We start from the raw sequence: 56,366 nt of genomic DNA on the forward strand, positions 1-56,366 counted from the left end.
ACGCGGAGCGCCGCGGTGAACGTGCCGTCCGGGTCCAGGTCCAGTCGCGCGTCCTCGAAGCCGAGCCAGCGCCCGGTGAGCGGGAACCACGTCTTGTAGACCGACTCCTTGGCGCTGAAGAGCAGCCGGTCCCAGGGGACGTCCGGATGCCGGGCGCCGAGCCCGGCCAGGGCCGTGCGCTCGCCCTCGTCCGCGACCAGCGCGAGGACGCCCTCGTCGGCGAGCGGAGCGGCCGGCTCCGCGTCCACGCCGATGGAGGTGACCGCCGAGGAGCGCGCGACGACGGCGGCGCGGTAGCCCGCGCAGTGCGTCATGCTGCCGATGATGCCGTCGGGCCAGCGCGGCGCGCCCTTGGGGCCCGGCAGGATCGGCACGGCCGGCACCCCGAGTTCGGCGAGCGCCGCTCGGGCGCACTGCCGGACCGTGGCGAACTCGCGGCGCCGCTTGTCCACGGCCCGCGCCACGACGTCCGCCTCCTCGGGAAACAGGAAGGGATCGACCGGGTCCTCACGGGTCTCCACGACGGTGACGGACGCGGCCGCGAGCAGCGAGCCCAACACGTTGGTGCCGCGGGGGACTTGGCGTACGGGATTCGAAGGTGACGTCACAACGGATCACCGTACCGGGGCCGGGGTCCCGGCGGGGGCCTACCCTGGCGTGATGCACGACGAGTACCGCACAGTGGCCCGCGAGGCCGTGCACGAGACCGAGATCAACCGCTCGCGCTTCCTGTGCGCCCTCGCACCCGCGGCCACCGAGGCGGAGGCCCAGGACTTCGTCGCGCGCATCCGCAAGGAACACCCCTCCGCCTCGCACAACTGCTTCGCGTACGTCATCGGGGCCGACGCCGGGGTGCAGAAGGCCAGCGACGACGGGGAGCCGGGCGGCACCGCCGGTGTGCCGATGCTCCAGATGCTGCTGCGGCGCGACATGCGGTACGTCGTGGCCGTCGTGACCCGCTACTACGGAGGGGTCAAGCTCGGCGCCGGCGGGCTGATCAGGGCCTACGGAGGCGCGGTCGGCGAGGCGCTGGACGCGGTCGGCACCCTGACCCGCAGGCGCTTTCGGCTCGCCACCGTCACCGTCGACCACCAGCGCGCGGGCAAGATCCAGAACGATCTGCGGTCGGCGGGGCGCGCGGTGCGCGACGTGCGGTACGGGGACGCGGTGACCATCGAGATCGGCCTTCCGGACGCCGATGTCGAGGCCTTCACGTCCTGGCTCGCGGACGCGACCGCGGGCAGCGCGGTGTTCGAGCTCGGGGGAGAGGCGTACGGGGACGCCTGAGGCCGGGGCGCGCGAGCCCAGGCGCAAACGCCTGTGAATGGGTAGAATTCGGGCATGGGAGAGCGGCCTGTAGCGCCGACTGCGCCCGAACTCGTCCTCGAGACCGACACCGGCTCCACGGTGATGAGTCCGAGCCGGGACTATCACGTCGGGCGCGACCCACTGAGCGACATCGTCATCGACGACGCCCGCGTCTCCTGGCACCACGCCGTCCTCCACGCCGAGCTCGACCACTGGACGATCGAGGACGAGCACAGCACGAACGGCACGTACGCCGACGGGCGGCGCATCCACGAGTGGGGCGTCGGACCGGGCAGCGTGTTGCGCTTCGGCAGCGTCGCCGACGGCCCGCGCGCCGTGCTCGTCGGCCGGGAGCCTTTGCCGCCCGCCGCCCCCGAGCGTCCCTCCGCCGTCCGCACGCCCTCGGCCACCGGCACCTTCCGGCGCCCGACCTCCGTGCGCCCGCTGCCCGCCCGCACCGTGCGCATCGGCCGCGCCGCCGACAACGACCTGGTCATCGACGACCTGGTCGTCTCCCGCCGCCACGCCGAGCTGAGGGTCCTCGCGGACGGCGCGTACGAGATCGTCGACCTCGGCAGCCACAACGGCACCTATCTCAACGGCCAGCCGGTCACCCGCGCCCCTGTCCTGCCCGGGGACATCGTCGGCGTCGGCCACCGTGCGTACTGCCTCGTCGGGGACGAGCTCCAGGAGTACGTCGACACGGGCGAGGTCTCGCTCGACGTACAGGACCTGACGGTCGCCGTCGACAAGGGCCGCAAGACGCTCCTCGACCGGATCTCCTTCCCCGTCGGCGAGAAGTGCCTGCTCGCGGTGGTCGGACCCAGCGGCGCCGGGAAGTCCACCCTCCTCAACGCCCTCACCGGCCTGCGCCCCGCCGACGACGGCACCGTCCTCTACGACGGCCGCGACCTCTACCGCGACTATGCCGAACTCCGCCGGCGCATCGGTCTCGTGCCGCAGGACGACATCCTGCACGCACAGCTCACCGTGCGCCGCGCCCTCGGCTACGCCGCCGAACTGCGCTTCCCCCAGGACACCGAGAAGGCCGAACGCCGGGCCAGGGTCGACGAGGTCATCCACGAGCTGGGCCTCGAACAGCGCGTCGACCAGCCCATCCACAGCCTCTCCGGCGGCCAGCGCAAGCGCGTGAGCGTCGCCCTGGAACTCCTCACCAAACCGTCGCTGCTCTTCCTCGACGAACCGACGTCCGGGCTCGACCCCGGCATGGACCGCTCGGTGATGCACATGCTGCGCGGCCTCGCCGACGACGGCCGGACGGTCATCGTCGTCACGCACAGCGTGCTCAGCCTCGACGGGTGCGACCGGCTCCTGGTGCTCGCGGCGGGCGGCAGGATCGCCTACTACGGGCCGCCCCAGGACGCCCTCCCGTTCTTCGGCTTCGAGGAGTGGCCCGAGGCGTTCGAGGCCTTCGAGGGGGACCGCGACCGCGACTGGGCGGGGGAGTACCGGCGCTCGCCCTTCTACCAGCAGTACATCGTCAACGCCTCCACGCAGCCGCCCGTGCCGCAGGGCGCCGGGGGCGTAGCTCCCTCCTTCGCCCCGCCGCCGAAGGCGCAGAGCTGGGGCTCCCAGCTCCGGACGCTGGTGCGGCGCTACGCGGCCGCGCTCGGGGCGGACCGTACCTTCCTCGCGATCATGGTCGCGCTGCCCTTCGTGATGGGCGCCATGGCCCGCGCGCTCGCCGGGAGCAAGCTCACGCAGGAGACGGCGATGAACGCGCTGCTCATCCTCTGCGTGGGCGGCGTCCTGACCGGCGCGGCCAACGCCGTGCGGGAACTGGTCAAGGAGCGGGTCATCTACCGGCGCGAACGGGCCGTGGGGCTCTCCAGATCGGCGTACCTGATGTCCAAGGTCGTCGTCCTCGGAACGATCACCGTGCTACAGGCCGTCGTGCTGACCCTGGTGGCGCTGCTCGGCGTCGATCTCAACGCACCCGCCGGCAAGGGCGTGCTGCTCCCGCCGCTGGTCGAGATCACGGTGGCGGTGGCCCTCCTCGCGTTCACCGCCATGATGCTCGGGCTCCTGGTCTCGGCCCTGGTGCGCAAGGAAGAGGTGACGATGCCGCTGCTCGTGCTGCTCGCCATCGTCCAGGTGGTGTTCTGCGGCGCCCTGCTGAAACTGCACGGGGTGCCCGGCGTCGAGCAGCTGGCGTGGCTCGTGCCCTCGCGGTGGGCGCTGGGCGCGATGGCGGGGACCATCGGCCTCGGCAGGATCGTGCCGGGGGAGCTGACGGCCGACCCGCTGTTCCGGCACTCGGCGGGCGTCTGGCTGCTCAACATGGGCATGCTCGTGGCTCTGTCGGTCGTCTTCGGCTACGTGGTCGCCAGGCTGCTGCGACGGCACGAGCCTGCGGTCATGCGGAAGCGGTGAGCGCCGAACGGGGGCCGAAGCGGGAACAGGCACAGGAGCGGGAGGCAGGAGCGGACGAGATGACCACTGCGGACTTCCGGCCCACCCACGTCGTCCCCCAGGACGGTCTTCCCGCGTGGGAGGCGCCGGACGCCGACCTCCCGACGACACCGCTCGACGCGCTCCTGCCCGTGCGACTGATCGACCGGCTCGGCGACTGGGGCCGGATCGTCTGCGCCAACGGCTGGTCGGCCTGGGTCGACGGCCGCCTCCTGGTCGCGGTCCCGCAGGACCCACCGGCCGCGGGGCACCCCCTGACCCGATCGGCCGACCCGGGCCCGCTCCTGAAGAGGACCGAGGACGCCCTTGGCCGCTACCGCCGGGCGACGGAGGAGCTGGCGGCGGGCGACGGCGACGGCGAGTCCTTCCGGAGCCGGACGCGCGGCCTGCGCGTGGGCGTGGTCGTGGACGGCGAGTCGATGTGGCTCTACGACGCCGAACACGAGCGGTGGGTGTACTGCGACGGGACCCGGCTCAGCACGTACGCGGCGCGGGAGGGCCCGAGCGTCCACGGCGAGGGACCGGTCGGGGCGCCGCCGGCGGGCGCCGGGGGCCCGGAGCCGACGCAGGTGGTGGGCGGAGCCGTGAGTCCCGGCGGCACGGCGGCTCCGGAGCCGACCCAGGTGGTCGAAGCCGTCTCCGGCACGGAACCCGGCGACGCTCCTGCCGCGTACGGCGAAGGCCCTGGCCGCCTCCCCGACCCGTACGCCGATGAGGAGACCCGTCGCATCCCGCCCGTCACGGTCGATCCCGGTCCGGCGGCGGGCCGGGACGGGGGCGCGTGATGGAGGCCGGCACCCATTCCGGGCGGCCGTCCGAGCTGATCGGGAAGCAGATCGCGGGTTACCGCGTCGAGAGCGAGATCGGGCGCGGCGGCATGGCCGTCGTCTACCGGGCCAGGGACCTGCGCCTGGACCGGACCGTCGCCCTGAAGCTGCTGGCCCCCGAGCTCGCGCGCAACGACACCTTCCGGCAGCGCTTCACGCACGAGTCGCGCGTGGCCGCAGCGATCGAGCATCCGCACATCGTGCCGGTCTTCGAGGCGGGCGAGACGGACGGCGTGCTCTACATCGCCATGCGGTACGTTCCCGGGCTCGACCTGCGCCATCTGCTCGACGACTCGGGCCCGCTCCCCGTAGGAACCGCCTTGCGCGTCGCAGCGCAGGTCGCGTCCGCGCTCGACGCGGCCCATGGCCACGGCCTGGTCCACCGCGACGTCAAACCGGGCAACATCCTGGTGGCCGAGGGCACGGACAGCGACCACCCGGAGCACGTCTACCTCACGGACTTCGGGCTGACGAAGAAGTCGCTGTCGCTGACCGGGTTCACGACCGTGGGCCAGTTCGTCGGGACCCTCGACTACGTGGCGCCCGAGCAGATCTCGGGCCGCCCCGTGGACGGCCGTTGCGACGTCTACAGCCTCGCCTGCGTCGTCCACGAGACCATGGCCGGCGGGCCGCCCTTCCAGCGCGACGACGACATGGCGCTGCTCTGGGCCCATCAGTACGACCGGCCGCCCCGCCTGACCGAGAAGCGCCCCGGCGTCCCCGCGGCCCTCGACGCCGTCCTCGCGAAGGCGCTGTCCAAGAGCCCCGACGACCGCTACGGCTCCTGCCTGGAGTTCGCCGCCGCGCTGCGGGCCGCCGTCACGGGAAGCACGGAGGGGCACGCTCCTACGCAGGTGGCTCTCCCGGTCGTGGGGAGCGCGGAGGACCCGGGAGGCTCGGGGGAGTCGGGGAAGCCAGGGGAGTCGGGAGATCCGGGAGATCCTGGGGCGCCTCCGGAGCCGCCCGGCTGGGCTCGGCCCGTCTTCCGGCGGCTGTCCGGCTAGGGCCTGCGGGGTGCGTCCGGCGCCACCTCGCCGCGCCGGTGGACCCGCCGCGCGAGCACGCCGCCGATGAACCCGGTGACCAGACCCCAGGCCACGGCCAGGATCAGCGCGGTGCCCAGGTTCGGGTGCAGCTTCACCAGGCCGGAGAGGCCGCCGCCCAGGTCCCCGATGCCCAGGAGCGACAGGCCGTAGTGGGCGTCGACGCGGGCGAGCAGGCACACGGCGAGCACCGTGAGGGTCAGCGCCACCGCCATGTGCACGGCGTGCTGCCAGGACCGCATCCGCGCGGGCGAGCGCGCCGCCATCAGGAACGCGGCTCCCAGGACCATGACCGCCGCGACGACAAGGAGCCACCACACGCGGCCGTCGTGCTCGGAGAGCGTGCGCAGACTGAGCGTGGAGTCGGCCGGAGTACGCAGTACGTCGTCGAGGACGCGCGGCATGGGCAACCCGAACGGCCCGTCCACGCGGCCTTCCCAGGACGCGCCGAGCCCGATGGTGAAGGCGAGCCAGACGAGGTTGGGCAGCCCCAGGAGCAGCACCGCGAGGGTCTCGGCGGCGTGCCCCCGCGTGGCGGCCACGACCAAGCCGACGACGAGCCCCAGGGCGACGTACGCGAGCAGCAGGACCACCATGGCGTAGGCGGCGGGACGCACCGATTCCTGGAAGCGCACCAGGCGGGCGGGGAGCGGGGCCCCGCGCGCGACCAGCAGCGCCACGGCGAGCACGCCCGCCAGCCACAGCAGCCCGAACACGAGGGTCAGCGGCACGTCGGTCTCGAAGCCGACCCTCGGCGTGGCCCCCAGCAGATCGCCGACGTCGGCCGCCGCCCCCTCGCCGAGCGCGACGGTGAACCGGTGGCGGGCGAGCAGACCGAGGCCGATGAGGAGCAGGACCCACAGCACCGCGAACCGTGCGGCCCAGCCGGTCAGTTCCTTCGTGTCGGCGACGGCGCGGTGCCGCAGCGGCCTGAGGAACCCGGCGGCGATCACCAGCGCCCCGGCGAGAGCGACCGAGAGGGGGAGCACGGAGAGCCCCGCGTTCGTCTCGGCGATCGCCCCGGCGTCGCCGGAGAGCCCGACGGAGCCGCCGACCGCCATCACGACGACGGCCGCGACGACGCTGGGGAACGCGCCGCCGGGCAGGTCGGCGGCCCCGGCGGCCCACAGGCCGAGCGCGGCGACGACGGCCATGGCCACCAGCGCGGCGAGCACGGTGACCACGGCGTGGAGCCAGCCGTGGGGGGCCCGGCGGATCTGTGGCGCGCGCTGCGCGCCTGCTCGGCCGTGCGGTTTCTGGTCGCTCACGTTGTCACGCTAAGCAGCGCCGGGGCAGCCCGCCCCTCGGGAGGGCCGACCGCGTCGGCTTGCGGTCCTCCGGGAACCGGGACACACAATAGGCGCGTAACGGTGCACAGCGTGCGGAGCGGTATAAAACGCGCTTGGTGCCGTGCGCCGCAGCAGATCCCCTACGCAGGGAAGAAGTGTTCGTGAGCGTCGAACCGCCGTCGTCAGGACGCCCCACAGGACCCCCGCCAGGCCCGCTCTCGGGCCCGTCGCAGCCGGGGGCGACCCAGGCGGGTTCGACGCCGCCGCCCAGCGGTGAACGGCCGTCGGGTCCGCCGGGCGGTCCGCCGGACGGCCCTGCCGGCGGCGAGGGCCGGGGCGGCGGACCCGGCGGGCCGGACCAGGGCCCCGGCGGGAGCCCGGAGCCGGACCGCCCCTGGTGGAGGTCGGCGCCGCGGGTGGCGGCGATCTCCCTCGTGCTCGTGGCCGCGGTGGTGCTGACCGTCGTCCTCACCCGGCCCGACGGCTCCGACGGCACCCCGGAAGCCGCCGGCGAGGTCATCCTCCAGCCCGCGGGGAAGCCGGGCCCCGACCCCTTCACCGAGTCGACGGCCCGGGACGACGCCACACCGTCGTCCCCGTCCGCGCTGCCGAGCTCATCGGCGTCGGCCAACGTGACGCGCGGCGTCGACGGCTCCGCCCCCGGCCTCTACGGCGGGACGCGCAAGGTCGGCAGCTGCGACGTGGAGAAGCAGGTCGCCGCCCTCAAGGAGGACCCGCTGAAGAACAAGGCGTTCGCCTCGGTCCTCGACATCGACGCGTCCGCGGTCCCCGCCTACCTGCGCGCGCTCACCCCCGTGCAGCTGCGCATGGACACCCGCGTCACCAACCACGGCTACCGCGACGGCGCCCCCACCGCCTATCAGGCCGTCCTGCAGGCCGGGACCGCCGTGCTCGTCGACGACCGGGGCGTGCCGCGCGTGCGCTGCGCCTGCGGAAACCCGCTGCTGCCTCCCGTCGCGCAGAAGAGCACCCCGAAGCGGGCGGGCGAGGCGTGGCCCGGCTACCGGCCGTCGAACGTCGTCGTCGTGGCGCCCGCCGTCCAGGTCGTGAACGTGTTCGTCATGTACGACCCGAAGAGCGGGGACTGGTTCGAACGTGACAAGGGCGACACGGGCGCCGGTGACACGAAGACCCGGCCGCCGGTGAACGAGCCCTCTCCCTCCCCGTCTGTGTCTGACTCGTCCCCCTCGTCCCCCTCGTCCGCCGCTCCCTCCGCCTCCTCCGGTGAGCCCTCCTCGCCGTCCGCCTCGTCCTCCGCGCCCTCGTCGCCCTCCTCGGAGCAGGAGCAGCCGCCCTCCTCGCAGCCCCCGCAGCCGCCGTCGTCGCCGGTGGCGGATTGAGGTTCGTGATCGAGCAGGGGCCGACAGGCGCTAGCGTGGTGGGTGCTGTCGGCGAGGCCCGTGCTGGGGCGGTGCTGGATCCGGGGCGTAGGAGGGGTGAGCGAGCATGCGGGCCGGAGCGGCGTCTTGAGAATTCTGCACACGTCCGACTGGCATCTGGGCCGGTCCTTCCACCGCGTGAACATGCTCGACGCCCAGGCCGAGTTCATCGGCCACCTCGTCACCACCGCGCGTGAGCGCGAGGTGGACGCCGTCGTGGTGTCCGGGGACGTGTACGACAGGGCGGTGCCCCCGCTCGCCGCCGTCGAGCTGTTCGACGCCGCGCTGCACCGGCTCGCGGACCTCGGCGTCCCGACGGTGATGATCTCCGGCAACCACGACTCGGCGCGCCGCCTCGGTGTCGGCGCCGGACTCATCGGCCGCGCGGGCATCCACCTGCGCACCGCGCCCGCCGCCTGCGGGGAGCCGGTGGTCCTGGCCGACGACCACGGGGACGTGGCGTTCTACGGCCTGCCGTATCTCGAACCGGCGCTGGTCAAGGACGAGTTCGGGGTGAAGCGGGCCGGTCACGAGGCGGTGCTCGGCGCCGCCATGGAGCGGGTGCGCGCCGACCTGGCCGCCCGGACACCGGGCACCCGGTCCGTCGTCCTTGCCCATGCCTTCGTCACCGGCGGCGAGGCCAGCGACAGCGAGCGGGACATCACGATCGGCGGGGTGTCCGCCGTGCCCTCCGGGGTCTTCGAAGGCGTCGACTACGCGGCCCTCGGCCACCTGCACGGCAGCCAGGCCATCAGTGAGCGTGTGCGCTACTCGGGCTCCCCGCTGCCGTACTCGTTCTCCGAGTCCACGCACCGCAAGAGCATGTGGCTCGTCGACCTCGGCGCGGCGGGCGAGATCGAGGCCGAGCGGATCGACTGCCCCGTGCCGCGGCAGCTCGCCCGCATCCGCGGCGACATCGCGACCCTCCTCGACGACCCGGAGCTGGCCCGGCACGAGGACGCCTGGGTCGAGGCGACGCTCACCGACCCGGTGCGCCCCGACGACCCCATGGCCCGCCTCTGCGAGCGCTTCCCGCACACCCTCAGCCTCGTCTTCGACCCCGAACGCGCCCCCGAGGACCCGGACGTCTCGTACGCCAAGCGCCTTGCAGGCCGCAGCGACCAGCAGATCGCGGAGGACTTCGTGACCCATGTGCGGGGCGCGGGGCCCGACGAGCCCGAACAGGCGGTGCTGCGGGCGGCGTTCGACACCGTCCGCACCGACGACACGCTGCGCGAGGTGGCCCGATGAGGCTGCACCGGCTCCGGATCACCGCGTTCGGCCCCTTCGGCACCACCCAGGACATCGACTTCGACGACCTCTCCGCCGCCGGGCTCTTCCTGCTGCACGGGCCGACCGGCGCGGGCAAGACCTCCGTCCTGGACGCCGTCTGCTACGGCCTGTACGGATCGGTGCCGGGCCCCCGGCAGGGCAGCGGCCAGGGCGTGACGCTGCGCAGCGACCACGCGCAGCCCGCCGTGCGGACGGAGGTGTGCCTCGAACTCACCGTCGCCGGGCGCCGGTTGGAGGTCACCCGGCAGCCGCCGTGGGAGCGCCCGAAGAAGCGCGGCGCCGGCACGACCATGGAGAAGGCGCAGAGCTGGCTGCGGGAGTACGAGGCCGACGCCGATGCGGGCGGTGACGGCGGTGCGGGCGGTGACGGCGGTGCGTGGAAGGACCTCAGCCGCTCCCACCAGGAGATCGGCGAGGAGATCACACAGCTGCTCGGCATGAGCAAGGAGCAGTTCTGCCAGGTGGTGCTGCTGCCCCAGGGCGACTTCGCACGCTTCTTGCGGGCCGACGCGGAGGCCCGCGGCAAGCTGCTCGGGCGGCTCTTCGACACGCGCAGGTTCGCCGCGGTCGAGGAGCGGCTCGCCGAGCAGCGGCGCGATGCCGAGGGCGCGGTGCGCGAAGGGGACAGGGAACTCCTCGCCGACGCGCACCGGATGCAGCAGGCCGCGGGTGGCACCCTGGAGGACGCCGAGTCGCCGCTGCCGGAGCTTTCGCCCGGCGATCCTGGGCTCGCCGAGTCCGTCCTGGCCTGGGCGGCAGTGGCCCGCACCGGCGCCCGCGAGCGGCGCACGATCGCCCGGTGCGCGCTCGCGGCCGCCGAGTCCGCGCAGGCCGCCGCCGGGCGCCGACTGGACGACGTACGCGAACTCGACCGGCTGCAACGGCGGTTCGGGCAGGCCCAGGAGCGGTCCGGCCGCCTCGCGGAACGCGCGGACGAGCACCGGCAGCTCCAGACCCGGATGGAGCGGGCGCGCAAGGCCGAGACGGTGGCCCCGGCGCTCGGGCTCCGCCAGGCCACCGAGGAGGAGCACCGCCGCGCGACCGCCGAAGAGGCACGCGCGCGCGGCCACCTGCCCGCCACGTTCGCGGACTCGGGCGCGTCGGGCCTCGCCGCCGCCGCGCGCAAGGCGGCCGAAGAGCTCGGCGGCCTCGACTCCGCCCGGCGCGCCGAGCGGCGCCTGGCCGAACTCGGCACGGAGCGCGCGACCCTGGAGCGCGAGGAGCGCGCCGACGACGAGCTGCTGCGCGAGGCGGCGGGCTGGCTCGACGGCTGGGAGAGCACCCGGACCGCGCTCCAGGAGCGCATCGAGTCCGCCCAGGAGGCGGCCACGCGCGCCGAGCACCTCGCGGGCCAACTGGAGCCCGCTCAGGGACGGTTGGACGCGGCCCGCCGCCGTGATCGCCTCGACGGGGAGGCGACCGCCGCGTACGAACACGCCCTCGCGGCCCGTGAGCGCGCCACCGCGGCCCACGAACACTGGCTGACCCTGAAGGAACAGCGCCTCACCGGCATCGCGGCGGAACTGGCCGCGGGCCTGACCGACGGCGCGCCCTGCGCGGTCTGCGGAGCCACCGAACACCCCGCGCCCGCGCCGAGGACCGCCGGTCACGTCGACCGCGCCACGGAGGAGTCGGCGCTCGCCGCGTACCGGCAGGCGGAGGAGCGGCGCGCGGAGCAGGAGCGGCATCTGGGCGAGGTGCGCGAGTCGCTGGCGGCGGCGCGAGCGGCGGCGCAGGGGCTGTCCGGCGGGGAATCCGCGGCCGCGGCGGCGGAGAGCGTCCCGGCGGGGCCGTCCGTCGAGCAACTCGCCGAGACGGTCGAGCAGCTGCGGGCGGAACACGCCGAGGCGCGGAGCCGCGCCTCGGGTCTGCACGCTGCCCGCGAAGCCCTCGCCCAGGAGCAGCGCGAGCACGACCGCAGAGTCGCCGCGCGGCAGGAGGCCGCCGTGCGGGCCGCGTCCCGCACCACCCTGCGCGACAGCCTCGACCGCGAACAGGCTGCTCTGGACGCCGAGTTGACCCGCGCGCGGGGAGCCAGCGCCAGCGTCGCGGCCCGAGCCTCCCAGCTGGAGCGGCAGGCCGCGCTCCTGACCGAGGCGGCGGACGCCGCACGCGTCGCCGACGACACCGCCCAGCGGCTCAAGGACGCCGACGCGCGACTCGCCGACGCCGCCTTCCGCGCGGGGTTCGACACGCCGAGGGCGGCGGCCGAAGCCCTGCTCGACGACGCGCGCCACCGCGAGCTGCAACACCGTATCGACGAGTGGCAGAACGAGGAGGCGGCAGTGCGTTCGCTCCTCGCGGAGCCGGACGCGGCCGGCGCCGCCCAGCAGCCGCCGGCCGACCTGCGAGCGGCCCAGGAGGCCGCCGAGCACGCCGACCGGCAGGCCCGCGCGAGCGCCTCCGCGCTCGACGCGGCCACACGACGCTGCGCCGAACTCGACCGGCTCTCCGACCGGTCGGCCGCGGGGGCCCGGCGGCTCGCGCCCCTGCGCGCCGCCTACGACCGCGTGGCGCGCCTCGCGGGCCTGGCCGCGGGCACATCGGCGGACAACGAACGCAAGATGCGCCTGGAGTCCTACGTCCTCGCCGCCAGGCTCGAACAGGTCGCCGCCGCGGCGACCGCACGCCTGCGGCGCATGTCGTCGGGCCGCTACACCCTGGTCCACTCCGACGACCGCACCGGGCGCGGCCGTTCGGGCCTTGGCCTGCACGTGGTGGACGCCTGGACGGGCCGCGAGCGCGACACCTCCACGCTCTCGGGCGGCGAGACCTTCTTCGCCTCGCTCGCCCTGGCGCTGGGCCTCGCCGACGTCGTCACCGACGAGGCGGGCGGCGTACGGCTCGACACGCTCTTCATCGACGAGGGTTTCGGCAGCCTCGACGACCAGACCCTCGACGAGGTCCTCGACGTCCTGGACTCGCTGCGCGAACGGGACCGCAGCGTCGGCATCGTGAGCCACGTCGCGGACCTGCGACGCCGCGTCCACGCGCAGCTGGAGGTCGAGAAGGGACGTGCGGGATCGGTCGTACGGCAGCGCGGCGGGGTCTGACGAACCAGGTCAGCGGCCCAGCGGGCGCCTCGGCAGGGGCGAGGAGTAGACGATGCTCGTGGTCACCGACCCCAGCGCGCCGATCTTCCCCGCGACCTCCTCCAGGTGACCCATCGAGCGCGCGGCGACCTTGATGACGAAGCAGTCGTCACCGGTCACGTGGTGCGCCTCCAGGATCTCGGGGGTCACCTCGACCAGGTCGTGGAACGGCTTGTAATGGCCGTTCGGGTAGCGCAGGCGCACGAACGCCAGGATGGGCAGACCGAGACGCTCCGGATCGACCACGGCCGCGTACCCCTGGATCACGCCCGCCTCCTCCAGGCGGCGGACCCGTTCGGTGACGGCGCTCGCGGACATGGAGACGGCACGGGCCAGCTCGGCATAGCTGGCGCGGCCCTCACGCTGGAGGACGTCGAGGATGCGCCAGTCGGTGGCGTCCGTGGAATAACCGGTCATGCCTGAGAGGTAACAGGGGAATCCCCGGCGGATCAAGAGGTAGGCCGGGGATCGGATCTTCTGGGGCGGCGGCTTCGCCCGTAGATTTCTGGCCATGAGCACAGTGACGAACACCGAGCCGACGACCGCCCCGGCCACGGCGGCCGCCGCCCCCGGCGCCCCGAACCCCGTCCTGCGGGTCGCCCCCGCCGTCCCGGCGGCCGCCGCCGCGTACTTCGGCGCGAGCCTCGCCTTCCACGCCGACGTGTCCGACGTCGCCTCCGCGCTCGCCGCCGACGGCGACCCCGGCTTCGTCGTGCTCGACTCCCGCTCGACCGAGTCCTGGGACCAGGGGCACATCCCCGGCGCGATCCACCTGCCCACCGCGCTCATCGCCGAGCAGGCCGGGCAACTCCTCGACCAGTCCGTCCCCGTCGTCACCTACTGCTGGGGTCCGGGCTGCAACGGCGCGACCCGCGCCGCCCTCGCCCTGGCCCAACTGGGCTTCCAGGTCAAGGAGATGCTGGGCGGCTTCGAGTACTGGGTCCGCGAGGGCTTCACGTTCGAGACCTGGGAGGGCAGCGAGCGCCGTACGCCCGACGCTCTGACGGCCCCGCTGGACGCGGACGACTGCGGCTGCTGAGGCCCATCAAAGGACCGACGCGAAGGACCGATGCGAAGGGCCGACGCGAAGGGCCGACGCGCAGGGACGGTTCAAAGGGCCGACAACTCGTCCACCAGGTCGTCGAGGCCCAGCGACCCCTGCGACAACGCGGCCATGTGCCACGCCTTCGCGTCGAAGGCATCGCCAAGGCGCCGCCGCGCGTTCTCGCGCCCCAGCAGCCAGGCCCGCTCGCCCAGCTTGTAGCCGATGGCCTGGCCGGGGATGGAGAGGTAGCGGGTCATCTCGCTGGCCACGTACTCCGTGGGACGGCTGCAGTGCGCGTCGTAGAACTCCTGCGCGAGGTCGGGGGTCCAGCGCTCGCCCGGGTGGAAGGGCGCGTCCGCCGGGATCTCCAGCTCCAGGTGCATGCCGATGTCGACGATGACGCGCAGCGCCCGCATCATCTGGGCGTCCAGATAGCCGAGCCTGCGCTCGGCGTCCGTGAGGAAGCCGAGCTCGTCCATGAGCCGCTCGGCGTACAGCGCCCAGCCCTCCGCGTTGGCGCTGACGATTCCGATCGTCGCCTGGTAGCGGGAGAGATCCTCCGCCACGTGCGCCCACTGCGCCAGCTGGAGATGGTGGCCGGGCACGCCCTCGTGGTACCAGGTGGAGACCAGGTCGTAGACGGGGAAGCGGGTCTCGCCCATCGTCGGCAGCCACGTCCGGCCGGGACGCGAGAAGTCCTCCGACGGGCCCGAGTAGTACGGGGCCGCCGCGCCGCCCGGCGGGGCGATGTGGGACTCGACCTTCCGCACCCGCTCGGCGAGTTCGAAGTGCGTGCCGTCCAGCGCCTCGATCGCGTCGTCCATCAGCTCCTGGAGCCAGACCCGCACCTCCTCCACACCCTCGATGTGCGTGCCGTGCTCGTCGAGGTGCGCCAGTGCCACCCACGGAGTGGCCGCGCCGGGCAGGACCTTCTCGGCCTCGGTGCGCATCTCGCCGAGCAGCCGGTGGAATTCGGCCCAGCCGTACGCGTACGCCTCGTCGAGGTCCAGGTCGGTGCCGTTGAAGTAGCGCGACCAGCGGGCGTAGCGCTCGCGGCCCACCGTGTCGGGCGCGCCCTCGATCGCGGGCGCGTACACGTCCCGCATCCAGTCGCGCAGCGCCACGACCGACGCGGTGGCGGCGCGCGCCGCCTCGTCCAGTTCGGTGCGGAGCGCGTCCGGGCCGTCGGAGGCGAACTCCTCGAACCAGCCGCGGCCCTCGCTCCCGCCGGGACCCGCCCACTCGCCGAGCTGCTCGATGAAGGTGGCGGTGGGACGGGGAGCCGCGAACAGCTTGCGCTTCAGGCCCAGTTCGAGCGAGGCGCGATAGCCCTCGTACGCGGCCGGTACGGCCCGCAGCCGTTCGGCGATCGCCGTCCAGTCCTCGGCCGTCTCCATCGGCGTCACGGTGAAGATCTCGCGCACCGCGTGCGGAATCGTGTGCAGATTGCCGACCGCGCGCAGCCCCTCGCCCGCCTCGTGCACCGCGAGTTCGGCGGTGAGCCGCTCCCGCAGCAACCGCCCGCACCGGCGCTCGGCCTCGGTTCCGGCGCCGGGCAGCCGCTCCGCCTCGTCGAGCCGGGCGAGCGTCCTGCGGGCGAGCTCCGCCACGGCGTCCTGGCCCGCGGGCGAGGTGTCCGGGAGCTTGCTGTGGCTGGCCTTGACGCCGAGATACGTGCCGTTGATGGGGTCGAGGGCGATGAGCTCGTCGACATAGGAGTCGGCGACCTGGCGGGGCAGTGGGCTCGTGTTCTCGCCCGCGTTCGAGATCTTCATGTCTGACATGCGGACATCCTCGTACGCGGAACATGCTCGCGTCATCACGATTGGCCGGAGCTCTGCCCTTGGTCATCGGCCCCGGGGCCCGGCGGCAGGAGCGGTCCGCACTCCCACTGCTGGAAGATCAACCGCGTCTCCACGCGGGCCACTTCGCGCCGTGCCGTGAACTCGTCGAGGACGAGCCGCTGCAGGTCCGCGGTGTCGGCCACCGCCACGTGCACCAGATAGTCGTCGGGCCCCGCGAGATGGAACACCGACCGCGACTCCGGCAGCGCCCTGATCCGGTCCACGAACGGCCCGACGAGCTCCCGCCGGTGCGGGCGCACCTGCACGGAGAGCAGCGCCTCAAGGCCGCGTCCGAGCTTCGCCGGATCGAGCCGCAGCTGATGCCCGAGAATCACACCGGAGCGGCGCAACCGGGAGATACGGTCCAGACAGGTCGACGGGGCGACGCCGACCTGGGCCGCGAGATCGCGGTAGGTGATCCGGGCATCGTTCTGCAGCAGCCGCAGTATGCGGAGATCCACCGGGTCCAGTACGACAGATTCAGCCACGCGCCGAACGTAGCACGGGCTTCAACTACCAGTCACCGGCCTTTGTTCAGGCTGTGGGGCATGGACACGAACACGGAACCCCGCACCGGATCCGGCCACCCGACCCCGACCCCGGCACCACCCGCCCCGCGCGCCCTCGCCACCGAGGCCGTGCACGCCGGACGCGACGACCTGGCCGGGCTCGGCCTGCACGCCGCGCCGATCGACCTGTCCACCACCTACCCGTCGTACGACACCCGCGGCGAGGCCGCGCGCATCGACGCCTTCGCCGCCGACGGCGCCCTGGACGACGGACCGCCCGTCTACGCCCGCCTCGCGAACCCGACGGTGGCCCGCTTCGAGACCGCCCTCGCGCGGCTGGAGGGGACACAGAGCGCGGTCGCCTTCGCGAGCGGCATGGCGGCGCTGACCGCGGTCCTTCTCGTGCGCGGAGCGGCGGGACTGCGCCACGTCGTGGCGGTCCGCCCGCTGTACGGCTGTAGCGACCACCTCCTGACGGCGGGGCTGCTGGGCTCCGAGGTGACCTGGGTCGATCCGGCCGGGATAGCCGACGCCATCCGCCCCGACACGGGCCTGGTGCTCGTCGAGTCGCCCGCCAATCCGACCCTGGCCGAGCTCGATCTGCGTGCGGTGGCCAAGTCCTGCGGCACGGTGCCGCTGCTGGCCGACAACACCTTCGCGACGCCCGTCCTCCAGCGGCCCGTCGAGAGCGGGGCGCGGCTCGTGCTGCACAGCGCCACCAAGTACCTGGGCGGGCACGGAGACGTCCTGGGCGGAGTGATCGCGTGCGACGAGGAGTTCGCGCGGCAGCTGCGGCAGGTCCGGTTCGCCACCGGCGGAGTGCTGCATCCGCTGGCCGGATACCTGCTGCTGCGCGGTCTCTCCACGCTGCCGGTGCGGGTGCGCGCCGCGTCCGCGAACGCGGCGGAGCTCGCGCGGCGCCTTGCCGCCGACCCGCGCGTGCGCCGCGTGCACTATCCGCGTCTGGGCGGCGCCATGGTCGCCTTCGAGGTCCGCGGCGATCCGCACGCGGTGACCGCCGGGGTGCGGTTGATCACCCCGGCGGTCAGCCTCGGCAGCGTCGACACGCTCATCCAGCATCCGGCGTCCATCAGCCACCGGGTCGTGGACGCGGCGGACCGGCGCTCGTCGGGCGTGAGCGACAGCCTGCTGCGTCTGTCGGCCGGGCTTGAGGACGTCGAGGACCTGTGGCAGGACCTCGACCGCGCCCTCGGGAGCCCTCGGCCGTCCGGCACCGGCACAGGTGCCGACGCCGGCGCGTCGGCCGATGTGCCCCGGGTCAGTGCTGCTCGGCCCGCCCCTGCGGCTGGTCGTACGGCAGTCGCGAGCTGACCGGCGTCGCTTCGAGGCGGGCGGTGATGACCAGCGTGCCTTCCTCGATCTGGTAGTCGAGGGGAAGGCCGAGGCCGCGCATCGCGGCGACCATGCCCGTGTTGGAGGCCTGCGTCACCGCGTACACGCTCTCGCAGCCGGCCTCGACCGCCAACGCCACCAGGCGGCCCAGGAGTTCGCTGCCGATGCCGCGGCGCTGCCAGTCGTCCTCGACGAGCAGCGCGATCTCGGTCTCGTCGCCGTCCCAGAGCAGATGGCCGATGCCGACGATGCGCCCGGACGCGGTCTGCACGGCCAGGGTGCGGCCGAACCGCGGGCTGAGCAGGTGGTTGAGGTAGCGGTCCGCGTCCCGTACGGGGCCGTGGTAGCGCATGCCGAGGGTGCGCTGCGAGCAGCGCTCGTGCATGGCCTTGGCCGCGTCGACATCGGTGGTGTCGGCCCGGCGGACGGTGATGGGGCTGCCCTCGGCGAGGGTCAGTACGTCCTGGCTGCGCGGCATGCGCGGGCCCAGCCGGGTGTCGAGCTCGACCAGGGCACGCGCGCGGGCGAACTCGGTGGGCGTGAACGGCAGGTACGGCCGCTCCACGGTGATCACTTCGCCGTCCGGGGCCTGTAGCCGCAGCACCGTGCCCTCGCCCTCCAGCGCGCCCTCGACGGGTGCGCCCTCGGCGGGCTTGGCCGCCCGCGGCCCGGCGGTGGACTGGGCCTTGGCGGGCAGGGAGCGGATGGTGCAGCGGCCCAGCAACTGGCGCAGGGCGAGCGGCAGTTCGGCGGCGTCGAGGGCGGTGCGGGTGGCCAGGCTCAGGATACGGGTGGGGGCGTCCACCAGGTCGTGGGCGTCCGCACGCTCGATCCAGGTGCCCGATCCGCCCGCGTGCGCGACGCCCCGGGTGATCTCGGCCGCGGGCAGGTCGGCGGGGGCGCGCAGCAGGAACTCGTCGACGGTGCCTTCGGCCAGCGGGTGCGCCTGGAGGCTCAGGATGTCGACCCTGCCGTGCGCCAGCGCGGTGCACAGGGCGGCGAGCGAGCCGGGCTCGTCCCGCACCGTGGTGCGCATCCGCCACAGCGTCGTCGCCCCTGCGGACGACTCCGTGGCGATGGCCCCGGCCTGTTCCATGGCCGTCATGGGGCCGCTCCGCGACCCGCCCTGCTGGCTGGTCCGCTGCCCGGCGGCGTGCGGCCGGGCGCCGGTATCGTCCGCTGTCGGGGGTGCGTGGTTGTGGCGGCGTGCCCACCATGTGTGGAACCCGACCGTGGCGAGCAGCACCACGGCCGAGATTACGAGCAGGGCGGGGCCGTCCGGGCCGTGCCCGATCATGTTCGCCACCGCGTCCGCCACGGCCACGGCCGTGAACAGGGCGGCGAGTTCCACCAGATCCCGCCGCCAGTGGTGAACGGGACGGCCATGTTTGGTTCGCGTCACATCAGACATGTCTGTACTCATACGGCCACTGTGGAGGAAGGGTGTTGCGTGATCACGAACGTTTTGTGACTGATGGGTTAAGACGCCTTCTGTCCGTTTAGTTCAACTTTGCTCTTCCTTGGTATCCGGACATGACCTCTTGCTGTCCCTTCGGGGGTGAAATCACTGCTGTCCCACCTGGCCCGGCCGCAGTGCCTTGGAGAACAGCACCCCGCCGCCCTCCTGTCGCAGCCGCACGGTCAGCTCGCCGCTGGCCCCGTCGATGTCGACCTCGCCGAAGTACTGCGGGGTCTCGGCCGGTGAGGTGTTGGCGCGGTTCGGCGCCTTCACGAAGCGCTGCTCGGCGCCGAACGTCCCGTCGAGCTTGAGCGCCTGGAAGCCGCCCGCGGCCAGCGGCCCCGAGACGAACTCCCAGAACGGCGCGAAGTCCTTGAACGCCGCACGCGAGGGGTCGTAGTGCTGGGCCGAGGTGTAGTGCACGTCGGCGGTCAGCCACACCGTCCCGGTGACCTTGCGGTGCTTGATGTGCCGCAGCAGCTCGGCGATCTGCAGCTCGCGGCCCAGCGGCGCGCCCGGGTCGTTCTGCGCGACGGCCTCGAAGTTCGCCGCGCCGTCGGGCACGACGAGGCCCAGCGGCATGTCGGACGCGATGACCTTCCAGGTGGCGCGCGAGCGCGACAGCTCCCGCTTGAGCCACCGCAACTGCCGGGCGCCCAGGATGCCGGTGGTGTCGTCGGGCTGGCGGCCGGGCGAGTTGGCGTTGCGGTAGGAGCGCATGTCCAGGACGAACACGTCCAGGAGCGGCCCGTGCCGCAGCACGCGGTACACCCGGCCGTCCTCGTCGCCCGGCGGGAGCGTGGAGATCGGGTAGTACTCGCTGAACGCGCGCAGGGAGCGCCCGGCCAGGACGTCCACGTTCTTCTCCGTGTAGCGGGGGTCGGTCAGGATCTGCCCCGGATACCAGTTGTTGCGCACCTCGTGGTCGTCCCACTGGACGATGGAGGGCACCTGCGCGTTGAAGCGCCGCAGGTTCTCGTCGAGCAGGTTGTAGCGGAAGGCGCCGCGGAACTCCGCCAGCGACTCGGCGACCTTCGACTTCTCCTCCGTGGTCACGTTCCGCCACACCCTGCCGTCGGGCAGGGTGACGCTGGGCAGGATGGGCCCGTCGGCGTAGATGTTGTCGCCGCTGCACAGGAAGAAGTCCGGGTCCCTCTGGCGCATCTCGTCGAAGATGCGCCAGCCGCCGCGGTCCGGGTTGATGCCCCACCCCTGGCCCGCGATGTCGCCCGACCACAGGAAGCGCACGCCTTCCTTGCGCCCCTTCGGTGTCGTACGGAACGTGCCGGTGACCGGCTCGCCGGTACGTCTGGGGTCGTCGGGGTCGGCCAGGATCACGCGGTAGTGGATCTGCTCGCCCGCGGGCAGTCCGCGCAGCCGTGTCGTCCCGGTGAAGTCCGTGTCCGGGCCGAGCACCGGGCCCTTCCAGCGGGTGGGGTTGCGGAACGACTCCGTGGCGGACGTCTCCACGATCATGCGCGCCGGTCGGTCCGAACGCACCCACACCAGGCCCGCGTGCGCCGTCACGTCACCGGCCTGCACACCCCACTCGGCCCGCGGACGCCCGGACCGGGCGAACGCCGGAGCGGCCCCGGCGAGAGACGGCACGGCCAGTGCCGCAGGCACGGCGAGCGAACCGCGCAGCACACTGCGGCGGCGAGGGGACGGGCTCGGCTCAGGGTGTGACATGAATGCGCCTCCAGTGACAGGTCCGACCAGTGTGCAGGGCCACAACTAGTGGTGCGCGGCGGCGCACACACAAACCCCAAGTGAACAACTGCCCATGGGTACAAGGGAACCGGTGTGCGAACGGCATGTCGCCCGTGCCGTCTCCTACATCTCCGGTCGCAGGTCCCCAGTCGCGGCACACCCGCCGCGCGCCCGAGGCCGGACGGCCGATGTCCGAAGATCGTTCGCTGGCTACGCTCGGGAGACAGGGGTGCGCGGCCGAGCGCGCCGCGTCCGAAGGGGGAGTCCCATGCCGGTCAACGGTCAGAGCCACATCCGCATCGCCCGTCCGTCCCGCGATCTCGCCGCGGCGGAGCGCTTCTGGGTGACGGGCCTCGGCCTGGACGTCGTATGGCGGTCGGAGGGCGGCGGCGCGCCCGGCGAGCACGACCTGCTCATGGCCGGATGGCCGGACGCCTCCTGGCATCTCGAACTCGTGCACGAGGCGGACAAGCCGGTCCGACCGCGCCCCACGGAGGAGGACCTGCTCGTCGTCTACCTCGACGAGCCCGTCCCCGACGAGCTGGTGGCACGCCTCGAAGCGCACGGCGGCACCCGCGTCCAGTCGCCCAACCCGTACTGGAACGAGTGGGGCGTCACCGTCGAGGACCCGGACGGCTACCGCCTGGTGCTCTGCACGCGCGCGTGGTCCAACTCCTGATCAGGCGCTCCGGGCGGCCTCGGCGACCAGCCGTACTCCCTCGGTGATCCTGGCGGGCGTCAGATGGGCGTAGCCGAGGACGAGGCGCACCCCGGAGCCCACCGCCGAGCCGTCGTCACTGCCGTAGGCGCTCAGCGGCCGGACGGTGACCCCGGCCGCCGCCGTACGCCGCAGGAAGTCCTCCTGCGGTCCGCAGTGCTCGGGCAGCCGGGCGATGACGTGCAGTCCGGCGGCGATCCCGGTGACCTCCGTGCCGGGCAGGTGCTCGTCGAGCGCCGCGACCAGCGTGTCCCTGCGCTCCCGGTAGGCACGCTGGCAGCGGCGCAACTGGCGGTCGTAGTCCCCGCGTTCGACGAACCGCGCGAGCAGCGCCTGGTCGAGCGCCGGATTGCCCAGGTCCATCATGCGCTTGCGGGCGACGACCTCGTCGGTCATCGACTCCGGCACCAGCAGCCACCCCAGGCGAAGCCCCGGCGCGAGCGACTTGCTGACCGAGCCCGTGTACGCGACGTGCCCCGGGTCGAGCCCTTGCAGCGCGCCCACCGGGGCGCGGTCGTAGCGGAAGTCCCCGTCGTAGTCGTCCTCGATGATCAGACCGTCCACGGACCGCGCCCAGTCCAGGAGTTCGGTGCGCCGCCGTGCCGAGTAGCCGATGCCCAGGGGGAACTGATGGGCGGGCGTGGTGAGGACCGCACGCAGCCCCCGCTCCCTCAGTACGCCGGTGACCATGCCCTCGTCGTCGAGCGGGACCGGCACCGTGCCGACGTCCGCCGATGCGAACAGCTCGCCGTGCTGCGGGCTTCCGGGGTCCTCGACGCCGACCGTGCGCACCCCGCGCGCGTGCAGCACGAAGCCGACCAGGGCGGTGGCCTGCGCCACTCCGGAGCAGACGACGATCCCCTCGGGGTCGGCGACCACGCCCCTGCGGCGTACGAGCAGTTCGGCGAGGGCCGTACGCAGCCGGGGCAGGCCCCGCGGGTCGGGGTAGCCGAGTGCGTGATGGGGCAGTTCGGCCAGGACGCCGCGGTGCGCGGCCGCCCACGCGGCGCGCGGGAACAGGGACAGATCGGGGGTGCCCGCGATGAAGTCCACGCGCGCGTGGACGGGACGCGGCGCCAGATCGCGTGCGCCGCGTGCGGCGGTCCGGGCCGCCCCGCCCACCCAGGTCCCCGCGCCGCGGTCGCTGCGCAGATAGCCCTCGGCCGTCAGCTGCTCGTACGCCTCGGTGACGAGCCCCCGCGAAACGCCCAGGTCGGCAGCGAGTTCACGGCTGGACGGCAGCCGCGTCCCCGGCGCGAGCCGCCCGGCCCTGACCGCGTCGCGCAGCGCCGACTGGAGACTGCGGCCACGGCTGCGGGCGGGGGCGGACGCGGCGGGGAGCAGCAGCTCCCAGGCGGCGGTGCCCGGTGCCCGCCCCGATCCTGACGTCATCGGGTGCGCCTCCTGAGCGTGACGGTGGACGGGCGAGGCGAAGTGGTCCCCGAAAAGGCCCCGGAAGTGGACCTTAAACCGGTCCGCGTCCGTTCCTAGCGTCAGGGACATGAACACGAACCCCACCCGCGGAGCCGGCGGAGCCCATGGATCCCTGCTCGCGGCACTCGCCTGCCTCCTCGTCGGCGGCTCCTTCACCGCCAACAGCCTCCTCGGCGACTACCCGTACGCGGGCGGCCAGTTCCTGCGCTACGGCCTGGCCTGCCTGCTGCTCCTGCCGCTGCTCGGGCGGGGCGCGACGGCGCCGCTGCGGCGTCTGACGGGGCGCCAGTGGGGGCGGCTCGCGGTGCTCGCCGCCGTCGGCATGGTCGGCTTCAACCTGGCGATCCTGGCCGCCGAACGCACGGCGGAACCTGCCGTACCGGGTGTCCTCGTAGGCTGCGCACCGGTCGTGGTGGCGGTCATCGTGCCGCTCCTTGAGGGGCGGCAGCCGCAACGGACGGTCATGTACGGGGCGTTGATCGTGGCCGCCGGTGCCTTCACGGTGCAGGGGTGGGGCCGTACGGACCTGGTCGGCATCCTCTTCTCCGTGGGCGCGCTCGCGGGCGAGGTCGGGTTCGCCGTCCTGGCCGTGCCCGTGCTGCGGCCGCTCGGCCCGAAGCTGCTCTCCGCCACGGTGTGCGGGATCGCCGCCGCCGAGTCCGCCGTCATCGGGGTCCTGGCCGACGGCGGGAACTGGCTGCGGGTGCCCGACGCCACCGAGGCGGCGGCCCTGCTGTGGCAGGCGGCGATCGTCACCGTCATCGGGTTCGTCTGCTGGTACTCGGGCATCCAGCGCATCGGCGCCGAGCGCGCCACCCTCTTCTCCGGGCTCATTCCCGTCGCGGCGGCCTTCACCGCCCCCTTGGTCGGCACCGGCACCTACGGCGTTCCGCAGGCCGTGGGCAGCGCGCTCGTCGGCGCCGGGGTGGCCCTGGGCTCCGGGGCGCTAGGCGGCCGGTTCGCGGCGGCACGTGTCCAGGACCACGCGCGCGACCAGCGCCGGATCGTCGTTCATCGGGACGTGCCCGCACCCGGGAAGCCGCACCAGGCGGGCCCCGGGGACGGCGTGCTTGGCGCGCACCCCCTGGCGGCGCAGCAGGATGCGGTCACGTGCGCCCCACGCGACGGTGACCGCGATGCCGGGCACGTCGTCGGCGAAGAGCACGTCGCGCCCGGCGGCCAGGGTCTGCTCGAACCCCGTGGCGTCGCGCAGCGCGAGCGTCTCGGCGACGACGGCCTCGGGTGAACGGCGGCCGGGACGGGCGTAGATGGTGCTGGTGAGCGCCGCGCGCCCGGCCGCGGTCCGCGAGAGCCGCTGGATCAGCGGCAACGGAAGGAGCCGCGCCCCGTGCCGCATCGCGAGCAGGGTGTTGAACGCGTACCGCCGCTCCCCGGGCGTCCAGAAGCCGGCCGGGGACAGTGCGGTGACCGAGCGCACGAGCTTCTCGCGGCCGAGCTCCAGGGCGAGCAGACCGCCCAGCGAGTTGCCCGCCACGTGCGGACGCTCGATCCCCAGCGCCTCGCACAGCGCGCCGAGCACGGACACCACCGTCGCTATGTCGTAGGGAAGCTCGTCGGGAAGCGCGGGGGACTCGCCGAATCCGGGCAGGTCCACGGCGATCACGTCGTACTCGGCGGCCAGAATGTCGAACACCAGGCCCCATGCCTGGCGGTGGTGGCCGATCCCGTGCAGCAGGAGCAGCGGCTCGCCCTCGCCCGCGCGTTCGTAGGCGACGGACAGGGTCCGCGGGCCGCCGGACGTCTCGACGCTGAAGGACACCTCTGCGGCCATTGCTGCTCCAGTCCCCGCCGCGTGGCGACGGTCCTCAGACACCTTAGACACCTTGTCAGCAACAATTACCGCTCAGTAGCCTCCAGTTCAAGGGGGAGGGGGCAACGGCCGCCGGTCCGGTGTGGGGCGCGCCGCACTCATTTCGCCTGGACACCGGGGAATCCGTCGGCTGGGATGGAGAGGTGGCAACCGACACCGCGACCGACGTCTTCGAAGAGCACCGGCCCGTCCTGATGGGCGTGGCCTACCGCATGCTCGGCCGGGTGGCCGACGCGGAGGACATCGTGCAGGAGGCCTGGCTGCGCTGGTCCTCGGCCGACCAGGCGCAAGTGCGCGAACCGCGCGCCTACTTGGTGCGCGTCACCACGCGGCTCGCCATCGACCGGCTGCGCCACGTGCAGTCGCGGCGCGAGTCCTACGTGGGCCCCTGGCTGCCCGAACCGCTGGTCACCGACTACGGGCCGACCGTCCCGGACACCGCCGAGCAGGCCGTGCTCGCCGACTCCGTGTCCATCGCCGTCCTGGTCGTCCTGGAGTCCCTCTCGCCCCTGGAGCGCGCGGTGTTCGTGCTGCGGGAGGCCTTCGGGTTCCCGTTCTCGGAGATCGCCCTCACGCTGGACCGCGGCGAGCCGGCGGTACGGCAGCTCGCGGCGCGCGCCCGCAAGCACGTCGACGAGGGAAGGCCGCGCTACGCGGTGGATCCGGACGAACGCCGGAACCTGACCGAGCGGTTCCTCGCCGCGGCGACCAGCGGCGACCTGGACGGCCTGATGTCCCTGCTGGCTCCGGACGTACGTCTGGTCGGCGACAGCGGCGGCAAGACCAGGGGGCCGCTGCGCGTCATCGAGAGTGCCGACAAGGTGGGCCGTTTCCTGGACGGTGCGGTCCGGCGGGGCGTGCCGGAGGGGGCGGAGGTGGAAGCCCGGTTCCTGGAGATCAACGGCGCGGCGTCCCTGCTGCTCCTGGTCGACGGCAAGCCGGACTCCATCGTCCAACTGGACGTCGTCGACGGGCAGATCGCGAACTTCTACATCATCCGTAACCCGGACAAGCTGGTCGGGTTCGCCTCGTAGAAGCCAATTGGCAGACCCCCGTCCACTCAGGGCGGGGGTTTTGTCTTGTTCGCTACGTGTACGTGACCCGACGCCAACATCGCGTGAATGCTCTGTGGCATCGTCCCTGTGCGGGCTGTAACGGATCGAGGATTGGTCTTGACCAAGGGTGGGTGCCGCTCTATCGTCGCAGAGATAGTGCAGGAACCTTTAATAAACAAGGGCGCTAAAAAGCCGCCGGTACACGGCGATTGCGGAGGACAGGGTGGGGACCACGCAGCTGGAAACGGCACCGGAGCCGAAGTACTGGCACCTCAAGACCGTGCTCAGCGAGGCACTCGACTCCGAGTTCACCGTCGGTGAGATCCTGCCCAACGAACGTGATCTCGCGGCCCGCTTCGGCGTGGCCCGCGCCACGCTCCGTCAGGCACTCGAGCAGCTGGAGCTGGAAGGCAGGCTGCAGCGCCGCCGCGGTGTCGGCACGACCGTCGCCCCGCCGCGGATGGGTGTGGCCGTCGGATCCGCACAAGGCACCTGGCCGGGCGAGGTCGGCGACGCCTGGCAGCCCGCCGACTGCGCACCGGCGGTCCCGCCCGCCGAGGTGGCCCGCATGCTGGAGGTCCACCCCGACGAACAGGTGCACGTCGTGCGGCGTACGCGCGTCTCGCACGGCCAGCCCGTGGCCGCCGAGCTGCTGTACGTGTCGACGGCGTCCGTCCCGGAGCTCTCCGCCATAGACGCCCCGTCCGGACCCTCACGCGCGCGTGGCGTGCTGCGCGAGCTGCACCGTCTGGGCCTCGAAGGACAGGACCGCGCCGTCGAACTCGGCTCGGCCCGCGCGGACGACGCCAAGGCGCTCGACCGGCTGCCGGGAGCCCCGGTCCTCGTCGTGACGACCCGCTTCCTCGCCGAGGGACGCACCGCCGCGGTCTCCGTGGCGACCTACCGCGCCGACACCTGCCGCCTCACGTTCGGCGACGCGGGCGGCGTGGAGATCCATCACGGCCCGGAGCGCCAGGCTTCCTGACCCCGCTCTACTCGTGCACGGCGATCTTCTCGTGCACGGCGATCTTCTTGTGCACGGCGCGTCGCCTCAGCGGCGCGCCGTGACCGTGCCCTCCACCGCGAACAGCTGCTCCTCGACATGGTCGAGGGCCAGCCGCAGCGCGCCCGTCGCGACGGCGGCCTCGCCGAGCACCGACAGGGCCACCCGCGGCGGCCGCAGGCAGTAGCGGGCCAACTCCCGGCGCAGCGGCTCCAGTACGCCGTCCAGACCGGCCGCCCAGCCACCCACGACGACCAGTTCGGGGTCCAGGGCGAGCACCAGCGCCGCCACGTCGTGCACCAGGCGCTGGATGAACCGCTCCACGGCCTGCCGCGCCCGCTCGTCGCCCTCGCGCGCGTGGGCGAACACCTCCGCCACCGCCTGCTCGTCGAGCGGGTGCAGCGGCTCGTCCGTGGTCGAAAGAAGCGTCTCGGGGGTCACGTCACGGCCGAGCAGGTGTAGGGCGCCGATCTCCCCGGCGGCGCCGCCGTACCCGCGGTGCAGCCGCCCGCCGATCAGCGCGCCGGCTCCCGGGCTGAGCCCCGCGAGGACGAACACCATGTCGTCCACCTCGGTCGCCGCACCCTTCCAGTGCTCGGCCACGGCCGCCGTGTTCGCGTCGTTCTCCACCAGGACCGGGCACTTGAAGGACCGGCGCAGGCGCTCGCCCAGCGGGAGTCCCGTCCACTCGGGCAGCGCGGTGCCCAGGCGGACCGTGCCGTCCGCCTCCACGATGCCGGGGCTGCCGACGCCCACCGCGCGCAGGGAGCTGCGGGCGATCTGGCCGCGGCGCAGCAGATCGGCGACCGCCGTGCGCAGCCGCTCGATGCGTTCGTCCGCCGGGGCCGTCTCGTCCACGTCCCTGGCCACCGTGCCCATCACCCGGCCGTCCAGGTCCGAGAGGACGGCGGCCACCCGGTGCGGGCCGATCTCCAGGCCCAGCAGGTGCCCCGCCTCGGCCCGGAAGCGGAACCTCCGGGCGGGCCGTCCCTGGCGTCGGGCCGCGCCTTCCTCGGCGGCGGTCTCCACCACGAGCCCGGCCTCGATGAGCCCCTCGACCACGCCTTCGACGGTCGGCCTCGAAAGCCCGGTCACCCGGGTGATCTCGGTCAGTGTCGCGAAGTCCGCCGCACGCAGCGCGTGCAGCACCACCGCGGAGTTGATCCGCCGCAGCAGAGAGGGATCCCCGCCGGTCAGCCGCCCCAACGTCCGTCCTCCCAGCTCGTGCGCATGTTGGGCGGATCGTACTCGCCGGGGCCCACCGCTGCGAGTGCCGGGCCCACCTGTGACACAGAGTGCCGGTCAGCGGTGACTCACCGCGGCGCGTCTCCCGCGCCGCGCCGCGGGCCCTCCCGGGGCGCCATGGTGTCCGCTCCTTGCTCCGCGGGGGCCAGGAGCGTCGCGAACACGGCACGCAGTTTGCCCGCGGTCTCCCGGGAGAACATGCCGACGAGCGCGCCCAGCGCGGTCACGCCGTACGGATTGATGTCGCTGGACGACGCCATGGTGGTGGTCAGGCCGCCACGCAGCACGAAGTACACGACGAGGGCCAGACTCGCCCCGGCGAACGGCTCGACGACATACATCAGCACCCAGCTGCGCCGCAGCCCTCGGTTGCCCACGTACCAGTAGAGCGAACGCAGCGTGTGGATCACCGCGCCCAAGCCCCCGGCAGCGGCAACGACGATGAACAGCCTTGTCTCGCGGAGCAGATCGGGGGACCAGAACAGCACGCGCACCTGTGCCGCCTTCTCCACCCGCTGGGCCGCTCCGGGAGTGGGCGGAGGCGGCCATGTCTGGACGAGCGTGACACCGAGCGTCGACGCCATGAGGATCAGCAGGCCTGCCAGCAGGACGATGTCCCGCGTCCCGGCGTACTGCGTGCCCACGGTCGACGGGGTGGGGTCATCGGCCATCGCGGCTCAGGCGCCGCATGGCGACCGCCGTGGCGGCCAGGGCGCCGACCTCGTCGTGGTAGGGCTTGGCCGTCAGGGTGACGTCGTCGCCGGCCGTGGAGAAGGCCTGCTTGCGGACCGTCTTGTGCACGGCGGTCATGAACGACCGCGCCGATTCGAATTCGCCGTCCGAGACGAGTCCGGCGGGTCCGTAGAGCACGATCCGGTCGGGGTTCGTCAGGTTGATCAGCGCCGAGAGGCCGATGCCTAGCGCCTCGCCGGTCCTGCCGAGGACTTCCTCGACGTACTTGCGGCATTCGTCGTTCGACAGCAGGGCCAGGGCCGCGTCCAGGCCTTCGGCGGTCCGGCCGGTCAGGGCGCGTATCTCGTCGGCGATGGCATCGGTGCCCGCGACGCTCTCCAGGCAGCCGCGGTTGCCGCAGCTGCACAGCGGGCCGTCGGAGCGCACCACCACGTGGCCGATCTCACCGGCGGAGCCCGCCGCGCCGTGGTGTACGCGGCCGTTGAGCATCAGGCCCGCACCGATGCCGTGGTCGAGGATCACCGCGGCATCGGTGCGTCCGGTCCCGGGCCCGGTGAGCGTCTCCTCCAGCTGGGCCAGGGCGTTGGCGTCGTTCTCGAGCACGGTCGGCAGCCCGGTCGCCCTGCGCAGTGGCTCGGCCAGGGAGAAACCCGTCCAGCCCGCACCGGTGGCGTAGTTCGGGGCGTAGACGACGGTTCCGCGGGCCGCGTCGACATGGCCGCCGATCTCCACTCCGAGTCCGACCCGGCCGGCATCGGCCGGGGCCCGCGTCGCCGGGGCCTCGGCGAGCAGGTCGTGGACGAACGCGGCGAGCACCGTGACCGCCGCGTCGGCGTTCCAGACGGGCTCCAGGTCGCGCTGGGCGCGTGCGATGGCCGTGCCCCGGGCGTCGGTCACGACACCCGACAGCCGTCCGGGCCGAACCTTCACTCCCGCGAAATACTCGAAGTCCCCCAGCTGCGGCCGGGGCAGCGGCGCCGGATCGGGCTCGCTTCGACGAAGGCCGGACTCCTCGAGGTAGTGCTGGCCGCGCGGCGTGATGTCCCAGGCGTTCTGCCGCCACGCGCGGCGCTTCCAGGCGACGTCGGCATCGACCATCTTGCGGCCGATCCGGCTGATCTCGGTGATGTCCACGTCGAGTCGAGCGGCGAGCTGGGCGTTGCTCTGGCCAGGCTGCCGGGCCACCTCGACGAGGAACCGCGCCGCGTGACTGGTCGGGTCGAGGGAGAGTTGCAGCGCGGACGGCAGGCGGCGAAGCGCCCAGTACGTCACGTCGATGAGGCCCAGCAGGCGGCCGCGCAACTCCGCCGCCGCGTCGCCCTGGCCGTCGCGCAGTCGACGTTGGCGTCCGTACTGGCGGCGGAGTCCTTCATGGGCCGCCTCAAGCGCCTCCTCATCGCCCGCGAGCGAGGCGTCGGTGACCATCATGCCCAGCGAACTGAACAGCCCGTCGGATATCTCTTCCGAGGACTTCATTTCGTCCATCAAGCTCTGGATCTCGGTTGCCCGATCGTATCGCTGGCGCCTTCCGTCACTCATGTCACTCTCCTGTTCCGGCTCCCCCAATTGACGGACCTTTCCAGCGTGGAGCCATGTCAAGTGAGTGTCAAGTGAGGCCGCCATGATTCTTTTCCGCCCTTTTCAAGATCCGTACTTGCGGCCACTCCGGCTTTCTTCTGTTTCTCGGTGAATATGCCGCCTCCTTGCGTTAATATCTGGTTACGCGAAACGGCCTCGGGGGGGACCATGAACGGAAGTGTGTCGGCGAGCGGTGGCACCCATTCGATCAAAGGTGTTCTCTTACCCAAGGATCCGGCGGACCTCTTCGTCGTTCTCTACGACCTTCTCCCGGAGCGCCCCTTCCTCGGTCTCACGGCGAACCAGTGGCACGGTGACCTGTTCGTGCATCAACTGGCCGACGAAATCTGTGAGGAGGCAACGGCGAATGGCACGGTCGACACCGCTCGGGTCGAAAAAATATTCGGGCAGCACGGCGAGAAGGGCATCTTCGCCGCACTGACCGGCCTCGACCAGGTGCTCGGTGCCGTCAATCCGTTCAGTGGCGCACGCTGCCCGTCCGCCTTGAACAAGATCGCCCGCCGATACAACGAGAAGAATCAGCTCAATGATCCGGAAGGCCCGACGACCGGTTTGCTGCTGCCCCGCTGCACGCGGCCCGGGAAATTGCTCGCGCAGCCCACGGGCAGGCCCGACTTCTTCAACGTGCATCGGGTCACCGCGGACGACTGCAGGAACGTACGCCACATCGGATTCAAACAGCGAAACGGTGCGCATTTCTCCGGGAAGAAAGCGATTCCTATAGGGTCTGCACCATTACTGGAGAGCTACGACGATCTGAAGTTCGATTTCCACCAGGTGGACGGAACAACCTTTTACAAGGTGTCGACGCGGGACGAACGGCTGCGCGACCGCATCGATCACGTGGTCAAGAATCTGGACGAATCAGGTGCGGAGATCGGAGTGATGCCGGAGAGCACCCTGTCGAACGCGCTCTACGACCATTGGAAGACGCATGTCGGCACAGAACCGGAAGGCAGCCGGCTGCGGTGGGTGCTCCTGGGGACCGGTCCGCTGGGCGAGGACGACCCGCCGCCGAACCGTGCCGTCCTGGTGGACCGCTCCACCGGGGAGACGATCCTGACCCACGACAAGGTGCACGGATTCACCATGGGCAAAGGCCAGGCGGACAGGTGGCAGCTGCCGCGCCGCCCGGACCACGAGAGGGCCGCTGAGTACCTGGAGCGCGGAGAGGGCGTCACCGTCGTGGAAACCGCCATCGGCCGGGTCGCGGTCCTGATATGTGAGGACATCAAGCAGTCGACCGACTGGGAGGCGCCGCTGCGGGCCTTCGGGGTCTCCCACCTCTTCGTGCCGCTGCTCTCCTCACCGATCAGCAGGGCGATCCGCCGTTGGGACCGGCTGGCCGCGGAGCGCTGCGTCGAGGTGATCGGCGCCTGGGTGGTCCTCGCCAACAGCCTCGCCGTGGGCGACCGCATGAACCTGCCGCCGGAGAACCGCTTCAACACGCTCGTGGTCGGACCGAGGCTGCCGCGCTCGCTGGACAACGGCGACCACGTCGCCCAGTTCGCCCGGTCGGAGAACGGCACGGAACTGGCCCGCGTCGTGGAAGAGGGCCAGGAAGGCGGGGAGATGCGGCGCGACCCCGAGGGCGGCCCGCTCCCGACGATCGTCCGAGGCGGTACCGCCTAGAGGACGCTCACCCCGGTGCGACGAAACCGGACTCGTACGCGGCGATGACCGCCTGCGTCCGGTCGCGCGCCCCCAGTTTCGCGAGCACGGAACTCACGTGCGACTTGACCGTCTCGGCGCCCACGATCAGCTCGGCGGCGATCTCCGCGTTCGACAGGCCGCGCGCCATCAGGCGCAGCACGTCCGCCTCGCGCTCGGTGAGCGCGGCCCGGTCCAGGGCCGCCCTGGCCTGCGCGTTGCCGGGCCGCTGCCCGTACGCGCCCGCCAGTTGCCGCACCGCCGCGGGGAACAGCAGCGACTCGCCCTCCGCGACGAGGCGGACGGCGTTGACGATCTCCGCGGGACGGGCGCGCTTGAGCAGGAAACCGTCGGCACCCGCGCGCAGCGCCTCGTACACGTACTCGTCGTTCTCGAAGGTCGTCACCACGAGGATCTTCGGCGGGTCCTGCACCGTGCGCAGGACCGCGCGCGTGGCCTCGATTCCGTCGAGCAGCGGCATGCGGACGTCCATGGCGACCACGTCGGGCCGCAGTTGGCGCACCAGCGGAATGACAGCGGCGCCGTCGGCCGCCTCGCCGACCACCTCGATGTCGGGCTGCGCCTCCAGGACGGCGCGCAGCCCCGCGCGTACGAGGGGTTCGTCGTCGACGAGCAGGACAGTGACCGGCATCCGGTCAGCCTAGGTCACGCCAGGGGAAGCTCGACGTGCACCTGCCAGTCGCCCTCGCCGGGGCCCGTGGTGGCCCGGCCGCCGAGCAGCGTGGCCCGTTCGCGGATGCCGCGAAGACCGCTGCCGCCACGGCCGGTCGGCGGTGTCCCCTGGGGCAGCGGGTTGCGCACCTCCATGCCCAGGACCCCGTCGCCGACCGCGATCCGCACCCGTACCGGAACCGGTCCGCAGTGGCGCAGCACGTTGGTCAGCGACTCCTGGAGGATGCGGTAGCCCTCGCGTGACACCGGGCCCGGGACGCTCTCCAGGGGGCCCGTCACCTCGGTGTCGACCTTCGCCCCCGACGCGCGCGCGGAGTCCAGGAGCCGGTCGGCGTCGGCGAGCGTGGGCCCTCGGCTCGCGGGCCGCTCGTCCTCACGCAGCACCCGCAGCACCCGCTCCAGGTCTTCGAGCGCGGCCCTGCCGGTCTCCTCGATCGCGCCAAGCGCGCGGTCGGTGAACTCCGGGTCGGCGGTGGCCCGCGCGGCGCCCGCCTGCACGACGGCGACGGTCAGCGCGTGCCCGATGGAGTCGTGCAGTTCGCGCGCGATGCGGGTGCGTTCCAGGAGCTGCTCGGTGCGCTCCTCCAGGGCCGCGAGGCGCTCCTTGGGCGAGGGGCCGAGCAACTGCCGGGCGGCCGAGGTCATCAGGCGGCCCCCGACCACCATGACCCCTAGGAGCACCGCGAGCGGGATGGGCACGAACAGTGCGTTGAGGGGGTTCTGGTCCGGCAGCGGGACGAACAGACCGGACGCGTCGCCGGGTTCGGCGGTCGACCCCAGCAGGGCCAGCGTCATCCCCAGGAGCTGCACCGTGACGAAGGCCGCCGCGCAACCGGCCTCCAGACGCAGCACGGCCCACAGCGCGGTCCTCTTCCGGTCGCGCCACGACGCGGAGGGAGCCACGGAGATACCGGAATCCTCGCCGTCGCCCCGCACGCGCGCGTGCTGCCCCGGGAACAGCATCAAACGGGCCTGGAGCCCCTCCGCCCGACGCAGCGACGGCAGCAGCAGAGCGGCCGCCACCACCAGCGGGATCGGCTGGAGCGCGATCAGGATCCAGTCGCCGGCCGATGGACTGCTCAGGCCCGGCGTGACGAACGCGGCCGTCAAGGGGATGACCGAGCCGATGAGCACGTGCAGCCAGCGCGTGTAGGTCACCGCCTGCGTGAGCGGCCTGAGGAAGCGGGGCATCACGCCATCGTGCCAGCGGGCCGGGCCGCACGGCTCCCCCGCGCGGGGGAGAGGAACTCCCCGGGCGGGGGAAGACCCACCGCACGGGAGACCGCGAGTCTTGGCCCATGACCAGCATCGACGTCCAAGACCTCACCAAGGAGTACGGCACCACCCGCGCGGTGGACGGACTGACCTTCACCGTCCGCCCGGGGAAGGTCACCGGGTTCCTCGGCCCCAACGGCGCCGGCAAGTCCACCACCATGCGCCTCGTCCTCGGCCTCGACCGGCCCACTTCGGGCACCGCCACGGTGGGCGGCCGCCCCTATGCGGCCGTCGACGAGCCCCTGCGTCACGTGGGAGCCCTCCTCGACGCCCAGGCCGCGCACGGATCGCGTACCGCACGCAACCACCTCCTCGCCCTCGCCGTCAGCAATCGCATCCCCGTGCGCCGCGTGGACGAGGTCCTCGAAGAGGCCGGGCTCGCCTCCGTGGCGGGGCGCAGGATCAAGACGTTCTCGCTCGGCATGCGCCAGCGCCTGGGCATCGCGGCGGCGCTGCTCGGCGACCCGCCCGTCGTCATGTTGGACGAGCCGTCCAACGGCCTCGACCCCGAAGGCATCATCTGGATCCGCGAGTTGCTGCGGCGCCTCGCCCGCGAGGGCCGCACCGTCCTGGTGTCCAGCCACCTCATGAACGAGACCGCCACGTTCGCCGACCACCTGGTGGTCCTCGGCCGGGGCAGGCTGCTCGCGGACACCTCCATGGCGGACTTCATCGCCGCGCACAGCAGCCCCCGGGTGCGGCTGCGCACTCCTTCGGCCGACCGGCTGCGGGGCCTCCTGACGGACAAGGGGTACGTGATGGCCGCGGGGGACGACGGCCGCTGGACGGTGGACGGCGCGCGGGCCGAGGAGATCGGGTCCATCGCCGCCGGTCACGGCATCCCCCTCCTCGAACTCTCCGACGAGCAGGCCTCCTTGGAGCAGGCCTACCTCGCGCTCACGGCCGACGACACCGAGTTCGCCGCCGCCACCCCGATGTCCCGCCAGGAGGCCTGAGCATGTCGACGACCGCCGTGCTCCACTCGGAGTGGATCAAGATCAAGTCGGTGCGCGCCAGCCTCGGTTCGCTGATCGCCGTCTTCGCCGCCACCCTCGCCATCACCGTGCTCGCGTTCGCCGCGGTCGGCACGGCCGAGGCCGACAACGCCGACTACGAACCACTCTTCGGCGCCTTCTACGCACTCAACTTCGGCCAGATCGCCGCCATCAGCTTCGGTACGACGGCGATGTCCTGCGAGTACCTGAACGGCGCGCTGCGGATCTCGCTCTCCGCGGTGCCGCGCAGAGGGCTCTTCTACGGGTCCAAGGTCGCGGTGGTCGGCGCGCTCGCCCTGGGCGTGGGGCTCGTCACCAGCTTCGCGGGCTTCCTGGCCGGGCAGGCCTTCCTGGGGGAGTACGCCATCGGCCTCGGCCATGACGGCGCCGTCCGCGCGTGCGTCGGCGGGGGCATCTACCTCGCGCTCATGGCGCTGCTCGCCGCGGGCCTGACCATGCTGCTGCGCAGCGGGGTCGCCGTCCTGAGCATCCTCATCCCGTTCACGCTCATCGTCTCCTTCGTGGTCGGGGACGTCGCGAGCGGCGTCGCGGGCTTCCTGCCGGACCGGGCGGGGCAGCAGGTGCTGCACGAGAACCCGACGGGAACTCTCGGCCCCTGGACGGGACTTGCCGTCACGGCCGCGTGGGCGGCGGCCGCGCTGCTCGCGGGCTGGTGGGCGGTGCGGCGGCGCGACGCGTGAGGCTTCGAGGGAGTGTCGCGAGGGAGTGTCGCGAGGGGGTGCCGTGAGGGGGTGCCGTGAGGCAGGTGTCCGGATGGTGACGGCGGGGGCCTGACGGCGGGCCAGTTGTCAGTGGCGGCCGGTTTACTGGGTGTCATGAGTAGCGCAGAGCATCTCGCCACGATCGACCTGCTGCGCTCACGGGGGTTCCCCGCGGAGCGCGGCAGGTCGCCCTCCGGCGTCGGCGGTCCCGGCTATCACATCGCCGAGTTACTGACGAGCGGCGACTTCTGGGAGGACGACGGCACGCGGTGGGAGGCGACATCGGATCAGTACGACGCCGAGCGCGACGGCCTGACGGTCCTGCTCGCCGAGCGCTGGGGAGCGCCCCAGATGTTCAGCCTGGCGAGCGTCTTCGAGCGGGCCCAGGGCGACGGGTACGACGACGTGGGCGAGGAGATACCGGAGCCGTGGAGCTCGCTGAGCTCCTCGGTGCCGGACCTTCATCTGTGGCGGGTCGACGGACGGTGGATCGCCCTCGGCGTCTCCCAGTGGGACAAGGAGCTGCCGTTCCAGCTGCTCGCCGTCGTCACGGAGATCGATCCGCCGTGACGTCCGCCGGGCCGGGGGCGTTCAGGGCGTGGACGCGGACGGCGCGCCCGCAGTAGGGATCGAGGGTGGCGCGCTCCACGCGCATGCCGAGCTTGTTCATGATCCGTTCCGAGGCGACGTTGCCCACCTGGGCGACGCTGACGATCCGCTCCAGGCCCCGGTCGGCGAAGCCGAAGTCGAGGGCGGCGCGTGCCGCCTCGGTGGCGAGACCCTGTCCCCAGAAGGGGCGCCCGAGCCGCCAGCCGATCTCCACCGCGGGCAGCACCTCGGGCAGGTAGTGCGGCACGGAGAGCCCGGTGAACCCGGCGAGTTCACCGGTGGCGCAGACCTCCACCGCGAACAGCCCGAAGCCCTCGGTCTCCCATCCGCGCTCCCACATGGCCATGGTGGAGCGGGTCTGCTCCTCCCCGTCGTGGACGGAGCCGTCGCCGATCCACCGCATCACCTCGGGGTCCGCGTTGATGACGGCCATGGGGGCGACGTCCGACTCGCGCCAGCGCCGCAGGACGAGGCGGGGCGTCTGGATCAGGGGCATCGCGGGGCAGCCTCCGGGGCGAGGCCGAGCTCGTCGCCCTCGCGCGGCGCGAAGTGGCGTGCCACCTCCGCGTCGGTCACCTGAGTGAGCTCGGCGGGGGACCAGTGCGGATCGCGGTCCTTGTCGACGACCTGGGCGCGGATGCCCTCGACCATGTCCGGCGCGGTGATCGCGGTGGCCGATACGCGGTACTCCTGGTCGAGCACCTCCTCCAGGGAGGCGAGCGCACGGGCCCGGCGCAGCGAGGCGAGCGTGACCTTCAGGGAGGTCGGCGACTTGCCGAGGATGGTCTCGGCCGTCTCCTTCGCCGCCCGTTCGCCGGAGTTGTACAGCCGGTCGACGATCTCCTCCACGGAGTCGGCGGCGTAGCAGGCGTCGATCCACGCGCGCTGGGCGGCGAGTTCGCCGTCGGGCGCGGTGGTGGCGTACGCGGCGACCGCCTCGCCCACCTCGGTGTCGGCCAGCGCGGCGGTGAACTCCGCCAGCCGCTCCGACGGCACGTAGCGGTCGGCGAGGCCGCACAGCAGCGCGTCGCCCGCGCCCACCGCCGAGCCGGTCAGCGCCAGATGGGTGCCCAGTTCGCCGGGCGTGCGCGTCAGCAGATACGTACCGCCGACGTCCGGCACGAAGCCGATCCCGGTCTCCGGCATGGCGATCCGGGAGCGCTCGGTGACGATCCGCACGCTGCCGTGCGCCGAGACGCCGACCCCGCCGCCCATCACGATGCCGTCCATGACGGCGACGTACGGCTTCGGGAAGCGGGCGATGCGGGCGTTGAGGCGGTACTCGTCACGCCAGAAGGCCACGGACGCCGCGCCGCCGCCCGCGCGGATGTCGTCGTGGATGGAGCGGATGTCGCCCCCGGCGCAGAGCCCGCGGGCACCCGCGCCGGTGAGGACGACGGTGGCGACGGAGTCGTCCCGCTCCCATGCCGTGAGGGCCTCGTCCATCAGGCCCACCATCGCGTGGTTGAGGGCGTTGATGGCGCGGGGGCGGTTGAGGGTGATGTGCCCCGCACGGCCTTGGACGCGGGTGAGGACGGGGGCTTCGGCGGAGTCAGCGGGGGACATGGGGCAGGTGGCTCCTTCGAAGACGGGTGATTCGCTCGGCCGGCACGCAAGGGCTGTGCCCGCACGGATCGAATCTACGTCGTGGGCCCGGCGAACGGCGGCGGGGGCCTTCCGGTCCCGTCGGGGTGCGTGCCGTCGGGGTGCGTCCCGTCAGGGTGAGTGGAAGGCGACCTCCGGGTTGGCCTTCGAGGGGCCGTCCAGCAAGGGGCGGTTCCGGTCGTTCAGGTGCTTGTCGAAGAAGGCCGTGACATAGGACGTCGTGATCTGCCCCGAGCGCTCGCCGGAGAGCGGGGCCGACGGATCGGTCCTGCCGAGCTGGCCGCCGAGGACCGGCAGATCGGTGAACGTCAGGTGCCCGGAGTCCGCGACCGTGAGCCAGCGCTTCCAGCCGTCCAGACGGTGCCACTGGCGCGGCCACGAGGCGTCATCGGTGGAGGGGTCGTGGTCCTTGCGGGTGCCGAGCATGAGCACGGGGCGGCCGGTGCCCGCGGCCGGGACCGGGGCGAAGAAGGAGCCGTCCAGGTTGGCGGCGGCGCGGATGCGGCGGTCCGTGCCAGCGGCCACGGCCGCCGCGTTCCCGCCGAGCGAGTGGCCTGCGGCCCCGATCCGCCGGGTGTCGATGAGCGCCGCGTAGTCGGGGCGCCGCCCGTCGGCGGTGCGGGACGGCTCGGTCAGCTCGTCCACGACGAACGAGATGTCCGCCGCCCGGTTCCGCGCGGCCTCGGTCAGCACCTTCTTCCCCCCGGCGTCACCGCCGGGTGCCTGCTCGACCTTCTCGCACGCGACACAGGTGCGGACCCGCGAGGAATCCCCCTTGCCCGGGAATCGCGTGCCGAAGGACTCGTAGGCGTGGTCCACGAGAGCGACGACGTAACCGTGGGAGGCCAGGTTCTCCGCGAGGTTGCTGAGGGTGGCGCGGTGCAGCGAGAAGCCCGGGGAGAGGACGACGAGCGGGTGCCTGCCTCCCGCGGGGCGCGCGCCGGTGCGGGCGTTCGTGCGGACGGAGGTCAGCTGCCCGGCCTCGTACAGTTCGTCCAGTTTCAGCCCCTCCAGGAGCAGTTCCGCCTCCTCGGCCGCCAGGTACGGGGCGCGGTCGCCGTCCCGGCCGCCGTCGCTGCCGCCGTGCCGGGTGGGATGGAAGACGGACACCATCAGCTCCCGGGACCCCGCCGAGGGCACCCACGGGTCACGGCGGGTGTCGTCCACGAGGTGGAGGGTGTTCCGTCCGACGCCGTAGGACCCGGTGGGGCGGGGAAGGGAGAGCGCGGCTTCCGTAGCCGACGGGGAAGCGCGGCGCGCCGGCGCGGAGCCGCCGTTCTCGGCGCAGGCCGCGACGGTCGGGGTGAGGAGGGAGAGGGCCAACAGGGCGGTGACGGCGCTGCGCCGTGTGCGGATTCTGTTCATGCTGAGGAGCGTATGAACCGCGGAAGCCGCCCGGCACTGACGAAGGTGCGGGGCAACCCCCTACTTTCGTAAGGGGTTTCGGACGTCGGTGCCGGAACCGAGGCACCCGGTCGCACCGACTGCCCTATTCGGCCCCGGCTCCAGGCCCCCCGGCCCCGGACCCCCCGTTCCCCTGAAACGCCTCCAGAATCCGCTCCGCCGCCATCGTGGCCGTCAACGTGCCCTCGCGCACCCGCTGTTCCAGCTCCGGTGCCAGATCCCGCACCGCCCCATGCCCCCGCAACCGGTCCAGGAGTTCGTCCCGCACCATCGTCCACGTCCAGTCGACCTGCTGGTCGCGTCGCTTGGCGGCGAGGCGGCCCGTGGAGTCCAGGAGCGTGCGGTGCTGTTCCAGGCGGTCCCAGACCTCGTCGAGGCCGCTGGACTCCCGCGCGCTGCAACTGAGCACCGGCGGCGTCCACGCGGCGTCCGATGGGTGCATGAGCCGCAGAGCGCCCGCCAGTTCACGCGCCGCCGAACGCGCGTCGCGTTCGTGCGGGCCGTCCGCCTTGTTGATGGCCAGGACGTCCGCCAGTTCCAGTACGCCCTTCTTGATGCCCTGGAGCTGGTCACCGGTGCGGGCAAGCGAGAGCAGCAGGAACGAGTCGACCATGTTCGCGACGGCCGTCTCCGACTGGCCCACGCCCACCGTCTCCACGAGCACCACGTCGTAGCCCGCCGCCTCCATCACCACGATCGACTCGCGCGTCGCCTTCGCGACCCCGCCGAGCGTCCCCGCCGTGGGAGAAGGGCGCACGAACGCCGCCGGGTCCACCGAGAGGCGCTCCATCCGCGTCTTGTCGCCGAGGATCGAGCCGCCCGTCCGGGTCGACGACGGGTCGACGGCCAGGACCGCCACCCGGTGCCCCAGGCCGGTCAGCATCGTGCCGAGCGCGTCGATGAACGTCGACTTGCCCACGCCCGGCACTCCGCTGATGCCGATCCGCCGCGCCCGCCCGCTGTGGGGGAGGAGCTGGGTCAGCAACTCCTGTGCCAGGGCCCGGTGTTGTGGCCGGGTCGACTCGACGAGCGTGATGGCGCGCGCGATCTGCGCGCGCTTCCCGTCGAGCACGCCCTTGACGTACGTGTCGATGTCGATCCGCGGCGCCGCCATGCTCACAGCTCGTGGCCGAGGTCGGCCGCCAGCCGCTTCACCAGGTCGTACGCGGCGTCCGGGATCACCGTGCCGGGCGGGAAGACGGCCGCGGCGCCCATCTCAAGCAGCGTCGGCACGTCCTGCGGCGGGATCACACCGCCCACCACGATCATGATGTCCTCGCGGCCCTCGGCGGCCAGCTCCGCACGCAGCGCCGGTACGAGGGTCAGGTGCCCGGCGGCGAGCGACGAGACGCCGACGATGTGCACGTCCGCCTCGACCGCCTGGCGCGCGACCTCCGCCGGGGTCTGGAAGAGCGGGCCGACGTCCACGTCGAAGCCCAGGTCGGCGAAGGCGGTGGCGATGACCTTCTGGCCGCGGTCGTGGCCGTCCTGGCCCATCTTGGCGACCAGGATGCGCGGTCGGCGCCCCTCGGCCTCCTCGAAGGTCCCGACGAGCGTGCGGGTGCGTTCCACGGACGGGGACGAGCCTGCTTCGGTGCGGTACACACCGGAGATCGTACGGATCTGCCCCGCGTGCCGCCCGTACGAGGCCTCCAGGGCGTCGGAGATCTCACCGACCGTCGCCTTGGCGCGGGCCGCGTCGACCGCGAGCGCGAGGAGATTGCCCTCCAGGCCCGGGCCGGGGTCCCGCTCGGCGGCCGCCGTCAGCGCCCGCAGCGCGTCCTGGCAGGCCGCCTCGTCGCGCTCCTCGCGCAGCCGCTTCAGCTTGGCGATCTGCTGGTTGCGCACGGAGGAGTTGTCGACCGCGCGGACGTCGATCCGCTCGTCGGTCTCCACGCGGTACTTGTTGACGCCGATGACCGGCTGGCGTCCCGAGTCGATCCGCGCCTGCGTCCGGGCCGCGGCCTCCTCGACGCGCAGCTTGGGGATGCCCGCGTCGATGGCCTGCGCCATGCCGCCCGCCGCCTCGACCTCCTCGATGTGCTGCCAGGCGCGCCGCGCCAGGTCGTACGTCAGCTTCTCGACGTACGCGCTGCCGCCCCACGGGTCGATCGTCCGCGTGGTGCCCGACTCCTGCTGGATGAGCAGCTGGGTGTTGCGGGCGATGCGCGCGGAGAAGTCGGTGGGCAGGGCGAGCGCCTCGTCCAGGGCGTTCGTGTGCAGCGACTGGGTGTGGCCCTGGGTGGCCGCCATCGCCTCGACGCACGTACGCGTGACGTTGTTGAACACGTCCTGCGCGGTCAGCGACCAGCCCGAGGTCTGCGAATGGGTGCGCAGGGAGAGCGACTTGGCGTTCTTCGGGTCGAACTGCTTGACGAGCCTCGCCCACAGCAGGCGCGCCGCGCGCAGCTTGGCGACCTCCATGAAGAAGTTCATGCCGATGGCCCAGAAGAAGGAGAGCCGCGGCGCGAACGCGTCGACGTCCAGGCCCGCTTCCTGACCCGCCCGCAGGTACTCCACACCGTCGGCGAGGGTGTACGCCAGCTCCAGGTCGGCCGTCGCGCCCGCCTCTTGGATGTGGTAGCCGGAGATGGAGATGGAGTTGTAGCGCGGCATCTTCTGCGAGGTGTACGCGAAGATGTCGGAGATGATCCGCATCGAGGGCTTGGGCGGATAGATGTAGGTGTTGCGGACCATGAACTCTTTGAGGATGTCGTTCTGGATGGTCCCGGCCAGCTTCTCGGGCGGTACGCCCTGCTCCTCGGCGGCCACGATGTACAGCGCGAGCACGGGGAGCACGGCGCCGTTCATCGTCATCGAGACGGTCATCTTGTCCAGCGGGATGCCGTCGAAGAGCTGACGCATGTCGTAGATCGAGTCGATCGCCACGCCCGCCATGCCGACGTCGCCCGTCACGCGCGGGTGATCGCTGTCGTAGCCGCGGTGGGTGGGCAGGTCGAAGGCGACCGAGAGACCCTTCTGGCCTGCCGCGAGGTTGCGGCGGTAGAAGGCGTTGGACTCCTCGGCGGTGGAGAACCCCGCGTACTGGCGGATCGTCCAGGGCTGGTTGACGTACATCGTGGGGTAGGGGCCGCGCAGATACGGCGCCACACCGGGGTACGTCTCCAGGAAGTCGAGGCCCTCCAGGTCGGCGCCGGTGTACAGCGGCTTGACCGCGATGCCCTCCGGGGTCTCCCACAGGAGGTCGTCGTCGGCCTTGCCGGTGGTCTCCTTGACGGCGCTGCGCCACTGGTCCTTGGAGACCTCGGAGGGGGCATCCGGCGTCAGGTCGACACCGGAGAAGTCGGGGATCGCCATTACGCCACTCCCATGTGGTCGAGGGTGGAGGAGAGCACGGACACCGCGTCGCAGCCCGCGAAGACGTACGCGTCGACAGCTGTGTACTCGGCGGGCCGTCCCGCGAGGAACACCCGTTGCGCGCCCGCCGACTTGAGCGCTTCGGCGACCGCTTCGGCCTGCTCCTCGTAGAGGGCGTCGCTGGAGCAGAGGCATGCCACCGTGGCGCCGCTGGCCGTGAACGCGTCGGCGGCCGTCGTCGCGTCCACCGACACCGGGTCGTGCACGGCCTCGATGCCGCCCGCCTGGAAGAGGTTCGAGGCGAAGGAGGCCCGCGCGGTGTGCGCGGCGGCGGGGCCGAGCGCGGCGAGGAACACCCGGGGGCGGGTGCCCGCCGACGCGAGGTGGGCGTCCGAGCGGGAGCGCAGGATCTCGTACGCCTCGTCGCGGCGCACGCGCGGCAGGCCGCCCGATACCTCGGCGGGCGGGGCCACGCGCTCGACCGGACGCTCCGTCAGGTTCGGGAACTCGCTGACACCGGTGATCGGTTCACGCCGCTTGGCCAGCTTCTGGCTGCGCTCGGCCCAGGTGGCGGCGAGACGCTCACCGATCAGACCGGAGCGCAGGGCCGCCGCCTGGCCGCCCGCGCGCTCGATCTCCTGGAAGAACTCCCAGCCCGCGTGGGCCAGTTCGTCCGTGAGGCGCTCCACGTACCAGGAGCCGCCCGCCGGGTCGATCACCCGGGCGAGGTGCGACTCCTCGATCAGGATCGTCGAGGTGTTGCGGGCGATGCGGCGCGCGAACGCGTCCGGCAGGCCGAGCGAGTGGTCGAAGGGCAGGACGGTCACGGAGTCGGCGCCGCCGACGCCCGCGCCGAGGCAGGCCACCGTCGTGCGCAGCATGTTCACCCACGGGTCGCGCCGCGACATCATCACCGGCGAGGTCACGGCGTGCTGGCGCTGCGCGCCCGCGTCCGGGGCGCCGCAGACCTCGGCCACGCGGGCCCACAGCCGCCGCGCCGCGCGCAGCTTGGCGATGGTCAGGAACTGGTCGGCGGTGGCCGCGTACCGGAACTCGATCTGGGCGCAGGCCGCTTCGACCGTGAGCCCGGCCTCGGTCAGCTCGCGCAGGTAGGCGACCGCCGTGGCGAGCGATGCACCGAGCTCCTGCCCGGCCGAGCCACCCGCCTCGTGGTAGGGCAGGGCGTCGACGGCCAGCGCGCGGAGGTTGGGGTACTCCTGCCCGCACAGCCGGGCCAGTTCGATCGCGGCGGCCGGGTCGAGCCGCTCGCCGGTGCGGGCCTCGTGGCCCAGCGGGTCGGCGCCGAGGGTACCGTGGGCCGTGTCCTTCGGGATGCCCCGCTCCTCGTAGAGGCGGAACAACTCGCGCGCCGCGGGCCCGACTTCGCCGCCCGCGTCCAGGGCGATGGGCGCCAGGTCGAGGAAGACGCCGTCCAGGGCGCGCTCGATGCCGGACACCGGGAGCGCGCCGGGGCCCACGCCGAGCCACAGCGAGGTGACGCCGTTCTCCAGGTCCGCGAGCACGGTCTCGTTCGTACCGGCGGGGTCCGTGGTCGCATGCCGCTGGCGTACGTCCCAGCCGGCCGCGGCACTGCCCGCGGCGGTGCCGCCCCTCACAAAGGGGGCGAAGCCCGGATATCCGGCGTCAGGCGCGGTTTCCCGGGCGGTGTACAGGGGGCGGGTGCTGAGCCCGTCCTCGAGTGCGGTGGAGAGCGCATCCTCGGCGGCCGACCCCGATACGTCCTTACCCGATTTGCGCAGCACGCCTTCCACCAGGCGCTGCCACTGCTCATGGGTCGCATCAGGGAACTCGGCGGCCAGGGAAAGCCCGTCGTCAGGCAGGACCGTCATGGGCATGATGCTAGGGCGGAACCCCTGGCACTCGGTGCCGTGTAGGGCTGTGACCTTGGCCTCTTCCGGTCGCTCTTGATCTCGAACGAGCGGGCGGCTACGGCGGGGCGGGGGCCGGGCCCCTCCGTGCCCGATCCGGAGTCACTCCAGGCCAGAGGCCCGGAAGACCCCCTCGGCCGTCTCCCGGTCGATACGGTCCGAGAGTCGGCGCAGTGCGGTCGCCCCGCACAGCAGCGAGCCGCGTGCGAGGGACGCGCGGGCGCCGTCGGACACGAGGTGCCAGAGCGCCGGATTGACGACGAGCACTTCGGGGTCGAGCACGACCTCGCCGCCGGCCGTGTCCCGCAGGATCAGCCGCGGCGAGATGCCGTCGGAGCGGCGCACCGCCACCAGGTGATCAAGGAGCACCGAGCGGACGCGGAGCGGGCCGCGCGAGACGAGCGTCGTGCCGTGCGCCGCCACCCGCGGCGGCGTCAGCGCGGCGAACAGCAGGACGCCCAGCCCCAGCCAGAGCAGCGCGCGCCAGGGAGTGAGCCGGCCGGCCGCCGCGTCCAGCGCGAGCAGCAGCCCGAACAGGAGCGCGGCGCAGGCGGCGGCGGAGCGCGCGTCCCCGGCCCAGGTGCGGTCGCGCGTCCAGGGATCGTGCGTCTGCGGGCCGTGCGTCCGTGCGGGGCGTTCCGGGAGCAGGGACGTCGTACGGACGCCGGGGGTGCGCCGTGCGGGGCGCGTCATGTGTCGGGCCATGAGAGGACGCTAGGCACCCTGAAGGGGCGGGACCGGCGCCGCGCCGATCCTTGATGCGTCACTGACGCGGCCCGCGGGGACCTTTACGGACGCCTGACGGTCGCTCGACGGCCGGGCGTCAGGGCGCGCGGACGGGCTGCCGGTGGCGTACTGGACGTACTCGCGATGGAGCCGGAACCCCGCGGTCCAGGCCAGCAGGCGGCTGGGCCGGTTGTCGCGCGCGCAGGACCAGCTCGCGGTGCGTCCGCGGGCGGCGATGTCCTCGCACAGGGCGGTGACGCAGGCCAGGGCGAGGCGCTCGCGGCGGTGCTCGGGCGCGGTGATGACGGCGACGTCCTCGTACGTGTCCCCGGTGAAGTATCCGCAGGCGACGGCGGCGATACGTCCGTACCGGTCGACGGCGGCCCAGGCGTGGCCGGAGGCGGCGAGCCCCTCGGCGCCGCCCCAGCTGGCGTGGATCCAGGCGGAGTCCGCCGCGCTCCCGGTGAACGCCGCGAGGGCCGGGCCGTCGGCGCCGACCAGGCGGCGCACCGTCACGCCGTGCGGCGGACGGGGCGCGGAGACGGGTTCGCTGTGGACGTAGAGCATGCGCTCGACGGGCACGACACGGTCGAACGCGGCGCCCAGCAGCGGCAGGAAACGCCCCGTGGCCCCGACGTGGCTGCGGGCGAAGGGGGCGAGCTCCGCGGGAGCCACGGCGCCCGGCTCGCCGCGCAGCAGCACGTGCCCCGCACAACTGACGGCCACGACCCGCGGGCTCGGCACCTGGTCCGCCCACCAGGTGCCCACGCCGCTGGTCAAGGCGTGCTCGGGCAGGGCGGCGACACCGGGCGACCCGGCGGGGAACCAGCGGGCGAGCGCGGGCAGTTGGCGGGGCGGGAGCTGGATCACGGAACGGTCCTCCTGGGCGGTGGGGATCGAACGGGGAGTGCCTTGGGAATCGAGCATCGAGCGGGGAGTGCCTGAAATGCGGTAGCCGTGGGCCGGCGGGCAGGTCGGCGGGCTGGTCGAGACGTTCGACGGTGCGGTCCTCCGTGGCGCCCACGGTCGGTTCGACGCACTTGTCGCGCTCGTAGTATGCGCTGTCGGCGATCTCCGTGGCCGGGCGCGGCGGCGCGCCACCGGGGTGTCAGCGCACCGTCGGACGAACAGCGTGCGGGACCGGCGCCGCCGTAGGAGGCGGCCGGTCGGCACGGCGCGAGAAGCCGTTCGTGCCCTCCGTCCAACTGGCGGGCGGGCCGGGCCTCAAGAGGGCGAGGGAGCCCCGGATCGGCCCCGCGCGGCCCTCCGTCAAGCCCTCGTCAACGAGGACCGTGTGGACGTCAACGTCGCGTCATGGAGGGTCGGGTGGCGCCCGGTGCCGGGCATAGCGTCGGCACAGGCCTCCGGGTTCCCGCCCGGCCCCGGGGGCCACCGTTCAGCGAACAGGATCCTCAAGGAGGAACCCTCATGTCAGAGCTCCAGTGCGCCGAGGACCCCGAGCCCTCCGAACCCGGCCCGGCCGGACCGCTCTTCGTCCCCGTCCGGCCGGGACCCGCGGGCTGTGTGGCCCGCCTGTTCCGCACGCCCGTCGGCGGCCGTACCGCCGTCGCCTTCACCACTCCGCAGCGCCTGAGCGCGGCCCTGGGCGGCCGGCAGGCCTGGATCAGGCTCTCCGAGCCCGCGCTGCGGGCGCTCACCGAGCCGCTGGGCGTCCGCGAGGTCATCGTCGACCCGCGGCTGGCCGCGCACGCCGTCGCCGCTCCCGAGCGGCGCACCCGCGCCTGGCGCGAGTGGGACCCGCAGGCCGTCGGCGCCCTGCGCGTGACCGGGGCCGCCGCGCTGGTCGGCGCCCTGACCACCTGGATCGGCTGAGGACCAGGCCCAGGAGAAGGGCTCCGGAACAGGACCCGGACCAGGACCCAGGACCCAGGACGAGGCGAAGAGAGAAACCTGCCCATGACCACCCTGCACGAACCCGTGACCCCGAGCGCCACCGCCGACGACGACCTGTCCGTCTGGCCCGCGTCCACCGGGCGTCTCGCCCACGGCGACCTCGCCGTCGGCGGCGTACCGCTCACCGAGATCGCCGAACGCTTCGGCACCCCGGCCTACCTCCTCGACGAAGGCGACGTACGGACCCGCTGCCGCACCTACCTGCACGCCTTCCCCGACGCCGAAGTGCACTACGCCGCCAAGGCGTTCCTGTGCCGCGCGATGGCCCACTGGGTGGCGGAAGAGGGGCTCGGCCTCGACGTCTGTTCCGCCGGGGAGCTGGAGCTCGCCGTCACCACGGGCTTCCCCGCCGAGCGCATCGTGCTGCACGGCAACGCCAAGAGCCCGCACGACCTGGAGGCCGCGCTGCGGCTCGGCGTCGGGCGCATCGTCATCGACAGCGCGTCCGAGATCGCCCGGCTCGCCGCCGCCGTGCCGCCGGGCAGCCGCCAGAAGGTGATGGTCCGGGTGGTGCCGGGCATCGCGGCCGGCGGCCACGCCAAGATCCGCACCGGGACCGACGACCAGAAGTTCGGCCTGTCGATCACCGACGGCTCCGCGCAGCACGCCATCGCCCGCATCATCGGCCAGCCCGGCCTCGAACTGACGGGCCTGCACTGCCACTTGGGCTCGCAGATCACCACCGACAAGCCGTTCCTCGCCGCCGTCCGCCGGCTGGTCGGCCTGATGGCCCGCGTCAAGGACCAGCACGGCATCACGCTGCCCGAGCTGGACCTCGGCGGCGGCCACGGCATCGCCTACCGCCCCGGCGAGGCAGCCCTCGACATCACCACGCTCGCCCGCCGGGTGCGCGCCGAACTGATCGAGAGCTGCGCGGCGGCCGGGCTCACCGTGCCCAAGCTGCTGATCGAGCCGGGGCGCGCCATCGCGGGCCCCGCCGGAGTGGCCCTCTACCGCGTGCTCGCCGTCAAGCGCACCGGCGGACGCACCTTCGTCGCCGTGGACGGCGGGATGAGCGACAACCCGCGGCCCGCGCTGTACGGCGTGCGGTACGTGCCGCGTCTGATCGGCCGGCACTCCACGGCCGCGTCCGCGCCGGTGACCGTCGTCGGGCGGCACTGCGAGGCGGGCGACGTGCTCGCCTCGGACATCGAACTGCCGGGCGACGTACGGCCGGGAGACCTCCTGGGCGTGCCGGTGGCCGGTGCCTACCACCTGTCCATGGCGTCCGGCTACAACCTCGTCGGGCGCCCGCCGGTGGTGGCCGTCGCCGACGGGCGCGCGCGGCTCCTGGTGCGGCGCGAGTCACTGGAGGACTTCCGCAGCAGGGACGTGGGCCTGTAGGCGGAAGCGGGTCGGCGGAAGCGGGGCATCGGCGGCCGCGTGAGTTTCCGCGCGCCGCCGGAGCTCGCCTCGCCCGGCAGGCCGTCGGCCACGACGCGGACCCGGGGGTCCGCGTCGTGGCCGACGGCCTGGACGGCCGACTAGAGGATGGCGCCCGGGGTGTACGCGGCGGCCTCGGGGTGCTCCTTGAGCACGGCCTCGATCTGGGCGATGACGGCGGCGACCTGGTCGCTCGCCGCGCCCGTGAACGACAGCTTGTCGGCCATGAGCGCGTCCAGCTCGGCGCGGTCCAGCGGAATGCGGGAGTCGGCGGCGAGCTTGTCGAGGAGTTCGTTGCGCTCGGCGCCCTGCTCGCGCATGGCGAGGGCGGAGGCGACGGCGTTCTCCTTGATGGCCTCGTGGGCCTCCTCGCGGCCGACACCCGCGCGCACCGAGGCCATCAGGACCTTGGTCGTGGCGAGGAAGGGGAGGTAGCGGTCCAGCTCGCGCGCGACGACGGCCGGGAAGGCACCGAACTCGTCGAGCACGGTCAGGAAGGTCTCCAGGAGCCCGTCCAGCGCGAAGAACGCGTCGGGCAGGGCGACACGGCGTACGACCGAGCAGGAGACGTCGCCCTCGTTCCACTGGTCGCCCGCCAGCTCGCCGGTCATCGACGCGTAGCCGCGCAGGATGACGGTGAGGCCGTTGACGCGCTCGCAGGAGCGGGTGTTCATCTTGTGCGGCATCGCGGACGAGCCGACCTGGCCCGGCTTGAAGCCCTCGGTGACGAGCTCGTGCCCGGCCATCAGACGGATGGTCTTGGCCAGCGAGGAGGGGCCCGACGCGAGCTGCACCAGGGCGGTGACGACCTCGTAGTCCAGGGAGCGCGGGTAGACCTGGCCGACCGAGGTGAACGCGCGGTCGAAGCCGAGGTGCCCGGCGATCCGCTGCTCCAGGTCGCTGAGCTTCCCGGCGTCGCCGCCAAGGAGGTCGAGCATGTCCTGGGCGGTGCCGACGGGGCCCTTGATGCCGCGCAGCGGGTAGCGGCGCAGCAGGTCGTCGACGCGGCGGTAGGCGACGAGCAGCTCGTCGGCGGTCGTCGCGAAACGCTTGCCGAGGGTCGTCGCCTGCGCGGCGACGTTGTGCGAGCGGCCGGCCATGACGAGCTCGGCGTACTCGCCCGAGAGCTTCCCGAGCCGCGCGAGCACGGCGACGGTGCGGTCGCGCACCAGCTCAAGGGAGAGCCGGACCTGCAACTGCTCCACGTTCTCGGTCAGGTCGCGGGACGTCATGCCCTTGTGGACCTGCTCGTGCCCGGCGAGGGCGTTGAACTCCTCGATGCGGGCCTTCACGTCGTGGCGCGTGACCTTCTCGCGCTCGGCGATCGAGGCGAGGTCGACGTCGTCGACGACCCGCTCGTAGTCGGCGAGGGCGGCGTCCGGCACCTCGATCCCCAGGTCCTTCTGCGCCCGCAGAACGGCGAGCCAGAGCTGACGCTCCAGCTTGACCTTCTGCTCGGGCGACCAGAGGGTGGCGAGTTCGGCGGAGGCGTAACGCCCGGCGAGGACGTTCGGGATACGGGGCTTTGCAGGCGCGGCAGTCACGTGGACGGAGTTTACCGGGCGTCCCTACAGGCTCCGAACCATCGAGGGGATGTAGGAACCTCCAGGTCAGAGGTGATCGGTGGGGCCCGCGGCGCCGGATGCGTGCCGCCCCCGCCGTGGACGGCGGCGCCGCAAAGCTCTCATAGGATCACAAGGGTCACGCCGGGGGACATGGGGGCGTGGCCGGAGCGAGGGGATCAGGTGAGCGGTGAGCGGTGAGCGCGGGGCGTTCGGGGCCGCGCTGCGGGAGCTGCGGCTGGCGGCGTCGCTGACCCTGGAGGGTCTGGCGGAGGCGTCGGGGGTCAGCGTCCGGGGCATCGGAGATCTGGAGCGGGGCCGACGTGCCGCGCCGCAGCGGCGCACGGTGGCCGCCCTCGCGGACGGCCTCGGGCTGAGCGAGGCGGACCGGGAGCGGCTCCTCGCCGTCGCCCGCAGCGGCCGCAGCAGGGGGTACAGCCCGGCGGGGGTCAGGACCTTCCCCCGCGGCATCGACGACTTCGTCGGGCGGGAGCGGGAGATCGCGGAACTCCTCGGACTCGCGGAGCGGTCCGCCGCCGGGGACGTCTTCGCGAGGGGCGGCGGGGCCCGGAGTCCGGGCGCCCACCCGGTGACGGTCGCGGTCTCCGGACCACCCGGCACCGGCAAGACCACGCTGGTGCTGCACGCCGCCCGGATGCTCGCGGACCGGTTCCCGGACGGGCAGTTGGTGCTCGACCTGCGGGGCATGGACGACGAACCGCCCGGGCCCGCCGAGCTCATGCTCGGTGTGCTCAAGGCGTTCCAGGTGGCCGACCGTGACCTCGCGAAGGCCGGACCGCGGGGACACCCGGCGCTGTACCGGCAGACGCTGGCCGACCGCCGGGTCCTGCTGGTCCTGGACAACGCCCACGACGAGGCCCAGGTGCGCCCGCTGCTGCCGGGCGCCGGTGCGGGGATGGTCGTGGTGACCAGCCGGCGCATGCTCACGGGCCTGGAGAGCGTGCACCGCCTCCCGCTGGGCGAACTGAGCGCCGAGGAGGCCGCCGCCTTCCTGACCCCCCTGGTCGGAGCGGAGCGCGCCGCCGCCGATCCTGAGGCCCTCGCCGAAGTCGCGCGGCGCTGCGGGCATCTCCCGCTGGCGCTCCGGGTGGCGGGCAACTGGCTGGCCACCCGCACCGGCTGGTCCCTTCGGCGGCTCGCCGACCGGCTGGCGCTCGACGAACGGCGCCTCGACACCCTGGCCGCCGGTGACCTGCGCGTGTCCGCCGCCTTCGACCTGTCCTACCGCCAGCTCACGCCCACCGCCGCGCGCCTCTTCCGGCGCCTCTCCCTCGTACCGGGGGCGGACACCAGCGCCGCGGCCGCGGCCCGGCTCACCGGTCAGCGGCTGTACGACGCGGAGGACACCCTGGAGGAGCTGGTCGAGGTCGGGCTGCTGGGCACCGACCGGGACCGCTACCGCCTGCACGACCTGTTGTGCCTGTTCGCTCGGACCCGGCTCGAGGCGGAGGAGAGCGCCGAGGAGGTCCGCCGGGCCCGCGCGGACCTGTACCGCTGGCTCCTGGAGACCACGGTGGTGGCGGGCCGCTGGTTCGAACCCGGCCATGGCGCACCGGCCGCCGACTGGCGGGGGACGGTCGACCTGTCGTCCGCCGACAAGGCGCTCCAGTGGCTGAAGGCCGAGGGCGTCAACTGGCTGGCCGCGCTGCGCGCCGCCGCGGCGGACGGCGAGCACGCCACGGTGGTGGAGGTGGCCGAGGCGCTGCACTGGTTCTCCGACCAGTGGATCTTCTGGGGGCACTGGCCCGAGGTCTTCGACACCGCCGTACGCGCCGCGCGGGCCCTGGACGACCCGCTCCTCGAAGCGACCCAGCTCAACTACCACGCCTGGGCCCTGCTCCTGTGCAAGGGCCGCTTCCGCGAGAGCCTCGACCGGTCCGCCGAGGCACTGGCCGCCGCCGAGCGCGCGGGCGACGTCGCCCAGGAGGCGTGGGCCCACTTCTACCGCGCCTGGGCGCTGCGCAAGCTGGCGGAGTACGCGCAGGCCGCCCGCGCCATGGAGCGGGCCGGCCGGCTCTTCGAAGCCGCCGGGGACCTGCACGGCAGCCTCAACGCGCAGCACGGCCACGCCCTCATCCTGGCGGAGGAGGGCCGCGCCGAAGCCGCCCTGACGTCCTTCCGGGACGCGCTCGCCTTCCTGGATCAGGCGGGTGACCGCATCGCCCCCCACATCGCCGGTTTCGTGCGGCCGGGGCTGCACTCGGGCATGGCTCACAGCCTTGCCCAGCTGGAGAGGTGGGAGGAGGCCGTCGGGCAGCGCCACATGGCGGTGGACCTCTGGCACGACGCAGGCAACACCACGCAGGAGAGCAGCGAACTCGTCCGCCTGGGCCTCCTCCTGCCGTCGGCCGGGCGGGCGGCGGAAGCGCGCGAGGTCTTCACCCGCTGTCTCGCCCTGGGGCCGGACGCCGCTCCGCAGGCCGTCACCGACGCCCGGCGCCATCTCGCCGAGATGTCGCAGGTCAAGTAGGTCCGTCCGAGCGCTTTCTGCCTGCTTTCTGCCTGGAGAACGACAGGGCGCGCTGATTGTCTGGACATGGCGGAGAAACCGGGCGGCGGCGTTGCCCCCGGGACATCCGCGCAGGACCGGACGCCGGCTACCGGCCCCGGATTCCTGTGCGCTGCGGATCCGAGCTCTCCGCCATGAGGCGCGTACGGAGAGGAGAGCCGGATGAGCCCGGTGCTGACCACGGACGCGGTGTCCGGGAACGACCGACTCGGCTGCTGGCGCGAAACGATGGCCGAGGGCCGGGTGCCCGTGGCCGTGACGTCGGGCGGAAAGGGGCCGTTCGACGGCCGGATCGTCACCGCACGGGTGGGGTTCCTCCGTGTCTCGACCGTGGAGGCGGACGCGCACCGGGTGAGCCGGACGGCGTCACACATCGCACGCTCCACCGACCGGTTCGTGGTGATCGGCGTGCAGGTGTCGGGCCGGACCGGCCTGACCCAGGACGGGCGGCGGGCCGAGGCGGGTCCGGGCGACCTGTTCGTGCACGACACCGCACGCCCGTACTTCCTGGAGCACCCGGAGCGGTTCGCCACCCGTGCCGTGCACATCCCCCGCCGCGCGCTGGGCCTGCCCGACGAGGAGCTGCGCCGCGTCACGGGCACCGCCATCGGCAGCGATCACGGATGCGCGGCGGTCCTGAGGCCCTTCCTGAAGACGCTGGTCGACTCCGCCGACTCGTACGCCCCGGCCTCCGCGAGCAGGCTCGCCTCCAGCGTCGTCGACCTCTTCGCCGTCCTGGTCGCCGAGCAGCCCCGGGACGCGGGTGCCGACGCGGGCGGCTCGCGCGGCCACCTGGTGGCGCGCGTCCGCGACCACATCGACCGGAAGCTGGGCGATCCTGCCCTCTCCCCGGAGGACATCGCGAAGGCGCACCACATCTCCGTGCGCTATCTCCACCGGATCTTCGAGGACGAGGGCGTCACCGTCGGCCGGCTGATCCAGCGCCGCCGCCTTGAGGAGTGCGCCCGCGAACTGGCCCGCGGGGGACGGGACAAGCCGTCCGTGTCGTCCGTGGCGCAGCGGTGGGGGTTCGTCAACCCCGCCCACTTCAGCCGGGTGTTCCGCGGCGCGTACGGCCTTTCCCCGCGGGAGTGGCGCAGTCTGCGTACGGGGACGAACGGCGGCAGCGGCGCCTTCGTCTAGCGCGAGTCCTTCGAGTTCTTCGTGCGGGTTCTTCGTGCGGGCCCGGCGAGGGGCCGGCCGCGCGGACCGCTCGGGGGAGGCGGGCCGCGCGGCCGGGGAGGTGGGGTCAGGCGGTCGCGCGGACGGCGTCGAGGATGAGGGCGGCGACGTCCTTGGGGCGGGAGACGGCGACGGCGTGGGAGGCGCCGTCGAGTTCGACGACGGTGGCTCCGGCGCGCCGGGCGCCGAAGCGTTCGACGTCGGGGTTGATGGCCTGGTCGGCGCCGGCGATCAGGGCCCAGGAGGGCTTGGTGTGCCAGGCGGCGGCGGTGGCCTTCTCCTCGAACGCGGCCGCCGCCAGCGGCCGTTGTGCCACCGCGAGGACCTTGGTGACGGCGGCGGGCACGTCCGCCGCGAAGATCGCCGGGAATGCCTCGGGGGCGATGGTGACCTCGGTCGCGGGTGCCGCACCGGCGACGGGGTACGTCGCCTCCTTCAGATTGCTGACCAGCGGTGAGAGCGGGAAGCGGCCCTGGAGCTCGCCGAGGCTCTCGCCCTCCTCCAGGGCGTAGGCGGCGACGTAGACGAGACCGACGACGTTCTGTGTGGTGCCCGCGACGGTGATCAGCGCGCCGCCGTAGGAGTGGCCCACCAGGACGACGGGCCCGTCGATCTGGGCGGCAACGGAGGCGATGTACGCGGCGTCCGACGCCAGACCGCGCAGCGGGTTGGACGGCGCGACCACGGGCACGCCATGGGTCTGCAGTTCCGTGACGACGCCTGACCAGCTGGCGGCGTCGGCGAAGGCGCCGTGCACGAGGACGACGGTCGGGGTGGCTTCAGTGGCCATGAGGGGTGCTGCTCCTGCGAGTCGAGGGGAGAGGGGGCGGGGGCGGTGCGGTGCGTCAGCGCGCGTCGAGCGTCGTGCGCAGGGTGCTGACGGCCAGGGCGATGGCCGTCTCCGCGGCGTGGGTGTCACGCAGGGCGTTGAGCATCACGAAGTCGTGGATGACGCCCTGGAAACGGACGGCGGTGACCGGCACCCCGGCCTGGCGCAGCTTGTTCGCGTACGCCTCGCCCTCGTCGCGCAGCACGTCGGCCTCACCGGTGATGACCAGGGCCGGCGGCAGCCCGGCCAGCTGCTCGGTGGTGGCCCGCAGCGGCGACGCGGTGATCTGCGCGCGCTCGTTCTCGTCGGTCGTGTACTGGTCCCAGAACCACCGCATGCCGTCCCGGCGCAGGAAGTAGCCCTCCGCGAACTGACGGTAGGAGCCGGTGTCGAAGCTCGCGTCGGTGACCGGGTAGAACAGCACCTGCCCCAGGAGCGGAACGTCACCGCGCTCCTTGGCCATGAGCGTCAGCGCGGCGCTCATGTTGCCGCCCACCGAGTCCCCGGCCACCGCGAGGCGCGCCCCGTCCAGCCCGTGCGACGCGCCCTGGGCGACGACCCATCGGGCCACCGCGTAGTTCTGCTCGATCGCCACCGGGTACCGCGCCTCCGGCGAGAGGTCGTACTCCGGGAACACCACGGCGGCGCCCACGCCCACGGACAGCTCGCGCACCAGCCGGTCATGGGTGTGCGCGTTGCCGAACACCCAGCCCGCGCCGTGGATGTAGAGGATCACCGGCAGCGTCCCGGACACTCCCGCGGGCCGCACGATCCGCGCCCGCACACGGCCCGTCGGGCCGCCCTCGACGGTCACCCACTCCTCGTCCACCTCCGGCAGCTCCACCGGACCGGACTGCACGTCGTCGACCGCCTTGCGCCCCTCCTCGGGCGCCAGGTCGAACAGGAACGGGGGACGCGCCGTCGCCTCCGCGAACGCGGCCGCCGCAGGCTCAAGCACCGGCACGACCGGCTCCACGACATCCGACATGAAAAAGCTCCTCAAGCCTCAGCCACCCACCGGACTTCCCGGTGGGACGCCCCCGCCGGACACGAGGTCCTGGGGGTGATGCCGTAAAGCTAAAGGCGAAAGGGCGGGACGAATTGCCCGTCGGCGCACCAAAGGTGACCTGAGAGCGCACTGCTTCCGCGGAACGGGCAGGAGCCCCGGCGGATTTCCCCACCGGGAGCGCACCGTTCTTTTCTCGCAGTGCACAATGCGGGGGAGCGGGCCGTGCCGGGAATTCATCCGCCGGGCCGTGCGGCGCCGGGTCTCCGTCAGGCGCTGCGGCCCATGACGTCGGCGACGGCGCGGTCGAGGTCGATGTGCGCGCTCTCGGTTCCCGGTGGCACCAGGGCGAAGGACTGCCGCAGGAACGCGTCCGTCTCGGCGGCGTCGATGTCGACCACCGCCGCCCCGGTGGCGGACCTGAGGGTGATGCGCACGCGGTGCGTACGGTCCAGGCGCAGGGGGCTGACCTGCACGTCCCCGATCCCCGTCGGCAGATGCAGGCCCTCGGCGAGCAGGTCCCGGGCGAACACCCAGTCGACGGGGCTCGTCAGGGGTGCGCCGAGGGAGAGGCGTACGGCGCAGGGGTCGGCCAGGTCGTAGTGCAGTTCCGCGGGCACCGGCGCCGCGATGTTCGGCGGGGCGCCGACCTGTGCGTCGACCGTGCACCTGACCGAGGTGAGGGGCTGGTTCATTTCATCCACCAACTTGTTTGCTGCTCTGGTTCGCTGAAACGGCTTGTCCGCAGGGGACGTTAAAGCCGTACGGCGGCCGCGTATCGTCGGGAATCGCACGGAGCGTCGCCCGAGGGGGAACCACTCGTCGGTGGTGGCAGGGCGTAGTATCGGAAGCATTTGTTGAACATAAAACCACATGGGTGAGGGGTGTGCG

46 protein-coding genes and 1 pseudogene (1 of these 47 cut by a window edge) are annotated in these 56,366 nt (G+C 72.9%); 21 read left to right on the forward strand and 26 right to left on the reverse strand.

The window, feature by feature from the left end:
• Positions 1-560, reverse strand: partial view of a 4'-phosphopantetheinyl transferase family protein gene (locus ACZ6ZP_RS36125; RefSeq protein WP_468617710.1) — the 5' portion only. The gene continues 121 nt to the left of window position 1, outside the view; only the first 560 of its 681 coding nucleotides appear in the window; its start codon is at positions 558-560; its stop codon lies off the left edge, out of view.
• Between the two features lie 100 nt (positions 561-660).
• On the opposite strand from ACZ6ZP_RS36125, the gene ACZ6ZP_RS36130 reads away from it, so the two are divergent.
• Genes ACZ6ZP_RS36130 through ACZ6ZP_RS36145 form a run of 4 tightly spaced genes read left to right on the forward strand, consistent with a single transcriptional unit; the run spans position 661 to position 5,572 of the window.
• On the forward strand, positions 661-1,287 hold the full coding sequence (locus tag ACZ6ZP_RS36130) for a YigZ family protein (protein ID WP_366464951.1): 627 nt from the start codon (positions 661-663) through the stop codon (positions 1,285-1,287).
• 54 nt (positions 1,288-1,341) lie between these two features.
• Positions 1,342-3,702: an ABC transporter ATP-binding protein/permease gene (locus ACZ6ZP_RS36135; protein ID WP_469410041.1), complete on the forward strand. Its 2,361-nt coding sequence runs from the start codon at positions 1,342-1,344 to the stop codon at positions 3,700-3,702.
• A 59-nt stretch (positions 3,703-3,761) separates the two neighbouring features.
• Positions 3,762-4,526, forward strand: a complete 765-nt coding sequence (locus ACZ6ZP_RS36140; RefSeq protein WP_361469218.1) for a hypothetical protein — start codon at positions 3,762-3,764, stop codon at positions 4,524-4,526.
• Positions 4,526-5,572, forward strand: coding sequence for a serine/threonine-protein kinase (locus tag ACZ6ZP_RS36145; RefSeq protein ID WP_469410043.1), 1,047 nt, complete (start codon positions 4,526-4,528; stop codon positions 5,570-5,572). Before ACZ6ZP_RS36140 ends, ACZ6ZP_RS36145 begins: the two co-directional genes overlap by 1 nt.
• Here the strand turns inward: ACZ6ZP_RS36145 and ACZ6ZP_RS36150 are convergent.
• A complete protein-coding gene (locus ACZ6ZP_RS36150; protein WP_366464957.1) occupies positions 5,569-6,765 on the reverse strand; it encodes a streptophobe family protein in 1,197 nt (398 codons plus the stop codon). The genes ACZ6ZP_RS36145 and ACZ6ZP_RS36150 overlap by 4 nt on opposite strands.
• A 296-nt stretch (positions 6,766-7,061) precedes the next feature.
• On the opposite strand from ACZ6ZP_RS36150, the gene ACZ6ZP_RS36155 reads away from it, so the two are divergent.
• The 3 genes from ACZ6ZP_RS36155 to ACZ6ZP_RS36165 all read left to right on the forward strand — a co-directional run bounded on the left by ACZ6ZP_RS36155 (position 7,062) and on the right by ACZ6ZP_RS36165 (position 12,646).
• The gene (locus ACZ6ZP_RS36155; protein WP_469410046.1) at positions 7,062-8,261 is read left to right on the forward strand and encodes a DUF6777 domain-containing protein; all 1,200 of its coding nucleotides are present in this window, start codon (positions 7,062-7,064) and stop codon (positions 8,259-8,261) included.
• A gap of 126 nt (positions 8,262-8,387) precedes the next feature.
• Entirely contained in the window at positions 8,388-9,551 is a 1,164-nt protein-coding gene (locus ACZ6ZP_RS36160; protein WP_351169780.1) for an exonuclease SbcCD subunit D, read from the forward strand.
• On the forward strand, positions 9,548-12,646 hold the full coding sequence (locus ACZ6ZP_RS36165) for an AAA family ATPase (RefSeq protein ID WP_469410048.1): 3,099 nt from the start codon (positions 9,548-9,550) through the stop codon (positions 12,644-12,646). The genes ACZ6ZP_RS36160 and ACZ6ZP_RS36165 overlap by 4 nt, the downstream gene beginning before the upstream one ends.
• Before the next feature lie 9 nt (positions 12,647-12,655).
• Here the strand turns inward: ACZ6ZP_RS36165 and ACZ6ZP_RS36170 are convergent, their stop codons facing one another.
• On the reverse strand, positions 12,656-13,102 hold the full coding sequence (locus tag ACZ6ZP_RS36170) for an Lrp/AsnC family transcriptional regulator (protein ID WP_351169774.1): 447 nt from the start codon (positions 13,100-13,102) through the stop codon (positions 12,656-12,658).
• A 103-nt stretch (positions 13,103-13,205) separates the two neighbouring features.
• Here ACZ6ZP_RS36170 and ACZ6ZP_RS36175 point away from each other — a divergent pair, with 103 nt between their 5' ends.
• Complete coding sequence (locus ACZ6ZP_RS36175; RefSeq protein ID WP_469410193.1) at positions 13,206-13,724, forward strand: rhodanese-like domain-containing protein; 519 nt, start codon at positions 13,206-13,208, stop codon at positions 13,722-13,724.
• 71 nt (positions 13,725-13,795) lie between these two features.
• Here the strand turns inward: ACZ6ZP_RS36175 and ACZ6ZP_RS36180 are convergent, their stop codons facing one another.
• Both ACZ6ZP_RS36180 and ACZ6ZP_RS36185 read right to left on the reverse strand, forming a co-directional pair.
• On the reverse strand, positions 13,796-15,514 hold the full coding sequence (locus ACZ6ZP_RS36180; RefSeq protein ID WP_469410050.1) for a DUF885 domain-containing protein: 1,719 nt from the start codon (positions 15,512-15,514) through the stop codon (positions 13,796-13,798).
• A gap of 35 nt (positions 15,515-15,549) precedes the next feature.
• The gene (locus ACZ6ZP_RS36185) at positions 15,550-16,062 is read right to left on the reverse strand and encodes an Lrp/AsnC family transcriptional regulator (RefSeq protein WP_351169765.1); all 513 of its coding nucleotides are present in this window, start codon (positions 16,060-16,062) and stop codon (positions 15,550-15,552) included.
• 60 nt (positions 16,063-16,122) lie between these two features.
• Between ACZ6ZP_RS36185 and ACZ6ZP_RS36190 the strand changes: the two genes are divergently transcribed.
• Positions 16,123-17,415 carry a trans-sulfuration enzyme family protein gene (locus tag ACZ6ZP_RS36190; RefSeq protein WP_383825711.1) on the forward strand — a complete coding sequence of 431 codons (1,293 nt, stop codon included), beginning with the start codon at positions 16,123-16,125 and terminating at the stop codon, positions 17,413-17,415.
• Here the strand turns inward: ACZ6ZP_RS36190 and ACZ6ZP_RS36195 are convergent.
• Positions 17,363-18,859: a GNAT family N-acetyltransferase gene (locus ACZ6ZP_RS36195; RefSeq protein ID WP_469410053.1), complete on the reverse strand. Its 1,497-nt coding sequence runs from the start codon at positions 18,857-18,859 to the stop codon at positions 17,363-17,365. The two genes, ACZ6ZP_RS36190 and ACZ6ZP_RS36195, sit on opposite strands and share 53 nt — an antisense overlap.
• Positions 18,860-19,000: 141 nt before the next feature.
• Positions 19,001-20,584, reverse strand: coding sequence for an alkaline phosphatase D family protein (locus tag ACZ6ZP_RS36200; RefSeq protein ID WP_351169756.1), 1,584 nt, complete (start codon positions 20,582-20,584; stop codon positions 19,001-19,003).
• A gap of 289 nt (positions 20,585-20,873) precedes the next feature.
• Between ACZ6ZP_RS36200 and ACZ6ZP_RS36205 the strand changes: the two genes are divergently transcribed.
• Positions 20,874-21,284, forward strand: coding sequence for a VOC family protein (locus ACZ6ZP_RS36205; protein ID WP_469410056.1), 411 nt, complete (start codon positions 20,874-20,876; stop codon positions 21,282-21,284).
• On the opposite strand, the gene pdxR is transcribed toward ACZ6ZP_RS36205, so the two are convergent.
• Positions 21,285-22,715, reverse strand: coding sequence for a MocR-like pyridoxine biosynthesis transcription factor PdxR (pdxR, locus tag ACZ6ZP_RS36210; protein WP_351169750.1), 1,431 nt, complete (start codon positions 22,713-22,715; stop codon positions 21,285-21,287).
• Between the two features lie 109 nt (positions 22,716-22,824).
• Here pdxR and ACZ6ZP_RS36215 point away from each other — a divergent pair.
• A pseudogene (locus tag ACZ6ZP_RS36215) lies at positions 22,825-23,631 on the forward strand (DMT family transporter); the annotation flags it as partial.
• A 72-nt stretch (positions 23,632-23,703) separates the two neighbouring features.
• On the opposite strand, the gene ACZ6ZP_RS36220 reads toward ACZ6ZP_RS36215, so the two are convergent.
• Positions 23,704-24,549, reverse strand: coding sequence for an alpha/beta fold hydrolase (locus tag ACZ6ZP_RS36220; RefSeq protein WP_469410194.1), 846 nt, complete (start codon positions 24,547-24,549; stop codon positions 23,704-23,706).
• 182 nt (positions 24,550-24,731) lie between these two features.
• On the opposite strand from ACZ6ZP_RS36220, the gene sigJ reads away from it, so the two are divergent.
• Positions 24,732-25,622, forward strand: a complete 891-nt coding sequence (gene sigJ / locus ACZ6ZP_RS36225) for an RNA polymerase sigma factor SigJ (protein ID WP_351169744.1) — start codon at positions 24,732-24,734, stop codon at positions 25,620-25,622.
• A 244-nt stretch (positions 25,623-25,866) separates the two neighbouring features.
• Positions 25,867-26,628 (forward strand): GntR family transcriptional regulator, encoded by a 762-nt coding sequence (locus tag ACZ6ZP_RS36230; protein ID WP_351169741.1) that lies wholly within the window; start codon positions 25,867-25,869, stop codon positions 26,626-26,628.
• Between the two features lie 66 nt (positions 26,629-26,694).
• Here the strand turns inward: ACZ6ZP_RS36230 and ACZ6ZP_RS36235 are convergent, their stop codons facing one another.
• From ACZ6ZP_RS36235 to ACZ6ZP_RS36245, 3 genes are all read right to left on the reverse strand, one after another.
• The gene (locus ACZ6ZP_RS36235; RefSeq protein WP_351169738.1) at positions 26,695-27,852 is read right to left on the reverse strand and encodes an ROK family transcriptional regulator; all 1,158 of its coding nucleotides are present in this window, start codon (positions 27,850-27,852) and stop codon (positions 26,695-26,697) included.
• A gap of 107 nt (positions 27,853-27,959) precedes the next feature.
• Entirely contained in the window at positions 27,960-28,562 is a 603-nt protein-coding gene (locus ACZ6ZP_RS36240) for a hypothetical protein (RefSeq protein ID WP_469410060.1), read from the reverse strand.
• The gene (locus ACZ6ZP_RS36245; protein ID WP_361469175.1) at positions 28,552-30,069 is read right to left on the reverse strand and encodes an ROK family transcriptional regulator; all 1,518 of its coding nucleotides are present in this window, start codon (positions 30,067-30,069) and stop codon (positions 28,552-28,554) included. Before ACZ6ZP_RS36245 ends, ACZ6ZP_RS36240 begins: the two co-directional genes overlap by 11 nt.
• A gap of 261 nt (positions 30,070-30,330) precedes the next feature.
• On the opposite strand from ACZ6ZP_RS36245, the gene ACZ6ZP_RS36250 reads away from it, so the two are divergent.
• Positions 30,331-31,815 carry a hypothetical protein gene (locus ACZ6ZP_RS36250; protein WP_469410063.1) on the forward strand — a complete coding sequence of 495 codons (1,485 nt, stop codon included), beginning with the start codon at positions 30,331-30,333 and terminating at the stop codon, positions 31,813-31,815.
• A gap of 7 nt (positions 31,816-31,822) precedes the next feature.
• Here the strand turns inward: ACZ6ZP_RS36250 and ACZ6ZP_RS36255 are convergent, their stop codons facing one another.
• Both ACZ6ZP_RS36255 and ACZ6ZP_RS36260 read right to left on the reverse strand, forming a co-directional pair.
• On the reverse strand, positions 31,823-32,485 hold the full coding sequence (locus ACZ6ZP_RS36255; RefSeq protein ID WP_351169726.1) for a response regulator transcription factor: 663 nt from the start codon (positions 32,483-32,485) through the stop codon (positions 31,823-31,825).
• Between the two features lie 14 nt (positions 32,486-32,499).
• Positions 32,500-33,717 carry a sensor histidine kinase gene (locus tag ACZ6ZP_RS36260; RefSeq protein ID WP_469410065.1) on the reverse strand — a complete coding sequence of 406 codons (1,218 nt, stop codon included), beginning with the start codon at positions 33,715-33,717 and terminating at the stop codon, positions 32,500-32,502.
• A gap of 107 nt (positions 33,718-33,824) precedes the next feature.
• Here ACZ6ZP_RS36260 and ACZ6ZP_RS36265 point away from each other — a divergent pair, with 107 nt between their 5' ends.
• The 3 genes from ACZ6ZP_RS36265 (at position 33,825) to ACZ6ZP_RS36275 (ending at position 36,088) form a co-directional block, all read left to right on the forward strand.
• Complete coding sequence (locus ACZ6ZP_RS36265; protein ID WP_399982262.1) at positions 33,825-34,757, forward strand: ABC transporter ATP-binding protein; 933 nt, start codon at positions 33,825-33,827, stop codon at positions 34,755-34,757.
• Positions 34,758-34,759: 2 nt separating this feature from the next.
• Positions 34,760-35,497, forward strand: a complete 738-nt coding sequence (locus tag ACZ6ZP_RS36270; protein ID WP_351169717.1) for an ABC transporter permease — start codon at positions 34,760-34,762, stop codon at positions 35,495-35,497.
• Between the two features lie 135 nt (positions 35,498-35,632).
• Positions 35,633-36,088 carry a hypothetical protein gene (locus ACZ6ZP_RS36275; protein WP_351169714.1) on the forward strand — a complete coding sequence of 152 codons (456 nt, stop codon included), beginning with the start codon at positions 35,633-35,635 and terminating at the stop codon, positions 36,086-36,088.
• Here ACZ6ZP_RS36275 and ACZ6ZP_RS36280 read toward each other — a convergent pair.
• From ACZ6ZP_RS36280 to ACZ6ZP_RS36315, 8 genes are all read right to left on the reverse strand, one after another.
• The gene (locus ACZ6ZP_RS36280; RefSeq protein ID WP_469410070.1) at positions 36,066-36,623 is read right to left on the reverse strand and encodes a GNAT family N-acetyltransferase; all 558 of its coding nucleotides are present in this window, start codon (positions 36,621-36,623) and stop codon (positions 36,066-36,068) included. The genes ACZ6ZP_RS36275 and ACZ6ZP_RS36280 overlap by 23 nt on opposite strands.
• A complete protein-coding gene (locus tag ACZ6ZP_RS36285) occupies positions 36,614-37,693 on the reverse strand; it encodes an enoyl-CoA hydratase/isomerase family protein (RefSeq protein WP_468617652.1) in 1,080 nt (359 codons plus the stop codon). Before ACZ6ZP_RS36285 ends, ACZ6ZP_RS36280 begins: the two co-directional genes overlap by 10 nt.
• A gap of 150 nt (positions 37,694-37,843) precedes the next feature.
• Entirely contained in the window at positions 37,844-39,097 is a 1,254-nt protein-coding gene (locus ACZ6ZP_RS36290) for an alpha/beta hydrolase family protein (RefSeq protein ID WP_469410073.1), read from the reverse strand.
• A gap of 124 nt (positions 39,098-39,221) precedes the next feature.
• Positions 39,222-40,250 carry a methylmalonyl Co-A mutase-associated GTPase MeaB gene (gene meaB, locus ACZ6ZP_RS36295; protein ID WP_469410076.1) on the reverse strand — a complete coding sequence of 343 codons (1,029 nt, stop codon included), beginning with the start codon at positions 40,248-40,250 and terminating at the stop codon, positions 39,222-39,224.
• Between the two features lie 2 nt (positions 40,251-40,252).
• On the reverse strand, positions 40,253-42,454 hold the full coding sequence (scpA, locus tag ACZ6ZP_RS36300; RefSeq protein ID WP_351169699.1) for a methylmalonyl-CoA mutase: 2,202 nt from the start codon (positions 42,452-42,454) through the stop codon (positions 40,253-40,255).
• Positions 42,454-44,304 (reverse strand): methylmalonyl-CoA mutase small subunit, encoded by a 1,851-nt coding sequence (mutA, locus tag ACZ6ZP_RS36305; RefSeq protein ID WP_399982276.1) that lies wholly within the window; start codon positions 44,302-44,304, stop codon positions 42,454-42,456. Before mutA ends, scpA begins: the two co-directional genes overlap by 1 nt.
• A 141-nt stretch (positions 44,305-44,445) precedes the next feature.
• A complete protein-coding gene (locus ACZ6ZP_RS36310; RefSeq protein WP_468617658.1) occupies positions 44,446-45,048 on the reverse strand; it encodes a hypothetical protein in 603 nt (200 codons plus the stop codon).
• Positions 45,049-45,057: 9 nt separating this feature from the next.
• On the reverse strand, positions 45,058-45,939 hold the full coding sequence (locus ACZ6ZP_RS36315) for a GNAT family N-acetyltransferase (RefSeq protein WP_468617660.1): 882 nt from the start codon (positions 45,937-45,939) through the stop codon (positions 45,058-45,060).
• Positions 45,940-46,497: 558 nt separating this feature from the next.
• Between ACZ6ZP_RS36315 and ACZ6ZP_RS36320 the strand changes: the two genes are divergently transcribed.
• Together ACZ6ZP_RS36320 and lysA are read left to right on the forward strand one after the other, a co-directional pair.
• Positions 46,498-46,902: an SAV_915 family protein gene (locus ACZ6ZP_RS36320; protein ID WP_366464258.1), complete on the forward strand. Its 405-nt coding sequence runs from the start codon at positions 46,498-46,500 to the stop codon at positions 46,900-46,902.
• Positions 46,903-46,986: 84 nt separating this feature from the next.
• Positions 46,987-48,327 carry a diaminopimelate decarboxylase gene (gene lysA / locus ACZ6ZP_RS36325; protein WP_366464259.1) on the forward strand — a complete coding sequence of 447 codons (1,341 nt, stop codon included), beginning with the start codon at positions 46,987-46,989 and terminating at the stop codon, positions 48,325-48,327.
• A gap of 140 nt (positions 48,328-48,467) precedes the next feature.
• On the opposite strand, the gene purB is transcribed toward lysA, so the two are convergent.
• Complete coding sequence (gene purB / locus ACZ6ZP_RS36330; RefSeq protein WP_361472182.1) at positions 48,468-49,910, reverse strand: adenylosuccinate lyase; 1,443 nt, start codon at positions 49,908-49,910, stop codon at positions 48,468-48,470.
• Positions 49,911-50,118: 208 nt separating this feature from the next.
• Between purB and ACZ6ZP_RS36335 the strand changes: the two genes are divergently transcribed.
• Positions 50,119-52,419, forward strand: a complete 2,301-nt coding sequence (locus ACZ6ZP_RS36335) for an ATP-binding protein (RefSeq protein WP_469410080.1) — start codon at positions 50,119-50,121, stop codon at positions 52,417-52,419.
• 201 nt (positions 52,420-52,620) lie between these two features.
• Complete coding sequence (locus ACZ6ZP_RS36340) at positions 52,621-53,601, forward strand: AraC-like ligand-binding domain-containing protein (RefSeq protein WP_469410082.1); 981 nt, start codon at positions 52,621-52,623, stop codon at positions 53,599-53,601.
• 106 nt (positions 53,602-53,707) lie between these two features.
• Here the strand turns inward: ACZ6ZP_RS36340 and ACZ6ZP_RS36345 are convergent, their stop codons facing one another.
• The 3 genes from ACZ6ZP_RS36345 to ACZ6ZP_RS36355 all read right to left on the reverse strand — a co-directional run bounded on the left by ACZ6ZP_RS36345 (position 53,708) and on the right by ACZ6ZP_RS36355 (position 56,170).
• On the reverse strand, positions 53,708-54,430 hold the full coding sequence (locus tag ACZ6ZP_RS36345) for an alpha/beta fold hydrolase (protein WP_361472173.1): 723 nt from the start codon (positions 54,428-54,430) through the stop codon (positions 53,708-53,710).
• 55 nt (positions 54,431-54,485) lie between these two features.
• Positions 54,486-55,457 carry an alpha/beta hydrolase gene (locus tag ACZ6ZP_RS36350; protein ID WP_366463846.1) on the reverse strand — a complete coding sequence of 324 codons (972 nt, stop codon included), beginning with the start codon at positions 55,455-55,457 and terminating at the stop codon, positions 54,486-54,488.
• Positions 55,458-55,744: 287 nt separating this feature from the next.
• Positions 55,745-56,170, reverse strand: a complete 426-nt coding sequence (locus tag ACZ6ZP_RS36355; protein WP_351172311.1) for an SsgA family sporulation/cell division regulator — start codon at positions 56,168-56,170, stop codon at positions 55,745-55,747.
• Positions 56,171-56,366 lie beyond the last annotated feature (196 nt).

It is taken from the genome of Streptomyces sp. NPDC054047 (genome assembly GCF_055585065.1).

What these genes read in the sequence shown, in the direction of transcription:
- ACZ6ZP_RS36130 (WP_366464951.1), top strand. Translation starts at nt 661, where the DNA reads ATGCACGACGAGTACCGCACAGTGGCCCGCGAGGCCGTGCACGAGACC.
- ACZ6ZP_RS36135 (WP_469410041.1), top strand. Translation starts at nt 1,342, where the DNA reads ATGGGAGAGCGGCCTGTAGCGCCGACTGCGCCCGAACTCGTCCTCGAG.
- ACZ6ZP_RS36140 (WP_361469218.1), top strand. Translation starts at nt 3,762, where the DNA reads ATGACCACTGCGGACTTCCGGCCCACCCACGTCGTCCCCCAGGACGGT.
- ACZ6ZP_RS36145 (WP_469410043.1), top strand. Translation starts at nt 4,526, where the DNA reads ATGGAGGCCGGCACCCATTCCGGGCGGCCGTCCGAGCTGATCGGGAAG.
- ACZ6ZP_RS36150 (WP_366464957.1), bottom strand. Translation starts at nt 6,765, where the DNA reads ATGGCCGTCGTCGCCGCGCTCGGCCTGTGGGCCGCCGGGGCCGCCGAC.
- ACZ6ZP_RS36165 (WP_469410048.1), top strand. Translation starts at nt 9,548, where the DNA reads ATGAGGCTGCACCGGCTCCGGATCACCGCGTTCGGCCCCTTCGGCACC.
- ACZ6ZP_RS36170 (WP_351169774.1), bottom strand. Translation starts at nt 13,102, where the DNA reads ATGACCGGTTATTCCACGGACGCCACCGACTGGCGCATCCTCGACGTC.
- ACZ6ZP_RS36180 (WP_469410050.1), bottom strand. Translation starts at nt 15,514, where the DNA reads ATGTCAGACATGAAGATCTCGAACGCGGGCGAGAACACGAGCCCACTG.
- ACZ6ZP_RS36190 (WP_383825711.1), top strand. Translation starts at nt 16,123, where the DNA reads ATGGACACGAACACGGAACCCCGCACCGGATCCGGCCACCCGACCCCG.
- ACZ6ZP_RS36195 (WP_469410053.1), bottom strand. Translation starts at nt 18,859, where the DNA reads ATGAGTACAGACATGTCTGATGTGACGCGAACCAAACATGGCCGTCCC.
- ACZ6ZP_RS36200 (WP_351169756.1), bottom strand. Translation starts at nt 20,584, where the DNA reads ATGTCACACCCTGAGCCGAGCCCGTCCCCTCGCCGCCGCAGTGTGCTG.
- ACZ6ZP_RS36205 (WP_469410056.1), top strand. Translation starts at nt 20,874, where the DNA reads ATGCCGGTCAACGGTCAGAGCCACATCCGCATCGCCCGTCCGTCCCGC.
- pdxR (WP_351169750.1), bottom strand. Translation starts at nt 22,715, where the DNA reads ATGACGTCAGGATCGGGGCGGGCACCGGGCACCGCCGCCTGGGAGCTG.
- ACZ6ZP_RS36220 (WP_469410194.1), bottom strand. Translation starts at nt 24,549, where the DNA reads ATGGCCGCAGAGGTGTCCTTCAGCGTCGAGACGTCCGGCGGCCCGCGG.
- ACZ6ZP_RS36240 (WP_469410060.1), bottom strand. Translation starts at nt 28,562, where the DNA reads ATGGCCGATGACCCCACCCCGTCGACCGTGGGCACGCAGTACGCCGGG.
- ACZ6ZP_RS36245 (WP_361469175.1), bottom strand. Translation starts at nt 30,069, where the DNA reads ATGGACGAAATGAAGTCCTCGGAAGAGATATCCGACGGGCTGTTCAGT.
- ACZ6ZP_RS36250 (WP_469410063.1), top strand. Translation starts at nt 30,331, where the DNA reads ATGAACGGAAGTGTGTCGGCGAGCGGTGGCACCCATTCGATCAAAGGT.
- ACZ6ZP_RS36255 (WP_351169726.1), bottom strand. Translation starts at nt 32,485, where the DNA reads ATGCCGGTCACTGTCCTGCTCGTCGACGACGAACCCCTCGTACGCGCG.
- ACZ6ZP_RS36260 (WP_469410065.1), bottom strand. Translation starts at nt 33,717, where the DNA reads ATGCCCCGCTTCCTCAGGCCGCTCACGCAGGCGGTGACCTACACGCGC.
- ACZ6ZP_RS36265 (WP_399982262.1), top strand. Translation starts at nt 33,825, where the DNA reads ATGACCAGCATCGACGTCCAAGACCTCACCAAGGAGTACGGCACCACC.
- ACZ6ZP_RS36270 (WP_351169717.1), top strand. Translation starts at nt 34,760, where the DNA reads ATGTCGACGACCGCCGTGCTCCACTCGGAGTGGATCAAGATCAAGTCG.
- ACZ6ZP_RS36275 (WP_351169714.1), top strand. Translation starts at nt 35,633, where the DNA reads ATGAGTAGCGCAGAGCATCTCGCCACGATCGACCTGCTGCGCTCACGG.
- ACZ6ZP_RS36280 (WP_469410070.1), bottom strand. Translation starts at nt 36,623, where the DNA reads ATGCCCCTGATCCAGACGCCCCGCCTCGTCCTGCGGCGCTGGCGCGAG.
- ACZ6ZP_RS36285 (WP_468617652.1), bottom strand. Translation starts at nt 37,693, where the DNA reads ATGTCCCCCGCTGACTCCGCCGAAGCCCCCGTCCTCACCCGCGTCCAA.
- ACZ6ZP_RS36290 (WP_469410073.1), bottom strand. Translation starts at nt 39,097, where the DNA reads ATGAACAGAATCCGCACACGGCGCAGCGCCGTCACCGCCCTGTTGGCC.
- meaB (WP_469410076.1), bottom strand. Translation starts at nt 40,250, where the DNA reads ATGGCGGCGCCGCGGATCGACATCGACACGTACGTCAAGGGCGTGCTC.
- scpA (WP_351169699.1), bottom strand. Translation starts at nt 42,454, where the DNA reads ATGGCGATCCCCGACTTCTCCGGTGTCGACCTGACGCCGGATGCCCCC.
- mutA (WP_399982276.1), bottom strand. Translation starts at nt 44,304, where the DNA reads ATGACGGTCCTGCCTGACGACGGGCTTTCCCTGGCCGCCGAGTTCCCT.
- ACZ6ZP_RS36310 (WP_468617658.1), bottom strand. Translation starts at nt 45,048, where the DNA reads ATGGCCCGACACATGACGCGCCCCGCACGGCGCACCCCCGGCGTCCGT.
- ACZ6ZP_RS36320 (WP_366464258.1), top strand. Translation starts at nt 46,498, where the DNA reads ATGTCAGAGCTCCAGTGCGCCGAGGACCCCGAGCCCTCCGAACCCGGC.
- lysA (WP_366464259.1), top strand. Translation starts at nt 46,987, where the DNA reads ATGACCACCCTGCACGAACCCGTGACCCCGAGCGCCACCGCCGACGAC.
- ACZ6ZP_RS36340 (WP_469410082.1), top strand. Translation starts at nt 52,621, where the DNA reads ATGAGCCCGGTGCTGACCACGGACGCGGTGTCCGGGAACGACCGACTC.
- ACZ6ZP_RS36345 (WP_361472173.1), bottom strand. Translation starts at nt 54,430, where the DNA reads ATGGCCACTGAAGCCACCCCGACCGTCGTCCTCGTGCACGGCGCCTTC.
- ACZ6ZP_RS36350 (WP_366463846.1), bottom strand. Translation starts at nt 55,457, where the DNA reads ATGTCGGATGTCGTGGAGCCGGTCGTGCCGGTGCTTGAGCCTGCGGCG.
- ACZ6ZP_RS36355 (WP_351172311.1), bottom strand. Translation starts at nt 56,170, where the DNA reads ATGAACCAGCCCCTCACCTCGGTCAGGTGCACGGTCGACGCACAGGTC.